The organism is Lunatimonas lonarensis (assembly GCF_000390185.1).
GTDB lineage: Bacteria > Bacteroidota > Bacteroidia > Cytophagales > Cyclobacteriaceae > Lunatimonas > Lunatimonas lonarensis.
This window is the reverse complement of sequence record NZ_AQHR01000110.1, coordinates 1-57,671: the sequence shown is the minus strand read 5'-3', so window position 1 is coordinate 57,671 and position 57,671 is coordinate 1. Positions and strand designations below refer to the sequence as shown.

Here is a 57,671-nt window from a genome sequence, read left to right as displayed (position 1 = left end):
TGGATCAGCGGAGGGAAGGGTTATGCATAATATACAGCGCACGACCTACCGGCCACCCACAGCAATGCCTGTAAATTTTGCAACTTGCCTGCCAATGGCAGGCATCCCCTTAACTACGGAAGCCCTATGTGCGGGCTTTCCGATACACTGAAGGCAAATTCAGACCATTGAAAAGCAATTATAGACATAATCATGAAGACCCGGAGTCCATACCCATATAGTTTACTTCTGTTTTTTTTCTTCATAATCGCTGCGAACGCCCAAGTGATCTCCCCACCAAAGTGGGATATCTCCCTAGCGGACCCATTAGAAGAAGGTCAAGAAGAAGCTGAGCTGGTATTAAAGCTCTCGATACCTGCGGGATGGTACGTGTATACCAATGATTTTGACCCGGATCTGGGGCCCTTGCTGACAGTGCTCAAGCTGGATCAGGATGAAAACCTGAAACCCAAAGGTGATTTGTTGGCCGTCAACCACAAAACCAAATATGACGAGATCTGGGAAGGGGATGTCAACTATTTTGAAAAGGAGGGAGAATTTCGCCAGGCCTTGCAGGTAAGTGGCCCCGTAGCCCGCATCAGAGGAACCGTAGAATACCAAATGTGCTCTGACGTGACCAACCAATGTATCAGCTACGACGAAGATTTTGAGATTATCTTGAGTTCCGGACCGGAACCGTTCGTATCTGTCCAAGAAGAGGATCAGCGGAGTTCACTTTTGCCGGAGGACGAGGAGGAGAAGCAGTCTTTGCTGGGCTTCATGCTGGTCGCTTTTTTGGCGGGATTGGCTGCGTTGCTGACGCCCTGTGTGTTTCCCATGATTCCCATGACGGTAACCTTTTTTACCGGAAGGGGAAAATCGAAAATAGCCAGTATCCGCAACGCATTTATATACGGACTTTCCATTATTGGCATCTATACCATTGCCGGAACAGCCGTTGCGGCTGTTCAGGGGCCTGAATTCGCTAATTGGCTGAGTACCCATTGGATTCCAAACGTGTTCTTTACCTTGGTTTTTGTCTTTTTCGCATTCGCGTTTTTGGGAATGTTTGAGATTAACCTGCCTACCGGATTTGTAAATAAAATTGATGCAAAAGCAGACAAAGGTGGCATGATGGGTATCTTTTTTATGGCATTCACCTTGGTATTGGTTTCCTTTAGTTGTACGGGGCCGATCGTTGGATCCATTCTGATAAGCTCTGCGGGCGGCGAATTGGTCAAGCCCATAGCGGGCATGTTTGCTTTCTCGCTCGCATTTGCCCTCCCATTTACCCTGTTCGCCATCTTTCCGGAATGGCTGAATTCCCTGCCCAAATCCGGTGGATGGCTGAACTCTGTCAAGGTGGTTCTTGGCTTTTTGGAGCTTGCGCTTGCCATTAAGTTCCTGAGCATTGCCGATCAGGTCTACCATTGGGGTATATTGGACAGGGAAATTTACCTCGCCATCTGGATCGTGATTTTTACGCTCATGGGCTTGTACCTCCTTGGAAAACTGCGCCTGAAGCACGACACCCCCTTGGAGTACTTGGGGGTGCCACGTCTGATGCTCGCCATCGCCACCTTTGTGTTTGTAGTTTACCTGATTCCCGGGATGTGGGGTGCCCCGCTCAAAGCCTTAAGCGGCTACCTCCCCCCGATGTCTTCGCACGATTTTGATCTGGTGAGCTATGCCAGAGAGGGGGGAAAATCCGAAGCGAACACGCTGGACGAGGTGCCAAAATACGCGGATTTTCTACATTTCCCACATGGTATCCAAGGGTATTTTGATTATGATCAGGCCTTGGCAGCGGCCAAGCGGCAAAACAAACCGCTGTTTATCGACTTTACAGGGCATGGATGCGTAAACTGCCGGGAAATGGAGGCCAGGGTATGGTCTGATCCAGCGGTATTGAGGCGATTGAAAGAAGATTTTGTGGTGGTGGCCCTGTACATCGACGAACGGTATGAGCTACCGGAGTCCCAATGGTATACCTCCGGATATGATGGCAAAGTGAAAAAGACGATCGGCAAACAAAATGCCGACTTTCAGATCACCCGATTCAACAACAATGCCCAGCCCTACTACGTAATCCTCGGGCATGACGAAGCCCCTTTGGTCAAACCGAGGGCCTATGACACGTCAATTGCCCGCTTTATAGCCTTTCTGGATGAGGCGAAAGAGGCTTTTCTGAGCCGGTAAGAAATTCATGGCAGTTCCCTTCAAAACGGTGGCATTTTTTTTTGCCGCTAACGTTCCTTATGCCTATCATTGTAGGGTATGCGTATCGAATTGCCCTATTTACACGTCTCGGAAACAGGCCGGCATTTGGTCACCGCGGAACAACAGCCTTTTTTTTGGCTGGGAGATACCGCTTGGGAGCTTTTTCACCGACTGACCAAAGAGGAAATCATCCATTACCTGGAAGACCGGTCGACCAAGGGCTTCAACGTTATCCAAGCGGTAATCCTCGCCGAACTAGAGGGCCTGACCATAGCGAATGCCCATGGCGATCTGCCCCTGCATGAACTGGATCCGACCAAACCCAATGAACGCTACTTCGAGCTGGTCGATTTTGTATTGACTGAGGCTGCCCGGCGCCATATCTACATCGGCCTCCTTCCTACGTGGGGCGATAAATACAACAAAGCCTGGGGGGTAGGGCCGGAAATCTTCACAACGGAAAACGCCTTTCAGTATGGATCGTTTCTGGGCACCCGGTATAAAAGTGTTTCCAACATCGTATGGATTATGGGCGGAGACCGGCTTCCGGCCGATGCCGAGGACTACCAAATAGTATGCCGTATGGCTGAAGGCATCCGGGCGGGAGGCGCCGGGCAGTTGATGACCATGCATCCCAAGGGAGGGCATATCGCCAGCTTGGTGTACGGGCGAGAAAACTGGCTGCAAGTGGACATGTTCCAATCGCTGCACATGAAGGGATGCAAGGAGTACAGGTACGTACGAAAAGCCCAAAAATCCACTCCCATACGGCCCATCCTAAACGGCGAACCCGGATATGAGAACATTCCCAACTTTCTAAATAAGTGGCAAAAACAGCGCCTGAATGATTTTGACGTAAGACGGGCGGCCTACTGGAGTATGCTCAGCGGGGCCGCAGGGCATACCTATGGATGCAACGAAATCTGGCAAATGCACGCGGCCGGTCGCGAACCCCAGCATAAGGCAGACTGCTCTTGGGCAGAAGCCCTGCACCTTCCTGGGTCTACACAGATGGGCTACATGAGGCGGTTTTTCGAGAGAATTCCTTGGCAACGGTTACTTCCCGCCCAATCATTCATTGGTGGGATGAACTGGCCTACGGGAGGGTACAGGGTTGCCATGGTGGATCAGAAAGGACAGTTTGCCGTTGTTTATTCACCCGAAGGAAAACCCATCCGTGCAAGGCTTGATCGATTGAAATCCGAAAAACCCATAGCTTATTGGTTTGATCCGGCAGCGGGCACGTATCATTCCGCGGATACCATAAAGAGCAAGCGTAGCCAAACGTTTAGCCCTTCTTGGTCAAACGCCGAAAACAGGGACCGGATTTTACTGATCATGGACGAGAAACTGGCCGTGGACTGCGGCTTCTAAGGCACTTGGCGGATTGCGCTAATCAACTAGCGAAATAGGTGGAAAAGATGTGGATAACTCCCAAAAATGTCGTTTATGAATGCGGAATGAGAACCTTTTGCCTGCTCAGGTTGTGCCGAAGGCAGACAAAACCAACCGACGGGAACCACCGTGGTCCCTAAACTCCCCCAAGTAGATCCCCTGCCAGGTGCCCAGATTGAGCCGCCCTCCGGTAATGGGTAGTTGGACCGAACAGCCAAAAATACTGCTCTTTATATGCGCAGGCATGTCGTCAGGCCCTTCATAGGTGTGAATAAAGCGCGGATAGTCTTCCGGTACCAGGTCATCCGAAAAGCGGTTAAAGTCGCTGCGCACCGTTGGATCTGCGTTTTCGTTGACGGTCAGGCCCGCAGAGGTATGCTGCATGAATACCTGAAGCATCCCTTGGCGCAATTTTTTGATTTCCGGAAAGTTGTCCACAATCAGGCTCGTTATCAGGTGGAAACCTCTCGGATAAGCAGGTAGCCGAAGTTCACGTTGGTAAAATTCCATTGGCATGCGATGGTTTGAATTGCTGCGTGAAAGAATGCATTATCACAAAAATAAGTATCTTTAACGGTACGAACATGTTAAATCAAACGCAAAAACCCATGATCAGAAAAACGATGATTCTCGCATGCCTGTTGGTCCTTGGCTGGATCGCGCACCTTAGTCCGGTTCAGGCACAGGCAGTAGCCCCATTGACCTTGGCAGAGGCACAGAAGATTTCAGAGGCCGCAGAAGCCAGGGCCCGGCAGGACAATTGGAATGTTGTTATTGCGGTATTGGATGCGGGTGGTCATTTGATAGCCCTGCGAAGGATGGATGGTACCCAGATCGGCAGCGTTGACGTAGCCCAGAAAAAGGCTGAAACAGCGGTGAAATTCAAACGATCTACCAAGGTTTTTGAAGAGTCGGTAAAATCAGGAAACCTACATATCCTGGCATTGGGCGTCACCCCTGTAGAAGGCGGGCTGCCAATTCTTCGCGATGGACAGGTAATAGGGTCTATTGGTATCAGCGGTGTAACCTCCGTGCAGGACGGCATCATTGCCGCCGCAGGCATAGAAGCACTGTAGTTGACCCCTCCTGTATAGGGTACCGGGAAATGTCCCTTTCTCCCGGTACCCATTGGCAGACAAAAAAAGGCTGCCTTTCTTTCCACCCTTCCCGAAAGGTATGGCATGGGGGCCGGCACCCTATGCCACCGATCTATGATAAAAAATGGCTGAAATCACACATCTACCCTCCAAACTACCCTATGCAGGCACCACGATCTTTACCGTGATGTCCAAGCTGGCAACCGATGAAAACGCCTACAACCTTTCCCAAGGTTTTCCCAGCTTCAACTGCGCCCCTGAGCTTACCAATCTGGTGGCAGATTACATGCGCAGAGGTTTCAATCAGTATGCGCCGATGAGCGGTGTGCCAGCCCTAAAGGAACAGTTGGCCGAAAAGACGGCTAGCGTATATGGGGTGGATTACCATCCAGAAGATGAAGTGACGATCGTTTCCGGGGCTACCGAAGCCATCTTCTGTGCCGTGACCGCAGTGGTGCAGAGGGGAGACGAAGTCATTGTATTTGAACCCGCCTACGATAGCTACCGACCGGCCATTGACCTTAACGGAGGTATACCGGTGTATGTACGCCTGAGCGCGCCGGATTTTCGGATAGACTGGGAACAGGTGCGCGGAAAAATTACAGACAAAACCAAGGCGATTATGGTCAACACGCCCCATAATCCCGTTGGAACCGTATTTAGCAAGCAGGATCTGGGGCAATTGGCCAACCTGATACGGAATAGGGATATTTATGTTATCAGCGACGAAGTGTACGAACACATCGTTTTTGACGGGGAGAAACACCACTCCATGATGACCCATCCGGTATTGAAAGAGCGAAGCTTTGTTTGTGGCTCATTTGGCAAGACCTACCATGTCACCGGCTGGAAAATCGGATACTGCCTAGCACCCAAGCCCCTTACCGATGAATTCCGGCGGATACACCAGTTTATTACGTTCAGTACGCCCACACCGCTGCAGTATGCGCTGGCAGATTTTTTGAAAATTCCCGAGCACTACGAAACGCTGTCGGCCTTTTACCAGCGTAAAAGAGACCGGTTCAATGCAGCGATCGCAGCCTCCCGTTTCACCTTTACCCCTTCAAATGGAAGTTTTTTCCAGATCGTGTCTTACGAAAAAATCACCGATGAGCACGACTATGACCTAGCTGTACGCTTGACCAAGGAAATAAAAGTAGCTTCCATTCCGGTTTCGGTATTTTATCAGGACCGACAGGACGACAAACTGTTGCGCTTCTGCTTTGCAAAAGACGACGAAATCTTGGACAGGGCGGGCGAAATTCTTTGCAAGCTGTGAGTTTTGCGCTAAATTTAGGCTTCAAACATACAAACTTTAGGGGTGCCCAACTGCTGGGCTGAGATCATACCCTTTGAACCTGATGCGGGTCATACCGACGAAGGAAAAAGTGTTCCATACCCAAGCATGGGTAGCTCCTAAAGTTTTTTAACCTAACCAAAAGGAGCAAATGGAACAAGCACTCGAAAAACTAAGGCAAACCGCACCACTCGTGCAAAGCATCACGAATTACGTCGTGATGAATAATACCGCCAATGCGCTACTTGCAGTTGGCGCATCTCCGATTATGGCACACGCCCACAAGGAAGTGAGGGATATGGTGTCCATTGTACATGCCTTGGTCGTGAACATTGGTACGCTGGATGACTATTGGGTAGAAAGTATGGCGTTGGCAGCCCAACATGCCCTGGAACTGGGCAAACCCTGGGTACTGGATCCCGTGGGTGCCGGTGCCACCCCGTACAGAAACGAAGTACTAGGGCAGCTCATCGCCTTTAAACCAACCGTGATACGCGGAAACGCTTCTGAAATTCTATCCCTGGCCAACGTGGCCGTAGCGTCTAGGGGTGTAGACAGTGCGAACCGCTCAGAGGAAGCGGTGGATGCAGGCCGGCAATTGGCCACCCAGTTCGACACCGTGGTATGCATTTCGGGAGCGTCCGATTTTGTCATCGACCGCCACCGCACAGTCCGGATCGAAAACGGACACGAATGGATGCCAAGGGTAACCGGCATGGGCTGTACAGCATCGGTGATGATAGGAGCATTTTTGGGTGCCGAGGAAGATCCCTTTGAGGCTACTGTGAATGCTATGACCGTAATGGGTGTTGCCGGAGAACTTGCCGCCGAAAAATCCACTGGCCCCGGTTCCCTACAGTTGCATTTTTACGATGCCTTGTTTTCCCTGACTGACAAGCAATTGTTGGATAGGGCTAAGCTTACCCGCAATGAACCAACCTGAGTTTCCCTATCGGTTGTATCTAGTCACAGACCAAGAAGCATGTATGGGAAGAGACTTTTTCTGGGTACTGGAGGAAGCGCTTAAAGGAGGAGTACAACTGGTCCAACTGCGCGAGAAGTACCTAAGCAAAGATCTCTTTGTGGAAAAAGCCCTACGCGCCAAGGAGCTGTGCGAAACCTATGGCGTCCCATTAATTATCAACGATGCCGTCGATGTCGCGCACGCAGTAGGAGCTTTTGGACTGCATGTTGGCCAGCAGGACCTGCCCCTGTTGTTGGCAAAGGAGCAATTGGGACGATCAACCCCAATCGGACTCTCCCTGGATCATCGTGGTAACCTAAGCGATCCATCAGCGGCGGAGGCATGGTACTTTGGCGTAAGCCCCATCTTCCCTACCCCTACCAAACCCGACACCTACGGATCTTGGGGTTTGGATGGATTGCGATGGTTACGTGAGAAAACAGATAAACCATTGGTAGCCATTGGCAACATCAACACCGGCAATGCCTCGGATGTTATCGCCCAAGGAGCCGATTGCCTGGCCATCGTATCGGCTATATGTGGGGCGGCGAATCCTGGTATAACCGCCGAACGGTTTCTAAGGGAAATAGAAAACGGCTTAACATGCAGGTAGATTCACACAGTGTATGTAAGATTCTCCCGATTGTCGTGACAAGATGTGATCATTTAAAAATAGTGTTAAAGAAATGAAGAAAAAGTATAAATCCGTTCTGACCATCGCAGGATCTGACAGCGGAGGAGGTGCCGGTATACAGGCCGACCTAAAAACCATCTCTGCGCTGGGTTGTTATGCCACCTCGGTGATTACCGCCGTAACCGCTCAAAACACCCGGGGGGTTCGGGCCATTCATCCCATTCCACCGGTAATTGTGCAGGCCCAATTGGAAGCAGTGATGGAGGATATCGGGCCGGATGCCATTAAGATCGGGATGCTGGATCGTCCAGAGGTCGTTCGCGTCGTGGCCGACTGCCTACATGCCTACCCCAACATTCCAGTGGTATTGGATCCGGTGATGGTCGCAACTAGTGGTGACCGATTGATCGCCGAAGAAACGGTGTCAGCGCTTATCGAAATGCTTTTCCCCCGCGCCCAACTGATTACGCCAAACCTATACGAAGCGGAAATGCTGGTTCAGCGGCCTATTACCGAAAAGAACCAACTGCTGGATGCGGCCCTGGATATATTCGATCTGGGAGCCCAGGCCGTCCTGGTAAAAGGAGGACATCTACGGGGCGAGCTAGTGGCAGATCTGCTGCTTTGGGGCTACAAGGCCTATCGGATACTGGAAAAACCGTATATAAACACCCAGAACGGCCACGGTACCGGGTGTACACTCTCATCGGCTATTGCCGTAGAACTCGCAAAAGGCGCAGCCCTTGTAGATGCAGTCGCATCCGCTTCCGCCTATGTATGGGAGGCCTTGGACACCGGTAAGGATGTAGTCACCGGCAAGGGCAGTGGCCCACTCAACCATTTTCATTCACCCAAAAAATTGGAGATCTATGAACTGGACAACTAAAGTATGGGAAGAAGCCAGGCCGCTTTATGATAAAATCATTGCCATGCCCTTCAATCAAGAGTTGATGCATGGCACCCTGCCCTTACAAAAATTCACCTTTTACATGGCACAGGATGCGCTCTACTTGAAAGACTTCGGAAGAGCACTGGCCATTATTGGTGGGCGGCTCACCGATAGCGACCACATGCTGGCCTTCAGTGAATTTGCCACCGGTGCCATCGTGGTGGAGCGGGCATTGCATACCGGTTACTTCAAGCTGTTCGGTGTGAACGAGCAGGCAGTTACGCCCTCACCAACTTGTTTGCTGTACACCCACTTTCTATTGACCAAAGCGGCTGTAGCCAATGTGGAGGAGGCCGTGGCCGCGGTACTCCCCTGCTTCTGGATCTATCAGAAGGTTGGAGAGCATATTTACGCGCAGCAGCGAGCCGATCGGGAAAACCCTTACAAGGAATGGATTGATACCTATGCCGGAGAGGCCTTCTCCAAATCGGTCAATAGAGCCCTAGCCATTGCGGATAAACTGGCCGAGCATGCCGACCTTAAGACCGAACAAGCCATGACAGAGGCATTTATAACAGCCACCCGATTGGAGTGGATGTTTTGGGATGCTGCCTACCGACAGGAAAGTTGGCCAATCTAGCCTTTTGCATCCACCAAAGCCACTAAAAAACAAACCGCGAAACTGGGAGGTAGAGTAGATTTGATTAATTTTAGCTACACGAAAATTAACCAAATAGAAAATCATGTTGAAACTAGGATTTGTGAGTGCCATCATGCCGGACAGTTCGTTTGAAGAAGTGATGGCTTTTGCGTCTGAGCAGCAGTTCGGATGTGTGGAAATCATGTGTTGGCCAAAGGGAAAAGCAGAGAGGCGCTATGCGGGTGTTACCCATATCAACGTTGATGCGCTTGACCGGGAAGCCATCGCCCACATCCATGCAGTTCAACGTGACAAAAAGGTGTTTATTTCCGGATTGGGCTTTTACCCAAATCCGATGGATCCCGATGAAGAGAAAGCAGCGCAGGCAATCGACCATATAAAAAAGGTAATCAGTGCGGCCGCCTTATTGGGTATTCCGGTGGTGAACACCTTTGTAGGCAGAAACCCCTCCCGTAATATTCCCGATAACCTGGCACTCTTTGCAGAGCGTTTTCCTGATATAGTGGCGCATGCCGGCTCCTTGGGGATAAAAGTGGCAATCGAAAACTGCCCCATGCTCTTCACCAATGACGAGTGGCCCGGAGGAAAAAACCTGGCCATATCCCCCGCTGTATGGGACCAGATGTTTACCATCATTCCTGATGCCCATTTTGGTTTGAATTACGACCCTTCTCATTTGGTCTGGATGCAGATGGATCCCATCCGACCGATCTATGATTACAAGGACCGCCTACATCACATCCACCTAAAAGACGTAAAAGTATACAAGGAAAAATTGGATCGGGTAGGTATTTTGGCCAATCCCCTGGAGTACCATTCTCCAAAAATACCCGGACTGGGCGATGTAAACTGGGGTCGCTTCATCGCTGCACTGACCGATGTGGGCTATCGGGGCCCGTGCTGCATCGAGGTAGAAGACAAAGCTTTCGAAAAATCCTCCGAGGACATCCGTACAGCTATTTTGACCGCAAGAAACCATCTAAGCCAGTACATCCCATTAGGGTAGCTGCTTGAGGCTACATGCGTTCTAATGGGTACTCTGTTTGGCTGTCGATTAGGTACCGCTGCCTACCATCCCCAATCCAAAAAAAAGGGACTGCCGCTCAGGACAGTCCCTTTTGAATTTCTACGCTTTCGCTATTAGTTGAAAATATACCTGATACCCAGCTGACCTACCCATCGTGAACCGCCGATCGCGTCGTCAGAGATAGTCCACGGACTGTTGTCCCGTACCGGATCGAACGTAAACACAGGCTGTTCATTTTGAAGGTTCGCTTGGTTTGTAAGCCTCAGCACCTGGAAGGAGTTGTCAAAGTAACCTGAACTCCAGCTATACTGTCGTCCCCAGTTTTTGTTGATAAGATTCCCTACGTTGAAAACGTCAAAAGTAAGCTGCAGTACGTTCTCCTTTCCTCCGATATTAGTGAATATATCCTGAATGATTTTCACATCAAACTGATGGGTAAAGGGGTGTCTCGAACCGTTTCTTTCGGCGTATTGCCCCCTTCTCTCCCTTAGGTATTTCTGTGAATTGATGAAATCCTCAAACTCCTGAGCCTGCTGCGCTGCCGAAATTACCTGTCCTCCACGGTTATAGCCATCCAAGAAGCGGATTTCGCTGGCATCCAACGCATTTCTGGGGATGTAGATCAGGTCATTGTTTTGTCCACCGGAAACGTCCTCCCGATTTAGGTCACCGTTGTGCACGTAAGAAAACAATGCGCCCGACTGACCATTATAGAACATGGATACGGTGGTGGCAAACTTGCCGAGGTACTCCTTGCGGTAGGATGCTGAGCCCACTATCCTACTTCCTGTGTTGAAGGGTGAGTTGGCAACTTCCGCCTGATTGATTCCGTTGACGGTAGGCAGTGGCCTCCAGTTGCTGTGGTTTTGCGAGGAAGTGCCTGGAAACAAGTCCCTGGAATTGGTGAAGGTGTAGGCAAGGGATCCGTAAAAACCATTCTCAAAGGGTTTCTGAATCTGGAAAGTCCCTGACATCGCATGACCTGCATTAGTGTTGCTGATGTAGATTACCTCATCATAATTCCTCAAAATCTTCTTATCGTTGTTTGGATTAGGCCAAATGGCCCGGTTATCACCCGATCCGATCAGGTTCCCAGTGGATTCGATCTGGTTGATCTGGGTAAACTGGAACGTATGTAGATTCTTGGAATACATCAGGTCAACGGTCGCAATTAATCCCCACCAAGGCAATTTTTGATCTACCCCAAAGTTGGTCCGCCAGATCTGAGGAAGTTTGAAATTCCTATCTACCACCGTCATCCTTCCCCCTGGGCCTTGTCCACTTGGATTTGGCGTTTGGCTGAAGGGATCTGGATTGAAGGTGACAGTTGGAGGATCTGCGTTGTTTTGACCAATCTGATGGATATTTAACAGCACACCACTCTGTGTAAATGCACCGCTCATCCAAACAAACGGGAACCTACTGGTAAACACACCCGTTCCGCCTCGCAGCTGGGTTTCGCTTTTCCCATCCACATTATAGTTAAAACCGACCCTTGGACTGAACATGAAAGCTGGTTTGGGCAACCGGTCATTTTGTACACCAAATTGAGAGGCCAGAATACTGTTGTTAAAGTCGCTGTTTGTACGGGGATTATCCAAATAGACCGGTACATCCAATCTAACACCCGCAGTTAGGGAGAAATTCTCGTTTACCTGGATCTGATCCTGCCCATAAACTCCAAACTGCATGGCACCAAATTCAGCTCCTTCCCGAGGGTTGTCGGTGATGGAATACTGGTAAGAAAAACGGCTGGCACGTCCCTGCTCAAAAAAGTCCAAATTGGCAAACTGGTAGGTACCAAAGTTTTCACCTATGAAGGCGTTGTAGATATTATAGTACTCGTTGTGCGTACCCAAGGTAATGGTGTGTTTGCCTCGGTACAGCTCAAGGTTGTCGGTGATGGTGAGCACATCCTGGTTAAGCTGGTTGACGGTAGAGAATGCCTCTGTTCCGAAATTGATCGTCCTGGCAGACCCTATGTTGATCGTTCCCCTAGGGAATGGCTCTCCGGGTGCTGTACGCGGCTCGCGGATGTTTGTATAGCCGATAAGCAATTTATTGGATGCATTGTTAGATAGCCTGCTGCTAAGCTCCAATACCGACGAATGGGTTGGGCTGGATCGAAGGATGGCACCATTGGAGAAGGTAAGCACCCGCTGCCCACGGTTTAACTGCACCGCTTCTCCTTTGTTATAACTATGCCGGAGTGTCAGCTTGTTTCTATCGTCAATGTTGTAATCAAAACGGACAAACAACTTCTCGGAAGAGGAAGTAGAGAACTGATCTTCCCAAGAACCTGGATCATAGCCGTACTGATTTCTCAGAATACTAGCGACCCGCATGGCCTCAGCAGCGGTGATTTCCGAATCAGGCGTGCCAGGCATAAATCCCAATGGCGTCGTGTTATCGGTAATCTCACCGTTCAGGAAGAAGAATAGCTTATCCTTTATAATCGGGCCACCAATTCGAAAGCCGGTCTGACGATCGGAGAAATTGTTGAAACGGGTTCGCTCCTGGTTTGGATCATCCGTAGGCGTCAACCCGGCGAGATTTTGGTTTCTGAAATAATGGAACACAGAACCGGAAAATTCATTGGTTCCGGAACGGGTAACTGCGGAAACACCTCCGCCCGCAAAACCTCCCAAAGTCACGTCATAAGGCGCGATCTGTACTTGGAATGTCTCGATAGCGTCCAAAGAGATCGGAGAGGTTCCGGTTTGCCCACCATTGGTTCCGGAGGCTGCCAGTCCGAATACGTCGTTGCTCACCGCTCCGTCTATGGTCACCTGATTGAAGCGGTTGTTCATACCACCGATCGAAATGGCATCGCCCTTGATATCTGCCTGGGGGGTCATCCGCGTAAAATCGTTAAACCCTCGGCTTATCGTTGGCATGGTTTGAATTTGCTGATTGGAGATCGACGTCTCTGCCCCGGTACGGGTACCATCGATGATTTCTCCTCTCGCGGCACTGACTACAAACTCCTCCAGATCCGCTGCATCCGACAGCATCGCGATGTTCAAATTCAGCGTTTGGCCCAATGCCAGCGTAATGCCTTCGCGAACACTCGGCTCAAACCCGATAAAGGATACGGTCAGCGTATAAGGACCGCCTACCCGGACATTCGGAATCTGAAAGCGTCCATCCAAATTGGTTACCGCTCCGTACCTGGTTCCAGAGGGCGTGTGAACCGCCAACACATTGGCGCCCGGCAAGGTCTCTCCATCGGCGTCCACCACCCTTCCCGAGATACCGGAAGTGGTCACACCCTGCGCCATCAACTGTTCGGTGAAGACCACCAACAGTAGCAACGCAACTACATACTTCAGTAAATTTTGCTTCATTATGGTAATTGGTTTAAAACAGGAATTAATAACTGCAAACTCGCAACAAGGTTTTTTGGGCAGTACAAAGGTAGGGATCGAGGCGGGCAAATGTATTTTGAAATCATTACCATTTGCTCCCGCAGGGCAAAAGTAGTTAACATTCAGGTAAAACAGACTTGCAAAGGAAATATTTTTGTTGATGCCATTTTACGATCCAAACAAATGAATCATTGGATTTTTCTGAAAAAACTATTAAAAAAGCAACACCCTTAAATCAGCCTTTAGGATCTATTTTTGGTAAATTATCTTTTACGGCTAGAATATTGCCCGATGCCCCTTGTGCGGGGATTTTTATTTTTATCTTTAACGCCCACCAAGAACTGTAACCTGTATGTACCGAAAAGGAATCGCTTGGCTTTACTTGTTTCTTTTGGCCGCTGTCGCAGACATGGCATTTCTGACCCAGGGCGAATCGCAGTTGCGGTATTTTAGCAAGCCGCTGATCGTAACCGGCCTGTTGTTCTATTTTTTGACCAGTACCAAAAGTATAAAAGGAAGCATCCTTCGAAAAAGCGTGGCTGCCGGATTGGTCTTTTCAATAGCCGGAGATTCTCTTTTACTTTTTTCCAACCTGTTCCTTTACGGCTTGGGCGCCTTTCTGATGACGCATATTTGCTACATCATAGCGTTTAAACTAACCCAAAACCATGGATTTAATCCTCTAAAGGTGAATTTCGTACAAACCTTTCTGTTTAACCTGCCCATCTACATCGCCGCAGCCTTCGTATATTTTCTCATTCGGAAAAATCTACAGGATCTCCAAGTACCTGTGGTAATTTATATCATGGCGATCGTGATGATGACGACCATGGCGAGGGAGCGGTTCGGAAGAACAAACGCAGCCAGTTTTTGGCAGGTGTTTCTGGGCGCGGTGCTTTTTTTGGTCTCAGATTCCATCTTGGCGCTCAACCGGTTTTACCAGCCGATCGAAGATGCAGGTGTCTTGATCATGGGTACCTATACCATGGCGCAACTCCTGATAGTTATGGGAGTACGGAGCCACTTGATAGACCCTAAAAAAATAACCCCCGAAAAAACCGGGGGTTGACAAGCTGTTTTTTATCTGGAACCCTTCTTGAATGGCATGCATACAATGCGAACCCCGAGATCGGTTCCCTTCGAGGGTAACTCGCATCGGTATAGTCGGTCAAACAACCCAGTAGACAGGCACTCCTCTTAGGATTTTTTCAACGCCAGGGCAATGTTCAGTTCCTCCAATTGAGCAACCGCGATGGGGCTTGGCGAATCAATCATCACATCCCTGCCGGAATTGTTTTTGGGGAAGGCGATGTAATCCCGGATCGAATCACTACCTCCAAATATCGCGCAAAGTCTATCAAATCCGAAGGCAATCCCACCGTGGGGAGGTGCTCCGTATTCAAAGGCTTCCATCAAAAACCCAAACTGGGCCTTGGCCTCCTCCTCCGAAAAACCCAGGTGCCTAAACATCGTTTGCTGCACGGTGCGGTCGTGGATCCGAATGGAGCCGCCGCCAATTTCAACTCCATTGATTACCAAGTCATAGGCATTGGCTCGTACCGCTCCCGGATCGGTATCCAATAGGGCAAAATCCTCCTTCTTTGGGGAAGTAAATGGATGGTGCATGGCATGGAACCGCTTGGTCTCCTCATCCCATTCCAATAGGGGAAAATCCAGCACCCATAGCGGCTTGAATACCGTTCTATCTCGGAGGCCCAATTCCTCGCCCATTTTGAGACGCAATTCAGAGAGCTGCTTTCGGGTAGAAGGAGCCTCACCGGAAAGGATCAAAAGCAGATCACCTCCTTTGGCTCCCATACGGTCTGCCCAGACCTTTAGATCCTCCTGTCCATAAAATTTATCAACAGAAGACTTGAAGGTGCCATCTGCATTGCACTTTACATATACCAAGCCCTTAGCACCAATCTGTGGGCGTTTTACCCAATCGGTAAGCGCATCGATTTGCTTTCTCGTATACTCACCTGCACCCTGCGCACAAAAGCCAACGATCAGCTCCGCCTGATCAAAGATCGGGAAGCCTTTTCCTTGCGCCAAGTCGTTCAACTCGGCAAACTTCATATCAAACCGAAGATCCGGTTTGTCATTGCCATAAAATCTCATGGCATCGGCATAGGTCATTCGCGCCACTTCACCAAGCTCTAATCCTTTGACGCTGGCAAAGAGATGCTTAATCAGGCCCTCAAAAGTATTGAGAATATCTTCCTGCTCTACAAAAGCCATCTCACAGTCGATCTGCGTGAATTCCGGCTGCCTGTCGGCCCGAAGATCCTCGTCTCGAAAACACTTTACAATCTGGAAATACCGGTCAAAGCCACTCACCATCAGCAATTGCTTAAAGGTTTGTGGAGACTGGGGAAGTGCATAAAATTCACCCGGATTGATCCTGCTGGGCACCACGAAGTCCCTGGCACCCTCGGGAGTGGATTTGATAAGAACCGGAGTTTCCACTTCGATGAAGTGCTGGGCATCCATAAACTTACGGGTCTCCTGCATCATGCGGTGCCGGAGTTGCAGCTTTTCACGGACCACATTTCTGCGCAAATCGAGGTACCTGTATTTCATCCGAAGATCGTCCCCGCCGTCTGTTTCATCCTCAATGATAAAGGGAGGCACCTTGGCCGGATTTAGGACGTTCAGCTCACTGGGTCTCACCTCAATTTCACCGGTTGGGATTTTATCGTTTTTGGAGGCACGCTCGATTACGGTTCCCTTTGCCTGCACTACAAATTCCCTACCCAAGGATGCAGCTTTCTCCAGTAAGGCGGTATGCCCCGATCCCTCTTCAAAGATCAACTGGGTAATGCCATATCGGTCTCGAAGATCCACCCAGATCAGGCCTCCTTTGTTTCGTACCCGCTGCACCCAGCCAGCTAAAACAACTTCTCTGTTGATGTCTGAAATCCGTAATTCTCCGCAAGTATGTGTCCTTAACATTTCCGATTGGCTTTTGATCGATTTGAATCGCCAAAGATAGCAATTCGACAGGTAGTTTGCTATACAGCCTTGCAAAGATTGCAAGGACTATATTGTCAAATTATTCCCAAATTGTTGCATTTTTTACAAAAAAAAGCCTTCTTTTGTGTTAAGTTCATCACCATCGAAACACGCCCTTCTGCATGAAATACATTTGGATAACCCTGGGATCTTTTTTGTTGCTTTCTGCTGGTTTTGCCTTCTACCAATTTTGGTACACTCCGGTGGAGGATGAAAACCTATCGCATGTACCCGAGGAGATAATTGATAAACAGGAAAAAATCCTTTTCGGTATCAATATCGAAAACTTTGAGGTAATCGAGGGCACCGTGGAGCGCAATCAGACACTGTCTACCATTCTCAGTCCTTTCAATGTGTCCTATCAGGTTATCGATGAGATTGCGAAAAAATCCAAAGACATCTTCGATGTGAAAAGGATTGCCTTCAACAAGAGATTTACCGTGTTGACGCCCAAAGACACCCTTTTGGCGCAATACTTCATCTATGAGCCCAATCAAACAGAGTTTGTGGTCTTTAAATTGGACGATGCCAATGTGTATAAAGAAAGCAAACCCGTAGAGCTTGTAAAGCGGGAAATCGGTGGCACGATCAGCCGTTCGCTTTATGTAAACATGGTGGAATTGGGGCTTACGCCCGACCTGATTGACCAGTTTGCCGATCTGTATGGCTGGGTCGTTGACTTCCAACGATTGCAAAAAGGGGATAAGTTTAAGGTCGTTTTTACCGAAAAACAAATAGACGGCAACGTGGTTGGAATAGAGGATATCGAAGCAGCTTACTTCGAGCACATGGGTGAACCGTATCATGCGATCCCTTTCTTACAAAACGGAGAATTATCGTATTTTGACCAAAAGGGAGAAAGCCTTAAAAAGGCTTTCCTACGCGATCCCTTAAAATTTACGCGCATAAGCTCTAGGTATAACTTAAATCGCTTTCATCCGGTACAAAAAACATACAAACCCCATTTAGGAACCGATTACGCCGCGCCTACCGGCACCGAGATACGGTCCGTGGGGGATGGCACCGTGGTTGAGGCCGGATACAGCAGTGGTAATGGCAATTACATAAAGATAAAACACAACGCTACCTACACCACCCAGTACCTGCACATGTCAAAATTTGCCAGCGGGATGAAATCCGGTACCCGGGTAAGGCAGGGGCAGGTTATTGGCTTCGTTGGCAGTACGGGATTGGCCACCGGGCCGCACCTTTGTTTTCGCTTTTGGAAGAACGGCAAACAGGTGGATTGGCTAAAAGAGAAGATCCCACCGGCAGAACCTATCGCTGAGGAGAATAAATTGGCCTTTGAGGATACGAAACGAACCATAATTCGAACGCTCGCATCCATTCCCTATAGTGAGCCGGCACAGCTTTTGACGCTAAAGGAATAGGATAAATAGCAGGATTCAACCCCTAAAAGCCATCAAAAAAAGGGAGTGTCCATATTGGATCTCCCTTTTTTCCGTCTTGGAACTGTAAGGTGTTGGCCGGTCATCTGCCGCTGTCCATTAGCCCAATTTCAGGTTCGCTTTGGAACAAGGCAGCGTGTAAAGGCAGTTGGCGCTTTTCCCAGCTTACTTGATATTCAGCAGAGCCTCGTTGTTTCGGTATCCGGACTTGTCCATGTACCAGTCCTCATACATCTGACCGTTTGACTTTACCCAGTCTGCAAACTTAAGGTATCCCTTTAGGAAAGTAGCACCTTCCTGCATGTATGGAATATTCTCATTTACATGCAAAGCCCAGGGCAGGTAGCTGTTTTTGCTGCGGTACATGGATCGCTCATCAGAAGAGGAACCATCGTCTTTTGTTCCGAACAGACTCTTATCTGCCAGTGCAGTGGGTTGTTTTCCAGGTAAGTGCACCTCTATTCCCCTATTTTGGTTTGCGATCAGGAAAGGGTTAAAGTTGTCCGGTCCCAGTGATCTCAAGCTCACGGCACCTGCCGATCCGGGTTTGCCATCCTGCTTAAAGGTGACCACCAGCTTTTGTATATTTACCTGCTGAAAGGGACCCCCCGGGGTGGTATTTACCCCTGTGCCCTGGCCTGGGTGAGGCAACACGTTGTATACATTGTCATAAGGAATGATCGTCAGAAATTTTGTTCCTGCTTCTGTACCGTTGTTTTCAAAGGAGTGAACCGATCCGGATATCTTGGCACCTTCTACGGAGAGTACCGATGCAGGATCTATTCCCGTAAATTCGATCCCAAATCCATTGCGGTATCCCGCACCCGCAGCCCGGGTTCTAAGCTCAATGAGCAGCTCCACAATCTCACCCTTTGCATCCGTCACCCGATTGATACGGTAGTCAACCACAAGGTCATTGAAGTCGTAGTCACCTAGCGCGGGCCATAAATCCTCAAACATCAAGGTACTGTAGCCCTTAGCCGGAAAGGGGTTGTCAAATGCCCTAAAGGGATCTTCTGGGTAGGCATCGTCGGTATCCGCGACACCATCACCATCGGTATCCTTTACCGTGCTCGCCAAACCGCAACCGCGTGAGGGATCTGAGAAGTATTCGCCAGGGATGACCAAATCGTCCAAACCAACACGGGCAGTACCCCCTGTTCCCACAAAGCTGATAAAAATCTTATGGGGCTTTCCAATTATCTCTCTTGGCATACGGGCGGTTACCTGCCTCTTCGTAGTCTGATTGGTTATCGGATTGGGAAAATCATATTGATAAAACAATACCTCTTTACCCTCTCCATTGGGCTGACTGGCATCAAAGGGGATAAACTGGATCAAAATGTTTCGGTTTCCTCCTTGGGTACCATCTAGTCTCGTGTCAAAGCTTATTTCTCCCTCCAATGGCATAATCCAAGGTGTTTTGATCCAAGTGGCTGTATTGGATTCGTTGGTGACCTGGTTGCTTCTGAAACTAAAGCTTCCGGAAATCAACGTGCTTGCATTATTGCTAACCGTCACGGCTCCAAATGCCCAGCATTGGGCGGCATATACGTCCCTGCTGCCAGCCTCTGCATCGTTTTTGATAGTTTGCGCTTGGGCAATCTGAAACCCAAAGATCAAACCGACTAGAATATAAGTTATATTTTTCATGGTAAATTCGTTTTAAGGGTACTACTCGTCTAAATCGGCATTGTCCAGTGCTGTGAAGTATTGAAATACGACCTTTGATGACTGGATTTCCCCTTCTTTTACAATATCTCCAAACGTCATCTTGATGCCTGTCACATGGTTGGGAAGTGTAAACTGCATGTTGAAGTCTTCCGACATAGACTGAAGACCCGCGAAGAACACGTCTCCATCCATCGTACTGAGCGTCATCCTACGTTCCACTGTGGCCGGAAGAGGTAGAGCTTTGACAGAAACCTCCACCTGTCTGAAGGTAGACCAGGTAAAGGAAGAACTGGCAGCCAATCCTGCCAACGGTGTATCCAAATTATCCTTCGGACCCTCCTCGAGCGGATCCGGCATACAGGAGGTAGCCGCAAGCAGGAACGCCGCGAGTAAAAATCCTCCCCATCGATTGTTAATTGCCCATTTCATATGATTCGTTGTTTTAGCTGTTTCTGTTTGTTACTTCAAATATCGTAATTTAGGGAAGCACGGTTGGGATAATTCGACTAACTGGCATAGGTTATAGGTGAAACAAGTTAAATCCGGGTTAAAATAATCTGACAGCTGGCTAGGTTTTTTCAAAATTCGGTAATACGATTACTTTTTTCAGTGCCAAAGGCCTAGTTAACCTCCGCGAGCAAAAGTAACTACTCCCTTCGATTGAATTGAATATACTAATTTATACGCAAAAATCGAAATAAAATTTCATTTTATTAGCAAAAATAATATTTTTCGTGTTAAAGCACAGTTTACCTAATTTGAATTTCAAAATAGTATATGCAAAGGGATCATTCCCCGAAAGTCAATCGGCGCACTTCCATGATCAAATTCTATTGTGTAGGCAAAAGCATTCAACAGGGGGGCAAAAAAACAATGCACACAGGAAGGAGTTTAGAATAATATCGTTGAATGCGATAGAATTAGCTATCTTTGCGAGCTTGAAATAGGTTCCTGACCGAACGAGTACTCGTGTCAAACCGGCATCACTAAGTCTGCTTGATCATGAATCTCACATTTTACAGCCGGATGATCATCTTCCAGGAGGTTGACAACAAGTGACAGGAGAGGGTTCAGACCATTGAAAAACAATTATAATCATATGAAACTACATTACACATTGTATGTGCTCCTACCGGGGCTGATTGCTTTCAGTTCCTGCGATGACAAAACTCCCGAAGCGATCCTAGAAATCGATCCCTATGCAGTCAGCACCGAGCAACACCTCATCAAAGTAGACACCCTCTACACCGACTTGGAAAACCCTTGGGGCATAGCTTGGCTTCCGGACGGCAGAATGCTGGTAACGGAACGAAAAGGCGAAATCCTCGTGTTCGAAAACGATGCGTATACCGGCCAGAAACTGGAGGGCGTGCCTGCGGTGCATGAAGTGAATCAAGCAGGCCTCTTGGATATCCAACTCCATCCTGACTACGCGCAAAATGGCTGGATCTACCTAGCCTACGCCAAGCCGGTAGAAGGGGGCGGAGCCACCGCTATCATGCGGGCCAAAATCGATGGAAACCGACTCGTAGAGCAGGAGGACCTAATAATCACTACCCCAGCCGTAGAAGGTGGCAGGCATTTCGGTTGCCGGATCATATTTGATAAGCAAAACTACCTGTTCTTCAGCAATGGAGACAGGGGTGCGAATCCCGAAAACGCCCAAACCCTGAAAAATTCCCATGGCAAAATCCACCGCATCCACGACGACGGCAGGATCCCAACCGACAATCCATTTGTCAATGAGCCTGACGCCATTCCTTCTATTTGGACCTACGGCAACCGAAACCCTCAAGGGCTGGTGTATGACGCTGCCAATGACCGTGTATGGGGTATTGAACATGGCCCAAAAGGCGGCGATGAAATCAACCTGATCCAAAAAGGTAAAAACTATGGCTGGCCTGAAATCACCTACGGCATCAATTACGATGATACCATCATCACAGAAGACACCGTACGCTCCGGCATGGAGCAGCCGATCCATTTCTGGAGACCTTCGATTGCCCCCTGCGGTGCGGCTTTCGTGACATCCGACAAATATCCATCCTGGAAAGGCAACCTACTGGTAGGGGCACTTGCCAAACAGCATATCAACCGGGTGGAACTCCAGGGTACCGAGTTCGTTCGGGAAGAGCGGATCCTGCAGGACATAGGTCGGGTACGCCACGTGGCGCAAAGCCCCGATGGGTATATCTACGCAGTCACCGAAGCCACCGGGCTACTGATCAAATTGGTGCCACAAGGGTAGGAAATAGCCCACCTAAAAAAAACGCCGGAGAGCTAAAGAGTTCTCCGGCGTTTTTCGTTTTATCGTATTTACTCAGGAACCAATTGCGCTAAAAGGCAAAGCGTATGGACAATGCCACTTCATCTCCCCAGAAACCGGCGTTATTGGTGATATTGAATGCCGGCTTATAATCAAGGGAAAGATTAATAGGAGCACCCGTAAAAATATAATCCAGTCCTATTATCCCGTCGATCCCAAACACCGTGGCCCCTCCAAATCCCGAGTCAGCCCAGGGAGGATTTCGGTTTCCATTCCAAGAGCCGATGTGAGCTCCTCCTCCATAAAACCACCGTAATCCCCGCACCTCTGAGATATCCACGTGCTTCTCGATCAAGCCGGTAATCACTAGGCCACGCCACCTGCTGTGAAGGATTCCCTCGATGGCCAGATCGGTTTCGATAAAATGCTTTACGGTCAATCCATTACTCACACCCGACCTCAGTCCAATACCGGTGGCGTAGGACTGCGCCTTTACCTCGGATGTCAGCAACATCACCAACACCCCAAAAACAAACAACCCAATTTTCCGCTTCATAAAAACAACGTTAAGTTTAGTAATACTATTGAAAATACATCCATTTATTGGGCATGACACAGGCATGCAAAGGCACGTCGTGAGGTTCGCGGGGAAGTAATCTTTCTGGCTCAAAGTAGGAAAGGCCTACCCGCCATACCGACTGCGGTATCCTGGAAAAAAAACGATCGTAGTACCCCATGCCATACCCAATACGGTATCCCTCCAAATCAAATGCCAAAAGTGGCACAAACACCAAATCGATCAGATGCTCGTCTTCCTCGTATACAAGTGGGTCGGGTATGGAAATACCCTGTTGGTCCTTTTTCCACTTCATGTCAGGGGCCAATAAAACGGTCTGCATAGTTTGCCGGTCAAAATCCGTAACCGACGTGTAGAGCTTCTTCCCCTCCAGAAAAAGGCGGTTTATCAACAGGCCCGTGTCAATTTCCAATAATCGCTCAATAGGCAAAAATACATGAATGTGCTGTATCTCTTGCCTCCCCGACAAAAAAGCCACCGCCTGATCCGACAAATCCGCGCACAGCTGCTTTCTTTGCTCCTGTCCGAGCATCGCACGCTTTTGTTTATACTCCCGCCGTATTCGCTTCTTCTCTTCAACCATCCAAATCCATCACCACGACGCGAAAATCCAACGGATCAAAGGTGGCCAAAAATTCCGATAGAATTTCCGGTCTGTCTAGGTAAAACCCCAAAAAATTTTCCTTCCGTTCTTGAGGCGAGCCACCGGGAAACAAAGCGGCCTTAACTTCTCCGATCCGACGGATCGCCACCTGATGCTTCTTTTCTTCTGCCTTCCGCAGTTTGACCGCAAGCTGACCCAACATTTTCCTGCCACGGGTCTCAGCGGCCAGCACGGCAGCTTCCAGGGTCGGATCTGCACCCCCCAGGCGATGCCTGATTTTTTCGTACAGTTTGCCAAGTTCTTCCTGCTCCTCGGTCAGCAAAAGATCTGATTCTGCATGGGACAGGGTATAGGCAATACGCAGCTCATCATAGGTCTTGAACAGCTCGGTCACGTCCAAGCCCAGGGCCTGCACCTTTCGGGACACAGCCTTTGGGATCACCAGCCCAAAATTCCGCGGCATAACAGCGGGATAATCCACTTGATAATGGTCAAAAATACCCTTCAACTGAAACCAATAGGCAACTTCGGCCGGCCCACCCAGGTAAGCGACATTTGGTAAAATCACTTCCTGATAAAGCGGCCTCATCACCACATTGGGACTAAAACGCTCGGGGTGGATGTTCAACTCTTCCAAAAGCTCCGCCTCACTCCAACGCAACGTATCTGTGCCTACTACCTCATACCCGGCGTCCGTTCGGACTATCCGATCCCGCATTCCCTCGGGCATATAAAAGAAATTGATCTCTCTGGGGTAGATCTGGGTCTTATATCCCATCCGTTCCAATCGGTCATTTTGCTCCTTTACGAGGCCGTTGGCACGCTGGGTGAGCAGGTCGTCCTCGATCACTGGCGCAAACAGTCGCTTTAGGGGTGCACGGTTGGCATCCAAAACCACCAATCCCTCTGCCCCAAAGAGGCTATGAACATATTTCCTGACCGCTTCTGCCAAGTCCTCGGATTCCAAGTAGGCCTGCCGGAAAAAATCCGGCAAAAACCGCAACTGAGCGATAAGATCCTTGATGGACTTATCCATTTTAAATGCACCTACGGGACCAGTCTGCTCGCTTTCCCAGGTATACTTGGTGCCGTCCATGACAAAATGATTGATTTCCTCAAAATCGTGGTCCTCGGAAGCCATCCAATACACAGGCACAAAGTGAAAGTCGGGGTAGCTATCGTTTAGGCGCTTGGCCAAATTAATCGTAGAAACAATTTTAAAGATAAAATACAGCGGACCCGTCATAAGATTTAGCTGGTGACCGGTGGTGACGGTAAAAGTCCGTTCCTCCAGCAATTGCTCCAACTGCTTCTCCACCACGTCCCGGTCTCCAATGCCCTCATATTGCTGACGCAACTCCTGTACCAGTACTTCCCTGTTTAGCTTCGGAAACCGTCGGTTTCGGACCGCATCACCAAAGTTCTCGATCGTTGGAAAAAACGAATAAAAAGGCTTCAGACCTTCTTTTTGATCGATGTAATCCAAAAACAGGGGCGAAAACTGGTGGGTACACGCGGGGTCGACGGCAGATTGCTTCATGTAACGGCTTAATATAGGTCATTGAGATATGGTTCAAAACTCCAAGGCATGTTTTATAGTTCAAGCAGGGCCTAGCGGTAAAGTTACCAATTTTTTCGGGCAAGGCCTGTATCCTTTTCTTTGTAGCCTCTTGGAATTTCCTGAATGGCAGCATCCCGTTATAAACAATTCCAAAAATTCTATGAAAACGGTGCCTTCCTTACCCATAAATTTGTGACAGCATCCAATCAAATGACCCCTATGAGCGAGGAAATCGAATTGCCCGTTACCGGCATGAGCTGTGCGGCCTGCGCTGGCAGCGTAGAATCCATGCTGTCACAAGCAGCCGGGGTGGTATCCGCCCGGGTAAATTACGCGAACCACTCAGCGGTAGTACAGCTAGACCCGAACCAGCCCGCCAACCTAGGCGAATTGCGTACACTGGTAAAGTCCATTGGGTATGACCTGCTGATCGAAGCGCAGGAGAAAAAAGACCTTGAACGCATCCAACGGGCCGCTTTTAAAAAGCTTAAAAGGAACACCCTTGCAGCGGGCCTGTTTGCCTTACCTGTTTTCTCCATAGGTATGTTTTGGATGCATATGCCCTATGGAAACCTCATCTCCTGGATACTCACCACACCCGTATTGTTCTACTTTGGCCGGAGTTTTTTCATCAATGCCGTAAAACAGACCCGCAACAAAAAAGCCAACATGGACTCCCTGGTTGCCCTGAGCACCGGGATTGCTTATGGGTACAGTACCTTCAACACCTTTTTCCCTCAGGTACTTCTAAACCAAGGACTGGAACCCCATGTGTACTTCGAAACGGCCGCTGTAATCGTATTCTTCATCCTCCTCGGAAAAACCTTGGAATCGGGTGCTCAGGCCGGAACAGGAGAGGCCCTAAAAAAGCTGATGAGTCTTCAACCGCTCCGCGTTTGGGTGTTGGATACGACTGGGGAAGTCGAAAAGGGGGTGGAGGAAGTGGCCCAAGGAGAGCGGATCCTCATCCGGCCCGGACAGAAAGTCCCCTTGGACGGCACGGTATGCGCAGGGGACTCCTATGTAGACGAAAGTATGCTTACCGGAGAACCCGTTCCGGTACACAAATTTACCGGAACCAGCGTCTATGCCGGCACAATCAACCAAACCGGCCGGCTGGAAGTGTTGGTAACTGAGATCGCGGAGCATACCTTGCTTGCAGACATCATCAAGCGCGTGAAAGCTGCCCAAAGCTCGAAGGCACCTATCCAGCGAACCGTCGATAAGGTGACCGCCATATTCGTACCTACCGTATTGGTACTGGCCCTGATTACCTTTGTAGTTTGGTTGCTATTTGGAAACGGCCTGCTAGGTATGCTTTCCATGATCACTGTACTGGTGATCGCATGCCCCTGTGCGCTTGGCTTGGCCACCCCTACGGCCATTATGGTGGGAATCGGAAAAGCCGCTTCCTTGGGTATTTTGGTAAAAGATGCGGAAACATTGGAGCAGGGAAGAAAAATCGATGTGCTGGTACTGGATAAAACCGGCACCATCACAGAAGGAAAGCCAAAAGTCAAAGAGGTGCATTGGAAGGAACCTGAAAATACTTCCCAACTCGGTTCCATCTTTGCAGCTTTGGAATCCCAAAGCGAACATCCATTGGCGAGGGCTATCGTGGATTTTTTTCCCATCGAAGCTGAAAAGCGGCCCATTTTAGATGATTTCCAATCCATCACTGGCAAAGGAGTCAGCGCAAAACATAGGGGAGAAACCTACAGGTCCGGCAATTTGGCTTGGCTCAACAGTATGGGACTTTCCCTGCCTATCAAGCTGGAAAAACCGGCTCAGGACATGCTGGCAAAAGGCATGGTGGTTATTTATCTGGCGGATTCCAACGAGGTAGTGGCAGCCGTAGGTATAGCGGATCCAGTCAAAACAGATTCAAAAACAGCCATATCCCAGCTGAAAAAAATGGGGGTGGATGTGCACATGCTGACCGGCGACAACGAGAAAACAGCGGCTTACATTGCGCAGCAGGTCGGAATCGATACCTTTCGAAGCCAAGCGCTGCCCGGCGATAAAGCCGCCTATATCCAATCATTGAAGGCAGCAGGAAAGCGGGTGGCCATGGCGGGCGACGGCATCAACGATAGCGAGGCCCTGGCACTGGCAGACCTGAGTATCGCCATGGGGAAGGGTACCGATATCGCCATGGATGTGGCGAAAACGACCCTTATGCACGCAAACCTATCCGACATCCCCAAATTGCTAAAACTATCACAAAACACGGTACGTACCATCCATCAGAACCTATTTTGGGCCTTTATTTACAATATTATCGGCATTCCGATCGCGGCTGGACTGCTGTTCCCTGCGTTTGGCTTTCTGCTAAATCCAATGATTGCCGGAGCAGCCATGGCCCTGAGCTCTGTTTCGGTGGTAAGCAACAGCCTCCGGCTAAAATTTTCAACCTAAACAAAACGATTATGATCAAGTTAAAAACTAATGTAAAGTGCGGTGCCTGTGTGGCCAGCATTACCCCTGAGATGGACAAAATAGCGCCAGGGCGCTGGAGGGTAGACCTCACGCATCCCGACCGGATATTGGAAGTAGAGGCTCCGATTAGTGAAGAGGCCGTCAAATCCGCGTTACAACAGGCCGGCTACCTAGGGGAATCTATTTGAACTCCCGAATGGGAAAGCGGAAAAAAACGCTAATTTTGCTTTCCAAACTATGATGGACTACCAGAAATTTGTATTGGACAATGGGCTGCAGGTCTATGTCCACGAGGATCCAAACACCGAAATGGCTGTCCTAAATCTGCTCTACAAGGTGGGCTCAAGAAACGAGGTGCCCGGAAAAACAGGGCTGGCCCACTATTTTGAGCACTTGATGTTTGGTGGTTCGGAGCATGTGCCCTCCTTTGATACCGCAATAGAGCGTGTGGGCGGAGAGTGCAATGCATTTACCTCCACCGACATCACCAATTACTATATCAGCCTCCCAGCCATCAATATCGAAACCGCCTTCTGGCTGGAATCCGACCGTATGTTTGCACTTTCACTGCAGGAACGGGTGATCGAAACCCAACGGAACGTAGTGATAGAGGAATACAAACAACGCTACTTAAACCAACCCTATGGCGATGCCATGCACCACCTCAGGGCACTGGCATTCCGGCAACACCCCTACCGCTGGCCAACCATCGGATTTGAAATAGCCGACATTGAAAACTTTACGGAACAGGATGTCCGCAATTTCTACCAGACCCATTACCGCCCGGATAACGCCATCCTGGTGGTGGCGGGCGATGTATCCCTATCTCAAGTGGAAAAACTGTCGCAAAAGTGGTTTGGTGATATTCCGTCCGGTAAACTCCCCATCCTAGAACCAGCGCTTGAACCTGCCCAAACAAGCATTCGGCATAAAACAGTCTACGCCGATGTGCCCACTGATTCGCTTTACAAAGCCTATCACATGGCCGGACGTTTGGATCCCGGCTACCTGGAAGCCGATCTGGTCACCGACGTACTTGGTTTCGGCCGATCCTCCGTCCTAGAACAAAGATTGGTGAAAAATACGGATGTATTCGCCAATTGCCGCGCCTACGTGCTGGGCAACGTTGACCCAAGCCTGCTCATCATCAGTGGCCGCATGGAAAAGGGGTACACTGCAGAGCAAGCCGAGGAATTGTTGGATAAAGAACTGGAAACCTTCAAAGCATCAAGCATCTCTCCCAAAGTACTGCAAAAAGTCAAAAATCAAAGTGAGGCTATGCGCAGTTACGAAGCGGTACAGTTGCTAAACCGGGCGATGAGAATCGCCTATTATGCCCACCTGGGAACCCCTGATCTGTACGAGACAGAATATAGGCGTAAGCTCAAGATAAAAGGAACGGATATCATAGCCTGTGCCAATGATATCCTTGTGCCGGAAAAGGCTTCGGTTTTATATTACAAAAAAGGGTCGGCAAGCGAAAACGAAGAAGAGCTGACAATAAAGGAAATCAAAAAAGGAGTCGCCTAAGCTTCCACAATTATGAACGGATTTAGAGTAGGATTCGGATACGATGTGCACCAATTGGCCGAGGGGCACGATTTTTGGCTGGGAGGTATTCAGATACCCCATGAAAAAGGCGCTTTAGGCCATTCCGATGCAGATGTCTTGGTACATGTGATCTGCGATGCACTGCTCGGTGCGGCCAATTTGCGGGACATTGGATACCATTTCTCCGACCGGGATCCACAGTACAAAGGTATTGACAGCAAAATCCTGCTCAGACGGGTCATAACCCTCTTGGACGAAGCCGGATATGCTATAGGCAACATCGATTCTACAATCTGCCTGCAAGTACCAAAAATAAATCCCCATATCCCCGCCATGAAGTCCTGCCTTGCTGAGGTGATGGGTATCACTGAGGACCAACTCTCCATCAAAGCAACCACTACGGAGAAACTGGGTTTTGTGGGAAGAGAAGAGGGCGTATCTGCCTATTCTGTAGTATTGATTTATAAAAAAGGGTAATATGCGTAGGGAGGCTAAAATCATCACCACGGAAGACGGATCCCACTCCGTCTATCTACCGGAGATAAACGAAAGCTACCACAGCTCCCACGGTGCCTACCGCGAGTCCGTTCACGTGTTTATCCTGTATGGGCTGGAAGCTTGGTTTGCAAGAAACCGGGAAAAGTTTCCCATACGAGTCTTTGAAGTGGGCTTTGGAACCGGGCTGAATGCCTGGCTTAGCCTCATCTGGGCAGAGCAAAGCCAGGTTCCTATAGCCTATCACACCATCGAACCCTTCCCGCTGGAAAAAGAAATCTACTCCGAACTGAACTACACCACCGTCGATGAATCGTTTACCATCCACTATACCGCCTATTTCAACCGTCTTCACGCGTTGGACTGGGACTTGGGTAAGCCGATGACAGAATTTTTTAATATCAAGAAGGACAAAACTACACTTCAGGAAGCTATTCTTTATCCTATAGACGTCGTGTTCTTCGATGCCTTTTCTCCCAAAAAACAACCCGAACTGTGGCACATCGATCAGCTAAGGGACGTAGTAGATGCCATGAACCCCAACGGTGTTTTCGTGACCTACTGTGCCGCTGCCCAACTGAAGAGGGACTTGCAGTCACTTGGGCTCGTTTTGGATCAGGTTCCCGGCCCCCCCGGTAAAAAGGAAATGACCCGCGCATGGAAGCCCGGCTAACAGCAGGAATCACCTGGATTGTCCCGCTGTGTGTCCTGATGGCTGTTGCCGGCTGCTCGCAAAAAACCGACAGGGAAAACGACTCCACCCAATTTGTTGGAGATACGGTTTCAGTAAAGGAAACGAAGAATCGCGGCATTAGGGGTTTCGAACGCAAACCTGACCCGGCAATCCTTCAACCCGACTCCATTTCCTGGTTGACGCCCGCTATCGTAGATAACTTTTTGTACGAAGACAAGTATTACCTGAAGCTGCGGTTTGCAGAGGCTTTACCAGGCGAAGTGTCCATAAGCCTAATGGAAAACAATCATTTTAGCACCACCGCCTTGGATTCCCTCACCTATCAACTCATCGTATACGACGCCTTGGATTTGGCGTTTGCAACGTTGGAGATAGTGTACACGCCGGGAACCGAAGACATGCGGGATGCTGCCCGAAACATTCTCTCCCATCGAACCAACTTCTACGCTGGCAATTGAAAAGCCTGTTCAAAGCTCCCCCTTAAGGAATTAGCCGCGCCAAAATCTCCTTAGCTTCGTGCCATTTCAACCGGGGACCGAATTGACTCACCACCTTGGAAGAAGCCATGCTGGCTAGCTTACCACTGGACGCATAGGAATGCCCATTGGTAATGCCATATAGGAACGCCCCTGCAAACATGTCACCGGCACCATTGCTATCCACCGCTTTGGTTGCGTAGGGTTCGATATCGATAAAAGTTTCCCCGTCGTAGATCATTGCCCCGTTTTTTCCCTGCGTAATAACGAAATGCTTGGCAGCTTTCTTGAGCTCCTCCCTCGCTTCCATCAGGTTGCTTTTCTTGGTAAACAACATGGCTTCCTCTTCGTTGGCAAATAGCAGGTCCACGCTGGCACCGATCACCTCATCAAAAGCCGGTGAAAAATACTTCACCATGGCCGGGTCTGAAAAAGTCAGTGCTACTTTCGAGGCATTGTCTTCAGCCACTTTTTTTGCGTAGCGCATGGCTTCCTTTCCGTTTTCCGAGGTGACCAGATAGCCTTCGATGTACACGTATTTGGAATCCTTGAGTGCGTATTCGTTAATGTCCTGAATGGAAAAATCCTGTGTGATGCCCAGAAACGTATTCATGGTACGCTCTGCGTCGTCAGTGACCATTACCAGGCATTTTCCCGTGATGCCCGACTCCAGCCGGTCGGCGTGCAGGTTGTGATGCACCCCGGATTCCTTCAGGTCATCCACAAAAAACCGACCCAGCTCGTCATTTCCTACCTTGCAACAATAATACGCGTTGCCACCAAACTGGCTCAGCGCAATCACCGTGTTGGCGGCCGATCCTCCACATTGCATCTTAGCGGTTTTTCGGTTGATTTCCTGCATCAGTTTGGTCTGACGCTCCTCGTCCACCAGCGTCATTTGCCCCTTTTCCACACCATTTGCTGCCAAAAACTCATCCGTTACGGTAAATTCTATATCTACCAATGCGTTGCCAATACCGGCAACGTCGTATTTCTTGATCATGCTTGTTGTTTTTTAATCGATTCTATCCGACCCAGCCAATACGCCAAGCCGGTAACCGCTGATAATATCAGCAACCCAAAAAACTCCCGATTGATTTCCATCGCGTCGGTTTTCATCGCCAGGTTCTTTTGTTCCCACTCCTGGGAGATCCAGCCACCAATCTCCTGGGGCCAAAAAAACAGGGAGGCGGTCAGGTATACCAAGGTCATAATTACCAAAAATTTGAGGTAAAATCGACCTGAAGCCGCCATTGCCGCTATGAACGCTCCAAGCAGGTAGGCCGGAACCCACCATTCCGGATCCGGATCGTTCAACTGCCAGTACGCAAAGAGCAAAAAAAGCCCTGCCCAAGTACCAAAGAAAATCTTCCAGCCTCTTTTCATATTTTTAAAATTGCCAATTGCCAAAATGGTCTGGTTACGTACTCTTTCGCCGTTTTTTGGACAACGTTTAAGCCCATACTCTAACCATTTGATTATGAATAGGAAAAGAACGAAATTATAAAAAAACCCCGGATAAAATGCCTTACCCCAAAATAATTTCTCCAAAAGTAAAAACGCCGGGATGTTTCGATAAATTCCGTTATCATTTCCCCCTTACATGGGATAAAATCACGTCATAAACCGAAAGGGGGCTAATTTCTCCTTCTGGCACCAAGTCAGCTCTTTTTCCGATCAGCACAGGCCAATCCAAGCTGTCCTCGGGAATACGTCCATGAGAACCCTTCACCAGTTCGGCTTTTAGGGGTATCACATCCATTAGGTACCTGAAGCCGAGTTTCTTCTGTATCAGCTTCCAACCTATCTTGGCTTTGATCAGCGGAATATCCGGATTGGCAAACATCTCCACGGGATCATAGCCCGGCTTGCGGTGGATATCCACAGTACGGGCATAATCGGGTGCTTTGGCATCGTCCAGCCAGTAATAGTAGGTAAACCAAGAATCCCTGTCGGCGATGGCAACCAGGTCACCGGCACGATCGTGCCCAAGATGATACGCATTTTTCCCTTCCTCATCCAACACGCGCTCTACCCCGGGCATGGCTTCTATCAGCGACTTGACCTTAGCCCGGTCGGCGGCCTCCGGTACGTAGATATGTGCCAGCTGATGGTCTGCGACCGCAAAGGCCCTGCAGCTACCCGCATCCAGGGTTTCGAGGCCAAGCTCATTCTTTACCTGTATGTACCCCTCCTTCCTCAACATGCGATTGATGTGAATAGGGCGGCTAACCGTGGTGATGCCGTATTCAGATAATAACACCACGTCGGCACCTTTCCCCTCGTAGTAGGTCACCAACTCCCTCAACACCTCGTCTATTTCCCGAAGATCCTTGCCAATTTTGTCAAAATCAATCCCAAATTTCTGTAGACCGTAGTCCAAATGGGGCAGGTAGATCAAGGTTAAGGTAGGATCAAACCACTGATCCACTTTGATAGACGCCTTGGCTATCCATTGGGTAGACTCAATATTGGCATTTGGCCCCCAAAACGAGAAAAGCGGGAATTGACCAAGTTCCTGCTGAAGCCTATCCCGTAAATCCATGGGCTGGGAATGCACGTCCGGCAATTTACGCCCATCGGAGGGGTAAAGAGGTCTGGGAGTAACCGCATAGTCTACGCTGCTATACATGTTGTACCACCAAAACATATTGGCAGAGGTGAATCCGGGGTTTTCACGTTTTAGTTCCTCCCAAACCTTGGGAGACTGGACCAACCGATTGGACTGCCGCCAAAACTTGACTTCACACTCGTCTTTGAAAAACCAGCCATTTCCGACTATGCCGTTCTCTTCCGGCCACTTCCCCGTAAGATACACACTCTGAGAAGAACAGGTTACGGCGGGAACCACCGGCTTGATGCGAGCTTGGACAGCCTCTTTTATCCACTGGGACAAAAAAGGCGTATGCGCCCCGATCACCCTGGAGGACAGGGCTACTACATCGATAATGACCGTTTTGTTCATGAGTTAAGCTTTTCGATCGTCCACAATAGCTCCCGGGAAATGGACTCTCCGAGACTGAGGTGAATGCTTTCCGGAAGTACCTCCCAGGTATAGGTTTCTATTTCAAGATGGTTGGTGAGATTACGCTCCTTGGCGAGCGAAAGCACCTCGATGATGTCTCCTTGGGTGGATTCGAGCTTGCCATAGGTTCCCAGAAAAATCGGGACATGAAAATGAATTCGCCATTCCGTCAACTTGGTTTCCGCCAGGGTAATCAGCGCGTCAGGTAGATCACGATAGGATTTCAAGGCTCCGTTTTCCTTTTTACCGACCACCTGGTGCAGGTAGGTGGATTCCACAAAGGGATGCAGCACCTTTTCCACCTTCTTCCTTTCACTGATTTCCACGGGAATGGGCACTTTCAATGCCGCGCTGATCTGGATCTTCCCTACTTTGATCCCCTCCTTTTCCAGCTGGGCAACGACCTCTCGGTGATTCTCAAACCCTACGGCAAAATGGCAAACATCGTAACAAACCCGAATGTGTTCCTTCAGTGCCTGCTTGGCCTTCTCTTCGGTAATTCCAAATTTCTTTACAAAAATCGGTACCCCCAGGGGAATCAGCCAGTTGTTAAAAAAGGAAATAAGCTCAGTACTGTTTTCAATCAGCCCATCGGGTTCAGGTTCTATGTCCAAGTGCAGCAGCTTTCCATCGCGCCGGTAAATTTCATATAGGCGTTCCGCCACTTCCACGATCTGTTCAGTGCTCCGTTGCATGGCAAAGTCCATATCGGTCGGCTTAGGATGCCAAAAGCGGTAAGAAAGCGGGGAGGTAGATATTCCACCGTCCATACCCTCCGCCAACAAGAAGGCCAAAATATCAAACAGGCGGAGGGTGTAGGCCTTCCGTTCCGGTGTAGTCCAGTCAGGGGTATGCACTTCGTCTTTCACCACCTGCCGGTGGAAACCACCATAGGGAAAGCCATTGAACGTAAAGACATAGAAGCCATTTTCATCTAGCCAACGCTTAAAAGCCGGCAGCTGATCCTTCTCCAAAATCTCCAAGCTGGCCTCGTTGGATAGCCGCAAACCAATGGCGAGCGGTTGGTTGCCCACAACCTTGGACTTGATTTCCGGAAGGTACTTTTCCAAATTGGCCTTTGTCGCCGACCAGCTTTCGCCAGGATGTATATTCGAGCAATAGGTAAGATGGTGTTGGTCTATTTTCATGAATGTCTTCTTATAACCAGTGTTTGGAGAGATTTCGGTCAGGAAGAAACGTTCTGTCCCTCCATCTGAAAGGTTTTCAGGCGGGTAGCAGCCTCTTGGATCAATTCGGTATCCATGGCATGCACCTCCACGCCCAGTCCTATTTTTTCCAATAACATGATGGTAAGCCGGCCACCTAAATGCTCCCTAAACTCCTGTAGTCCCTGCAACAATACCTCTCCGGATAGCTCCGGAACATATAGCTCAAAACCCAGATCGCGGATTACCTGAATGATCTGCTGCAATTCCGCGGCAGTCAACATGCCTTTTAGGTACGAGTAGGTAGAATCCAGCGCGATGCCTATGGCCACGGCCTCTCCATGCCTAACCCGGTAATCCGTCAGGTGCTCCAGCTTATGGGCGGCCCAATGGCCAAAATCCAAGGGACGGGATGAACCTGTTTCGAAAGGATCCTTGCCGGCTATGTGCTCCATGTGCATCTCCGCACAGCGTACCACCAAATCGGTCATCACAGCCATGTCACGCGCTGCCAGTGCCTTCGCGTTGGCCACGATCCATTGGAAAAAGGAGGCGTCTTTGATAAGTGCCACTTTGATTGCTTCGGAAATACCCGAACGCCAATCCCTGTCCTCTAGGGTTTCCAAAAAAGTCAGATCATTGATTACCGCAGACGGAGGAGCAAAGGTTCCCAGGTAGTTCTTTTTGCCGTAGGCATTGATCCCGTTTTTTACACCTACACCCGAATCGTTTTGGGAAAGAACGGTGGTGGGTATGCGAATGTGGCGGATACCCCTGTGCGCAATGGCAGCCGCAAAGCCTACCATGTCCAGCAAGGCACCTCCTCCGATCGCAATGATGTATGAATGACGGTCTATGCCATAATCATTCGTTGCATCGAGTACCTGTTGAAAAGATGCCTGATCGTTTTTACACTGCTCACCGCTGGGCACGACCAACGGATCTGCTGCTAGCACAAATGCGCCTTGATGGGCAGCAGCATACCGGTGTATGGCACCAATCAGACGCGGATGCGCTTCACTGACACCCTGGTCTATCACAAAAAAGGCTTTGGGAATTTTTTCCCCGCGCATTACATCCGCCAACAGGGGGTTTTGGGTGTCAAATAGGCGTGTGGTGAAACAAACCGGGTACCGAAAAGGCACGCTAAACGTCTGCTCAATAACTTTATTCATCGTCGTATTTTTGTCTTTTTGAAGCCAGACCTTTTCTCCAATCGATGCCAACGAACAGGTTGCCCTCCTGGCATTCCAATCTACTTACCAATTATGGATTGCGCCTGACTAGGCCACCGAATCCATCATCGGCAACTGTGCCAAGCAACTTGGTCTTCTATATTAATAACCCGGATAAAGCGCTTTAGGTTACGGCAAACCGCTTTGCCAGCCACAATGATAGCGGAAGCAGTGCCATTACCATCAAGGCCGCCCACCAGCCGGCATACGCCGCCGTAAGACAGGCATTCATGACGATCAGCGACAATACGCCTGCCTTGACGGCCATTCCGATGCGCTTGGGCTCCTGCGTGGCAATTGCTTTCCACAGCGGGGGCACAATCAGGTAGGCAAACAAACCAATAAAGGGAAGCACCTGCCAACTGCCTGCCCCTTTTTGATGCAGGGCGATCGCTATCAGCGCGGCAAATATGGCAAAATAAATCCACAATCCACCCACCAGTGCCTTCCGGTTTTTACCGTGTACTTCGCCGCGGCTGATCATGGTAATGGCTGAAATATAGGCAATAGGGATGAGGGCCACGAACCAATTGGGTCCGATCTGCTCCGGGATGATACTGATGCCCAACAGCAGGTTCGCTCCGCGGCACATCCCCATGTTGATGGGGCCAAAAAGGGGCTGATGTTTGCCCCAAGCGTCGTAAAGTACGGCAAATACGGCAATGAAGACCGCAAGCTCCCCACTCCATACATTGACCTTAAAGGCAGCGATGATCCCAAAAAGCAGTAGAGCGGCAGCCATCATCGCCGCACTGCCCACTGAGGCCTGTCCGCTGGGAATGGGACGCTCCGGGCGCTCCACCCTGTCCAGTTCGGCATCAAATACGTCGTTGAAAGCCACACCACCGGCGTATAGTCCTATCGTGGCTAGGGTAAGCCAAATCGCCTCCCTTACATAGGGATTAAAGTCCCCTGCAAAAAGTCCCGCAGCTAGGCCGGCAATGGCCAAACCTGCCCAAATATCTGCAATGGCTGTAACCACGTTGGCCGGCCTGGTCAGCCGTATATGTGCCAATACCTTTCCCATCCGGGTTTAGTTGCCGTTGCTTTTTAGGGATGCGGCATCCTCCACTAGGGGCGTCTGACCTCTTAGGACGGAGTTGCCATCGTGGAGCTCGGTTTGATTGATAGGTGCCCGGCTTAGCCAGTCGCTTTCTTTGATCTGTCCGCTTTTGCCGTATATGTCCAAGGCATTCCGATAGCAGGTCATGCGGATATGCTCCTCGGATATGCCCCGGTCACGCATGATCTGGGCGGTTTTGGGCACTGCTAGGGGATCACTTACCCCCCAATCGGCGGAGCTGTCAACGATGATCCGTTCCGGACCGTACTGCTCCACCACCACGGCCATACGGGTGCTGTCCATTTTGGAGTGCGGATAGATGGTAAACCCGGCCCAATAGCCCCGGTCCAGCACATCCTTTACGGTCTCCTCGTTGTTGTGGTCCACCACCACCATGGTGGGATCCATGCCGTGCTCTTCGCATACGGCCATGCTGCGCAGGGTACCCTTTCGCTTGTCCCGATGGGGCGTATGGATCATTACCGGCAGGTTCATTTCCTTGGCCAGCTCCAGTTGGGCCCGGAAGAATCGATCTTCTGCCTCGGTCTGATCGTCGTAGCCAATCTCTCCGATGGCAACCACGCCTTCCTTCCCGGCATAGAGTGGAAGCAGCTCCATGACCTCCTCGGCCAGGGCCACGTTGTTGGCCTCCTTGCTGTTCAGGCCGATGGTGCAGTAGTGCTTGATGCCAAATTGCTTGGCGCGAAAACGTTCCCAGCCCACCAGGGTACTGAAATAATCCTGAAAACTGCCCACCGTCGTGCGGGGCTGCCCCAGCCAAAACGCGGGTTCGATCACGGCCACGATGCCCGCTTTTTTCATCGCTTCGTAGTCGTTGGTGGTCCTGGAGACCATATGAATATGTGGATCTAAGTACATCATTGCATAGGGATATTTATGCTAACCTAACTAATTTCGTCCTATTTTTCAAGGCTTCTGCCTGTTGCCGCTGTCTCCTATAGACGGCTGCTCAGGAAAAGGGAATGTATTGCCTGCCCACGGTGTCCCAGGTTATCTCCCCCGCTTCGACCTGTCGGCTTATCTCCGGATGCCTTTCCATCAGCTTCCGCACAGGCGTGTAGTTGCTCGCTTTCAGTGCCAACATCCCGGCTTGAAATTCAAGTTCACTCCCTTGGGCAAAGAGTTTTTCGATAAGGTAGAAGTTGCTGTCATCAATAAACGGGCCTACGAAGCGCCACAATTCCGGCATCACACTACGGTTTGCCGACCACCGTTCGCGAACGGCGTCGAGCAGCGTATCGGCCAGGTTGGCATTGTTGCGGCTATCGGAGCCGATGATTTGGTACAGGGGGCGTTGGAGGAAAATGGCTTTCAGCACCAGTTGGTTCCAGGCCATTTCGTTGAGCTGCTCGGCAGGAAAGGGATTGTTCAGTGCCACGGCATCGAAGACCGTACTGATATTGGATCGCAGGCCTTCGGAAGCCCGCTGTGCCAGCCTGTCTTGGTGGGGCAGGATGCAGAGGGCGGCATAGAGTGCCTCTAGCTCGTACATATCGCCCGTCTCAAATAGGCGGCTGACCTGTGCCATCCACCGGTCGGCATCGGACGCATTCAGGTGCAAAACCAAATATGCCCGTGCCGCTTTGAGCTGATCCCAGGTTTCCGGCCTCCAATCCTTCCGTAGCTCTTTGGCACTTGCCGCTGCCTCGGTGGTGAGGGCAAATGCCTCTTTGGGAAAGTACCTGGAAGCTTGGCCAAAGGCAATAAAGAGCGGGGAGGCCTTATCTGCGCCTGCGATCTTTACGGCTTGCGCCTGCATCCATTCCGTGGCCCCGGCGGGGGTCTGCTGCTGCAGGTTTTCCAGTAAATAGGCGGTTATCCGGGAATGGTCCAATGGGGTATTCATGGCTAGAGGTGTAATAGCTACAATTCCGTAAAGTTAGCATTATTTTGACGGAGGAAGGCGAAAAGGCTGCGGTTTTTGACGAGTGGGCAGGACAAAAACCAGATGCAAAAGGTTGGGGATTAACGGTGGATGGAAGCAAAACTTGTCCAGCCTGTTGAACATGGGCATCACTATGAAATCCTTGCAGCACTTCTACAGCTGCCTTTTTTTGTTTTCAGCCTGGAAATCCTCATGGCTTCCGACGAATGGACTGACGAGCATTTCCTTTCCCAGAAAAGGAGGAGATGGCCCGGGAACGTGGATACGATACCTTGCCCAGCTACCAACGTGAGATAGGTCAGATCCGCTGTTCTGCGATCCCAATTTTTAGACCCGTAGGGGCAGAGTAGAAGTTTTGTAGTAGTACAAAGAAATAATTGATGTAATGGTTTTTTTTCATTTACCGTGCATTGGCCTGATCTTCAAGCTCTCATTTGATTGCTTCGTAGTCACTTATAAAAATACAGCGAAAATCAATCTAAAGTCGCTCAATCGATCAGTAAACTCAAATTCATTACCCGTTGAAAATAATCAAAGCCCCGCATGTAAGCCAAATTCATCTTGACGGTGAAGTGTATTACAAAATATCCAACATCGATGGAATGCGGCCATTTTTTATGACTATCATCAGCAACTCCAATCATTGGCTGTTTATCGGCAGCAACGGTGGTTTGAGTGCAGGAAGAAAAGACCCTGAAAATGCCCTATTCCCTTATTACACGGATGATAAAATCATCGAATCCAATGAGGTGACGGGCTCAAAGACCATCCTGCGTGTTAAAAAAGAGGGAAGGTCTCATGTATGGGAACCTTACTCCATCCATTATGCAGACCACTTTAACCTCACGCGCAACCTATACAAAAACGCCTTCGGCAACAAAATTCTTTTTGAAGAAATCAACCACGATCTAGGCCTCACCTTCCAATATCAATGGTGTACCAGCGATCGCTATGGCTTTGTAAAGACCAGCAGGCTGATCAACGAAGAACCCACCGAAACCTTCGTTTCACTCATTGACGGAATCCAAAACATAATGCCCTATGGCGTGGGCAGTGCCTTGCAAAACCAGCGAAGCAACCTGGTGGACGCCTATAAAAGAAGCGAGCTTGAGACGGAGAGCGGTGTGGGCATCTTTGCCTTAAGCGCCATTATCGTGGACAAAGCGGAACCCAGTGAGGCGTTAAAGGCCACGGTGGCCTGGTCCTTGGGGCTGGAAAATGCGCAGCGTCTCCTTTCCTCCAATCAACTGAAGGCTTTCAGAAACGGCGAAAATATTATCCCTGAATACGATATCAAAGCGGAAAAGGGGGCCTACTTTGTCCATACGGAACTGAACCTCGCGGCCAAAGAGACGAAAGAATGGGTGTTGGCCGCAGACATCAACCAAAATGCCTCCCAGATCATCGCCCTGGCCAAATCCATCCTTCATGATCCTCATTTGATGGGCAAGGTCAAACAGGATATTGAGACCGGGACACAACAGCTTTTGAGATTGAATGCGGCATCGGACGGCATACAATTGACTTCCGATCCGCTGAAGGATACCCGCCATTTTGCCAACACCCTCTTCAACATCATGCGGGGTGGAATTTTTGACAACAACTACCAAATCGAAAAAGCCGACCTTTCAAATTACCTTGCCAAGGCGAACCTCCAACTCTTTGAGCGGCACAAAGAAACCGTTCAGGGTTTGCCCCAGCAATTGTCTCTCACGAAACTAAAAACACTGGCGCAGCAACTCGAGGACAAAGACCTAAAGCGGCTGTTGGTTGAGTACCTTCCACTCAAATTTAGCCGTAGGCATGGCGACCCTAGCCGCCCATGGAACCAATTCTCGATCAATACCCGCAACGAAGACGATGGCACAAAGGTGCTGGATTATGCAGGCAACTGGCGGGATATTTTCCAGAACTGGGAAGCCTTGGCTTATGCCTACCCGGAATTTATCGACGGCATGGTTTTAAAGTTTCTAAATGCCTCCACCTTTGATGGGTATAACCCCTACAGGATCACAAAACACGGGATCGATTGGGAAAGGATAGAAGCGGACGACCCCTGGTCCTACATCGGGTACTGGGGAGACCATCAGATCATTTATCTATTGAAATTTCTGGAGTTTTCGGAAAACTACGCTCCGGGAAGACTGGGCACATTCTTTCACGAGGATACCTTCGTCTACGCCAATGTCCCCTATCGGGTCAGGCCTTACGGGGATATACTGAAAAACCCAAAGGATACCATAGATTTTGACCACCACCTAGATCAGGAAATCCAAGACCGCTGGGCTTCCCTGGGTTCTGACGCCGCCCTGCTTCAAAACCGGGAAGGAGCGATCCATCGAATAAATTTTATCGAAAAAATCCTGGCCACGATCCTGTCCAAGCTGTCCAATTTCATTCCCGAGGGTGGTATTTGGATGAATACGCAAAGACCGGAATGGAACGATGCCAACAATGCCCTGGTAGGCAATGGCGTCTCCATGGTCACGCTCTATTATTTGCGAAGGTTTATGACCTTTTTGAACGAAATCCTTGAAAGCAGTGAACATAGGGAGTTTAGCGTATCCGAAGAATTAGCTGCCTTTTTTGAAAACGTCAAAACAACCCTGATCCAGTACCAAGGGCACCTTAAGGGGCCGATCTCCGACCTGGACAGAAAAGGGATATTGGACGGCTTGGGACAGGCTGGCAGCCAATACCGGCAGCAGATTTACGAGCGATCCTTTACCGGATCAAAAAGGCCTTTGGCCAAACAAGATTTGACCGGGTTTTCCACCCTTTGTCTCAGGTACCTAGACCATACCATCCGGGCAAACAAAAGAACAGACGGATTGTACCACGCATACAACTTGATGACGGTAGAAAATGAAGCCGAGGTCTCCCTTTCCTATCTAAGCGAAATGCTGGAAGGACAGGTGGCTGTGTTGAGTTCTGGTTACTTGTCATCCGAGGAGGCAGTGGCGACACTGGACAGTCTTAAGGCCAGTCAGCTTTTCAGGGAAGATCAGTACAGTTATCTACTCTATCCCGACAAGCAACTCCCCGGCTTCCTTCAAAAAAACAACATTCCGCACGCAGAGGTATCCAACTCCACGCTTTTGACAAAGCTGCTCCAATCGGGCAATAACCGCATCATCGAAATGGACGCCAACGGAGACTACCATTTCAATGGCAACTTCAAAAATGCCAATGATCTGTGCAAAGCACTGGAAGCATTGGATGAGGCGGAGCATCAGGTGGACGGAGAGGACAAGCAAGTGGTGCTGCGGGTTTTCGAAAAAGTCTTTAACCACAAAGCCTTTACGGGAAGATCCGGAACTTTCTATGGATACGAAGGTTTGGGGTCGATCTACTGGCACATGGTTTCCAAACTGCAGTTGGCAGTGCAGGAATGTTGCCTAAAAGCCATCCAAGGCAGGGAAAACGAAACACTGGTTGGCAGACTCCTGGAGCATTACTACGAAATCAGCGAAGGCATTGGGGTTCATAAGTCCCCCACCCTCTATGGGGCATTTCCGACAGACCCCTACTCCCACACGCCGGCCAACAAAGGAGCCCAACAGCCCGGAATGACCGGGCAGGTAAAGGAGGATATTATCTCCCGATTGGGCGAATTGGGGGTTTTTATCCGAAACGGCCTGCTAAGCTTCAACCCATGCATGCTGAGAAAATCGGAATTTCTAGGGAATGACGCGATTTTCAGCTACGTCGATGTGCACGGGAGACCGCAGAAAATCGCCGTGAAAGGAAAATCCCTGGTATTTACCTATTGCCAGGTTCCGGTGGTTTATCAACTCAGCGATGAAAATCGCCTGGAAGTGCTCTTGAAAGAGGGCACAAAAACAAGGATCGAAGACTTAAATCTGGATAAAAGGACGAGCGATGAAGTCTTTATGCGAACAGGGAATGTGGTACAGCTGGTGGTCTATTTGGATAAAAAAATCCTACGGTAGTATAGTGATAAACTATTGAAAATGTTTGATTTAGTATGACAAAAATGGGCAAACCCGCCAAAAGGAACCCCTTAACCGATGAAAAAGTCGAGGCTCTTTTAGAGCAGATGACCCTGGATGAAAAAATTGGTCAGATGACGCAGGTGCGCCATTTTGACGATATCAGCCTTGGGGACATTCGGGAAAGGTTCATTGGTTCGGTGATACATACCCAGGGTCCGCTGCCAGGAAACGATGCGCTGGAGTGGCAGGCCAAATTCGCGGCATTTCAGAAGGAGGCATTGTCCACGCGGTTAGGTATACCCCTGTTTTTTGGGGTGGATGCGGTGCATGGACAGAATACATTTGAAGGGGCGACCATCTTTCCCCATAACATCGGTCTGGGCGCCGCAGGCAACGCTGAATTGGTCGAGAAAGCAGCGGCCATTACGGCCATTGAGGCAAAGGCCACGGGATTTCAATGGGTGTTTTCTCCCTGCGTGGCCATCCCGTTCAATGAAAAATGGGGACGGGTCTATGAGGCATTTTCAGAAAGCACCGAATTGACAGCCAAACTTAGTAGCGCATCGGTGCTAGGTCATCAGGGCAGCGAGGAAAAGCCGGGCGTGATGGCCACGGCCAAGCATTTTATTGGAGATGGGGCCACGGATTTTGGCGTGGAAGGAGGCCATACTTCGCTCAATTACGAGGAGGTCCTGGCATTTTTGCTCCCTCCCTATCAGGCTGCGATCGACGAGGGAGTAGGTTCCATAATGGCCTCTTTCAACACGCTGGGAAATCTCTCCATGCATGCCCACAAGGCCATGCTCACCGATCTTTTGAAAGAAAGGCTGGCGTTTGACGGTATTTTGGTTTCGGACTGGAAGGCCTATTCCCGGTTTGGTGAAAATGACATCATCCTTGCGGGCATCGACATGGTGATGGCGGTGGATGGGGACCTAGACCTATTTCAGGAGGGGGTGAGGAAAGGCGTCCAAAGCGGCGATATTCCGCTTGAACGGATCAATGATGCGGTTCGCAGGATCCTGCGCCAGAAATTCAGGTTTGGGCTTTTTGATCGGCCCTATCCGGACAAGGATTTGATAGATAGGATCGGAATCCCGGCACATCGGGCAGTTGCAAGACAGGCGGTGAGGGAATCCTTGGTACTCCTCAAAAATGAAAACCAGGCCTTACCGCTTAGAAAAGACCAGAAGATTGTCGTCGTGGGTGAGTTTGCCGATAACTCCGGGCTCCAATCCGGAGGCTGGACGGTGAACTGGCAGGGTACTACCGAAAACTACCAAGGCGCCACCACGCTACTGGAGGGAATCAAAAAGTTTTCCGAAAATATGGTCTACTACGACCCGGACGGGAGTGCCGCCTATCCGGATGCGGAAGTCGCCCTTATTGTGGTTGGCGAAACTCCCTACGCAGAATTCTTCGGTGACATCGGTGGTGAAATGGACATGTTTCAGCATACGCTCAGCGATGCCCATCGGGGCTATCTACGAAGGTATGCAGAAAGGGGCATTCGGACCGTGGTAGTTTTGATTTCGGGCAGGCCCCTGGTAGTTACCGATCAGATCAACCAATGCGATGCCTTTGTTGCGGCTTGGTTGCCGGGATCTGAAGGAGATGGCCTTGCCGAAGTGCTATATGGGCAGTATGATTTCAAAGGAAAACTCCCCCACTCCTGGCCCAAATCAGAAGCAGATTATTCCGGGAAATACGGCCCGAACGCCTGGGATCCTTCTGCCGACCCGCTCTTTCCGTTTGGCTTCGGGCTATCCTATCAGAAATAACGAACTATGTGTCCAGATCTTAAACCTGCCTAGATATGAAAAAGAGACTCATTAAACCGCTCTGCCTTGGAATGGCGTTGGCAGCCGCTTTTACCTGCTGCAACCCAAAAACCGAGGAATCATCTGAAAAACCAACAAAACAAATGGAATTGACAGCGAAAGATATTTTGGGAAACCCCGATTACCAGGCAATCTCGTACGAAGGCTACCGTGAAAAATCAAGAGAAATCCAGCCTACCGTAGGTCAGTTGAAAGAAGATGTAAAAATCCTTGCAGCCATGGGGATCAAAATCCTGCGTACTTACAACGTGCAGTTTCCCCATGCGGCCAATTTGCTCCGGGCCATCAAGGAACTCCAAGCGGACGATCCTGACTTTGAGATGTATGTGATGTTGGGTGCATGGATAGATTGCAAAAATGCCTGGACAGATTTGGAGCCCGATCATTACTCGGAAAGCGAACAAAATGCAGGGGAAATCGAGCGCGCGGTCGCCTTGGCCAACCAATATCCCGACATCGTCAAAATAGTGGCGGTTGGAAACGAGGCCATGGTCAAATGGGCCACAAGCTACCATGTACAACCTTGGGTGATCCTCAAATGGGTAGACCACCTTCAGTCCCTCAAAGCTTCTGGCGAGCTTCCCAAAGACCTTTGGATCACCAGTTCGGACGATTTTTCGTCATGGGGCGGTGGCGATCCACTCTACCACACCGAAGACCTGAATAAACTGGCCCATGCGGTGGACTATATTTCCATTCATACCTACCCGTATCACAATACCCACTACAATCCGGATTTCTGGAAAGTACCCGCAGAGGAAATGCAGCTCGATGAAATCGAAAAAGTGGATGCCGCCATGCTTCGGGCAAGGGACTTCGCAAAATGGCAATATGATTCGGTGGCCAATTATATGAAGCTGATCGGGGTAGACAAGCCCATTCACATAGGCGAAACCGGCTGGGCCAGTGTCTCCGATGGCTTTTATGGACCGGAAGGCTCCCGGGCTACCGATGAATATAAACAAGCACTTTACTATCGGCACATGCGCGAGTGGACCAATGCCGCGGGCATTTCCTGTTTTTATTTCGAGGCTTTTAATGAACCCTGGAAAGATGAGAAGAACCCGATCGGCCCGGAAAATCATTTTGGGATTTTCACAGAATCAGGGCAGGCCAAGTACGCGATTTGGGACTTGGTGGACGAGGGTGTATTTGAAAACCTGAGTAGGGACGGGAATCCGATTGTAAAAACCTATGCCGGAGACGAAGCGAAGTTGCTGCAAGAAGTACTTACCCCACCTGCTAAATAGATCCTAAAAAAGCCTTTATAACCCAATGACCATGTCAACAATTACCAATAAAGTTCCGATGGGCCAAAAGATTGCTTTTGGAATCGGCATGCTCGCCAATCAGATGTTCCCGGCTGTGTTGGGAATATTTATGGTGGTTCTCGTGCAGGACCTAGGATTTCCCGGTTGGATGTGGGGGATCCTCTTCTTTCTCCCCCGCGTATTTGATTCCATCACGGATCCCATCATGGGATTTATATCGGATAACACCAAGTCCAAATGGGGGCGACGAAGGCAGTATGTGTTTGTCGGTGCCATTCTCTTGGGGATTTCCTTCGTGGTGATGTGGCAATTGTACCGGGAGAATGGCGTGGAGTTCAATTTCCTGTACTTCCTGTTTTGGTCTTTTGTCTTCTATCTCGGGCTGACCATCTTCAGTGTTCCCTACGTGGCCATGGGCTATGAGATGAGCAACGACTTTCACGAGCGCACAGACATCATGGCAGTAGCGCAGTGGATTGGACAATGGGCCTGGGTGATCGCGCCATGGTTTTGGGTGATCATGTATGACCCCACCTGGTTTGAATCAGCGGATGTTGCCACCCGGCAGCTGGCCTTTGGTGTGGGGTTTGTCTGTATGATCTTTGCCCTGGTTCCCGCCATTTTTATCAAAAGTGAATCCACGTTGCATGAAAATTACTCGCCACTGACGGTCAAAGCCATCGGATCCAGTCTCAAGGAAATCCTGCAGGGGTTTAAAGAGGCCTTTACTTCCATCCCGTTTCGGAAGCTTTGTATAGCCACCTTTCTTATCTTCAACGCCTTCAATACCATCGCGGCGTTTTCCTTCTTCATCGTGGTCTATTACCTGTTCAATGGAGATGCCGGGGCAGCGGGGGTCTGGCCTACCCTGTTTGGGAGTGTGGGCGCATTGGTGACCACCTTTATCGTGATTCCCATTGTCGCCAAGATTTCCAAAAAGATGGGGAAAAAACGTGCCTTTATCCTATCGCAGGGCATTTCAGTCTTTGGATATATCCTGCTGTGGTTCCTGTTCATTCCCGGCAAGCCGTATATGTTCCTCTTTGCCCTGCCTTTCTTTTCGTTTGGCATAGGCAGTTTGTTTACCCTGATGATGTCCATGACCGCAGATGTGATTGATTTGGACGAGTTGAGTTCGGGAAAACGGCGGGAAGGAGTATTCGGTGCCATTTATTGGTGGATGGTCAAGTTCGGATTTGCCATTGCCGGTCTGCTAAGCGGGGCCATCTTGACGGTGGTCGGCTTTGATGCTACCTTGGAAACCCAAAGCGAGGGGGCGGTTTTAGGCTTACGGGCATTCTATTCCGGCCTGCCCATACTCGGCACGCTCGTGGCCATGTATGTGATGCGCGACTATGACCTGACAGAGGAACGGGCCAATGAGATCAGGGCGATACTGGATGCCCGCAAGGATTCGGTTCCCACAGAAGCTACTCCTATCTATCTGAAGAACGAGGCAGTGCTCCCTTTCAGCCAAAAGACCTTGGACACCGACTTTGTATTTCCCGAGTATAACGAAAAAGAGATAAAAGTCCAATTCGGCAAAATGCTCCATGCAGGCCTTCACGGGATTTGCTTTAGCCCTTATCTGGAAGGGCAAACCATTGGGGAAACATTGTCCGAAGCACAAATCCAAAAAAGAATGGAGATTGTGGCACCCCATACGCAGTGGATCCGGTCCTTTTCCTGTACGCTGGGACATGAGTTTATTCCAAAAACCGCCAAAGCCAACGGATTAAAGACCCTGGTAGGGGCCTGGATCGATCGTGACACCGAACAGAATGAAAAGGAAATCCAAGCCTTGATCCATTTGGCCAATCAGGGGCTCGTCGACATGGCTGCGGTAGGCAATGAAGTACTCCTGCGAAATGAACTGACGGAGACGGAACTATTGGCCTACCTGGCCAGGGTAAAAGAGGCATTGCCCGGAATTCCGGTTGGCTATGTGGATGCCTATTACCAATTCAAAGAATACCCCGCGTTGGTGGACGCCTGTGATGTGGTATTGGTCAATTGCTACCCCTTCTGGGAAGGCAGCCCCATTGACCACGCGGCAGCCCATTTGAAGGATATGTACTCCCTGGCAAAAGAGGTGTCCAAGGGTAAAAAGGTGATCATCACGGAAACTGGCTGGCCAAACAATGGAACCGGTAACCACCAGGCACTCCCCTCTTTGGAAAATGCCATGCGTTACTTTATAAACATCCAGAATTGGTCTAGAGAGGAACAGGTCGAACTGTTTTACTTTTCCTCTTTTGATGAATCGTGGAAGGTTGGGCAGGAAGGAGATGTGGGGCAGTCCTGGGGAATATGGGATAAAAATGACGAATTAAAATACAGATAACTATGTCGTTTAAAGCTGACAAAATTTTGACCCTCGCCGGAAAGGAATGGCAGGGCTTATCCTCCAACGAACTCGCGGAAAACTTCCGACATACATTGAGTCTGGGAATGCACGGGCTTTGTTTCAGCCCCTATATAGATGGGCAACAACCCGGTGACCTGCTTTCCGAAGATCAGGTTCGGAGGCGTTTGGAAATCATCCGGCCCTACACCCAGTGGATCCGTTCCTTTTCCTGCACGGAGGGGAACGAACTGATCCCAAAAATCGCCAAAGCCTATGGTATGAAAACCCTTGTGGGTGCCTGGTTGGGTAAGGACGACAGAATCAACCAAGAAGAGATCCGAAGCCTGATCAAGCTGGCCAAAGAAGGCTATGTGGACATTGCCGCGGTAGGGAATGAGGTGCTGTACCGAAAAGACCTGACGGAGGATCAGTTGCTTGAATGTATGCTCAGGGTAAAGGAAGAACTGCCAAGCGTTCCGGTAGGTTATGTGGATGCCTATTATGAATTTGAGCACAAACCCCGCATCACCGACGCCTGTGACATCCTACTGGCCAACTGCTATCCCTACTGGGAAGGTTGCGCCCTCGATTATTCCCTACTATACATCAAGGATATGTATGCCAGGGCCGTAAGGGCCGGAAAAGGGAAGAAAGTAATCGTCACAGAGACCGGGTGGCCCAGCCAAGGTACGCCGCTTTATGGGGCGGTGCCATCGGATGAAAATTTTATGAAGTATTTTATAAACATCCAAAACTGGTCACGTCAGGAGTCTATCGAACTATTCTATTTCTCCTCCTTCGATGAGTCGTGGAAAGTGGGCACCGAAGGAGATGTCGGTGCGTACTGGGGGTTGTGGGATAAAGAGGAACAGGTCAAATTTTAGGTTGGAAAAATTGGCAGGTAATCCCTAGCCTATACTCCCTTGCGGTGCACCTACCAGCGGTACAGTAGCTGATAATGGGCAACTTGGCCTAACAACCGTCCTAGTCCCGCAAAAAGATGTCAGGGCTAACCCGCCTGAAATCAGCCCCTTTGCGATCTTTGCGTCACCTTTGCGGTCTTTGCGGTAAAAAAACTTCCAGACTGAAATGAAATTTCAGTGGGTCGATTTTAGATTTGGGCATGAAGTCAAAAATCGAACGAGCCTTTACCATTACGCTGGCGTTGAACGCATTGCTCTTGGTGAATTTTATCTTCCAATTGGTTGATATCCATATTCTATTCGTCTTATTGATGTTGGCAATTTGCCTAGGCACCTTCTTGGCTAGGGCCTATTTCTACCGAAAAACCTGAAAATAATCGCTCCATCATTCGAGTTTATGCGGAGTGTGAGATCCTGTGGACGATTCGTGACACACCCAAATTCCTTTTACCAACTAGCAGTCTAGCACACTATTGGCTATGAAAACAATCCTAAAAATAGTTTACAGCATTCCGTTCGATATTTTCTTGGCATCCGTGCTGAGTATGTGGCTGATGCCCTACGGAACGTTCGACTATACGGAGCTTGGGTTTTATATTTCAATCGCCAACGGGGTTATATTGGCTTTGTCTACCCATTATTTGCTAAAAAGATATCAAAAGGATTATATGGGTAAGATAAAATAAAGAGCGGAACATTTGGCAGAATGGATTTCACGGAACGGAAGCTACGAATGGGACGAACAAAACCCGATTCTACCTTGCGGTATGCCTACCAATGATTTAGGAGCTGCGATTGGGTGGATTTGGTCCAATATCAACTTATTCCCGCAAAAAGATGCCAGGGCTGACACCCCTTAGCACCCCATGTTATCATTTTTTCTACTAAGATTGTAGGGCTAGGCCTCTGAACTAAACCCCCTTGCGGTCTCTGCATTGCCTTCGCGGTCTTTGCGTGAAACCTCACAAATGCAAAAAATTCGGATGCTAGCAAAAAGACTTCAGGTCTGATCCCTGAACTCGACCCCTTTGCGGTCTTTGCGGTAAAAAAAATCCTGACTGAAATGAAATTTCAGTGGGTCGATTTTAGATTTGGTGTTCAGATACAAATCCGTAATTTCAGTGCTGTGCTCAATCGATCAGCTCATGACAAAGTTCCAAAGAATCCTGCTTCACGAATGGTTCGATAGTACGATCGCTTCCATAGGTTTGATGTGGCTGAGCCCTTGGGGTTCTTTCGACGTGACAAGCGTTGGGTTTTATGTTTGCATTGCCGTTTCTATCCTTAGTGTGAAAACAACTCGGTATTTTTTAAAGAGGTACCAAAACAACTGAAGGGAACTGCTGTGCAACAATAAAAACCGCCAAGCTGGAAAAAGTCTTCTTCCTGTACGCAATGAGCAGGCCTCAAGCTCAAGGAAGAGGGATGGATTCAATCTGTCACCAGTGCGAGGCGATGCTTAGGTAGCCTGGGTGACCCCAATGGGTGGATTTGGCACTAAACATAGCTTATTCCTGCAAAAAGACTTCAGGTCTGATCCCTGAACTCAACCCTTTTGCGGTCTTTGCGTCACCTTTGCGGTCTTTGCGGTAAAAAAAACTTCCAGACTGAAATGAAATTTCAGTGAGTAGGGGGTATTTTTATGTTTCGGCGAATTCCCTCCAGAAAGTGGGGTTATTCTGGAGCATTTTCCCCTATCTAAAAACCATACGCACAGTCTGAGAAGTGCTGGTTGAAGTGCTGTGTTTCTTTGTACTAAACGAAGGCATTATGGATCGATTTAGGAAAAGACTTAAGCTTGTCAGTGTTGTCTTTGTGCTTGTTTTGATGACGTTTGGTTCCCATGGTTCGTTTAATCCGGTGGAAGTCGGGTTCTATACGTCCATAGGGGCCGGGATACTTTTCTATTTTCTCACTTTGTACGGTTTTCGAGCATTGATTGAAAAAAGAATCAAGAAATGAGAAGGATCATATTGAAACCAGCAGTAGGAATTGCATCCTTGAGCTTGATGTTCATGTGGCTAATGCCCTTTGGTATTTTTGACTTTACAGAACTTGGATTTTATATCTGTGTCGTCTTGGCAGTCTCGTTGGAGTTTAGCATTCGGGCCACGTTGAAAAAATACCAGAAGGACTTTTTAGGTAAATTAAAATAGATTCGCCGTGAATTGGGACAAAATAATTCTCTTGATTGGAAGCCTCATCTTTACGTTGGTTTTGATGTCGTTTGAGTCCAATGGGTCCTTTAATCCCAAGGAAATCGGCTTTTATAGTTCCCTAGCAGCCGGGATCCTTCATTATTTTTTGCTTCGTTGGTGGTTATTTCGCCCAATGGGCCAAAAAGACCAAGGGAAGAAGGACTGACCAGGGCTGGTTTTATTTTAAGGGTAAAAAGATAAAAAAAGGAAAACCGACCGGTGCCTCGTAATCATAGCAGAAAAGGGTTCACGCCACGGGCGAAAGGAAGAGGGATGGATACGATCTGTCACCAGTGCGAGGCGATGCTTCGGTAGCCTGGGTGACGCCAATGGGTGGATTTGGCCCAATATCAACTTATTCCCGCAAAAAGATACCAGGGCTGGCGCCCCTTACCACACCATATTATCACTTTTTCTACTAAGATTGCAGGGCTACACCCCTGAACTCAACCCCTTTGCGGTCTCTGCGTTGCCTTCGCGGTCTTTGCGGTAAAAAAAACTTCCAGACTGAAATGAAATTTCAGTGGGTCGATTTTAGATTTGGCCATTCAGCTAAATTATTTCCAACCAAAAAATCTAATTCGTTATGAGACAGACCCTAATTAAAAATTGGAAAAGTGTAGGAGTAGGAAACCTGAATAGCAATGGATTCCCGGTCCTATCAAAACAGCGGTTGCTTATCCTAGCCGCAGTACTATTAATGTTTGCATCCTGCGATTCGCTTGATGCCGGCGATGAGCAAATACAACCTTCAAACTTTTCCACGGAGATCGAGGAATTGACCAAAATCTACTCCAATGGAATAGATATCGCATTAAGCGCGGTCGAAAACTATACACCAAACCCAAAATCCATTGACCTCCAAGCGAACGGAGATAAGCTATTTGCCGAAATTGCGCATGCGATGGCACAGGAAATGATCGGCCTGGAGGGTCACGATAAAGATGAATTCCTAGCGGGGTTTCACGGTCTTTGGGGCGGGGGATCCAACCCTAATGCGCGAACGCGTGTGGATGCCTTTAATTCAGGGGATTATTTTACTCCCAACCAAACAGCGATGCTGGATCCTTTTATCAGAAATGTGGAACTTTCTGATGATCCATTTGTTACTAAAAGCACAGCGCAAGCCTTCCAAACCCAAATAATAAACTCAAATTCGTTGAATTATGAGGAGAAATTGGGGCTGTTGAGCGTAAGTACGGGAACATTGGTATATGCAGATTTCGTTCTTGAAGGCGGAATTGACCGTTTTAGGAGGGTTCTCCTTCCAGAATCAGGTGGGGAATTCCAAACCTCTGGTTGTTCGGTAAATACCCGAAGTGTATTAGCAGATGGTGTGGTTGGCTTAGTAGCGTACGCTACTGCCGCATGTTATTCTGGGGCCACGGTGGGTACAGTTACTTTTCCAATTGTTGGTACAGTTACAGGATGCGTTAGTGCAGCTGTTGTTGGAGGGGCTGGAGGATTTATCACCGGCGTTACCTATGGCATTGCATCCCAATTGTTAACATCCTGTTTCCGATAAAAAAAATTATGGATCGTTTTAAAAAAAGACTTGCAATAGGCAGTTTCTTCTTCATTTTAATTATGATGGCGTTTGGCTCACATGGTTCGTTTAATCCTAAAGAAATCGGTTTTTATACATCAATAGGAGCTGGTTTTCTTTCTTATTTTCTTACTTATTATGGTTTTAAAGCCATTAAAACGAAAGGCACCAAATAAAAGAAACTAACATTTGGTAGAATAAGCGTAGCTGCAAAGTACATACGCTCTTACTTGATAGAAAGAAAAACATTTTCAACTATATAGGGCCAGTGTCGATTGCTACATGGATTTATTCAGGTATTTCTAAAGCTCCGTCACTGGCCATATATGCAGTATTTACCTAGTACACAAAACTAACCATATACTTAACACCTGAAAATACCGTTTAAAATTGATTGTAAAACACTTCATTTATACCCGGTCTGATGTTTCCTGCTTGCATGGCCATAGATCTCCAATTAAAAACAATACCCGTCGTAAGCTGATAAAATCAACTCCAGAGAAGCCGTTGAGTAAAAGGCTCTGCCCTTAGAGATCATTGAACCCACGAGGCAGGGATTGCTGAACTCTCTGCAGCCGCTCATACGGTTCAAAACGCAAAAAGATGTCAGGGCTAACCCGCCTGAACTAAACCCCTTTGCGATCTCTGCGTTGCCTTCGCGGTCTTTGGGTGAAACCTCACAAATGCAAAAGATTCGGATGCTAGCAAAAAGATTTCAGGTCTGATCCCTGAACTAAACCCCTTTGCGGCCTTTGTGGTAAAAAAAATTCCAGACTGAAATGAAATTTCAGTGGGTCGATTTTAGATTTGGGCATTCAGCTAAATTATTTCCAACCAAATAGCGATACTGGATCCTTTTGTCAACAATGTGGAACACTCTGATGAACCATTTATAACTAAAAACACCGTTTAGAAGGAGCTCCACTAGAAATAGTTGGTTGTTTGTTGTGCACTTGCTGGAGACCTTAATAGAATGAAGTTTAAAAACTGGAAAGAGCATTTAGTCTCACTAATATTTGGGTTGCTGTGTGCATTTACCCTGATGGTATTAAATCCATTGGGCTCGACAAATCCGAAAAGTTTTGGATTTTATTGGTCTTTATTTACCGGATTGTTCGGATCGTTCTCCACTGCTTGGACAGTTAAAAAATTCCAAAAAAAACCGGAAAAATAATATGAATTCGATAAGAAAATCGACTATCACCTCACTGGTAGTTGGTCTTTAAGATTAAAGAGCGGATAGCAAACAGCAGTAACTTCCCACTCTTGAGCGTAAGGGACCTAAGGATATTGATGGTCGTATTGCTCGTGGTGCAAGTGTATAATGACTTTAAAATTTGTCAAATTCGCTTCGGCTAGCGGGTGGGTAGGTGGTGCAGTAATAGCATGCGATTTAAGTTTTATTCAAAGAGTTGGAGCATGGGTAACCGATCAATTATTGGCAAGTTAGTTTACATAGTTTAAACAAGTCAAAAAATGAGAAGAACCTTTTTGAAACCAATAGTAGGAATTGCATCCATGAGCGTTATGTTTATGTGGCTTATGCCCTCTGGTACTTTTGACTTAACAGAACTTGGATTCTATATCTGTATCGGCCTCGCAATTTCGTTAGAGTTTAGCATTCGGGCCACGTTGAAAAAATACCAGAAGGATTATTTGGATAAAGTAAAATAGCCCTGCCATGGATTGGAATAAAACTATTCTCTTGATTGGAAGCCTCATCTTTACGTTGGTTTTAATGTCGATTGGGTCTAATGGATCCTTTAATCCCAAGGAAATCGGCTTTTATAGTTCCCTAGCAGCCGGGATCCTTCATTATTTTTTGCTTCGTTGGTGGTTATTTCGCCCAATGGGCCAAAAAGACCAAGGAAAACAGCAGTGAGTCTGCCATATTAATTTTGCGTAATGGACCACCCTCAGCCGGTTTGAAGATGACAGGGCTACGCCTCTTTTACCAATCCCTTTGCGATCGTTGCGTCCATGTCAGGGCCGTTGTTTTTGCGACCGGTCAGACGATTCACAACCGTCTGACCGGTTTTTTCCTTCTTACTGTAAATAACCATTCAACCTACCAAGCGCATCCGACCAAAAATGGTGACTAGCTCTAAAATGGAAGGATTCATATAGCGTGAAAATACACTTGTTATTCATGCCAATATCCTTTTTAAAGTGCCAAAAAATAGGTATATTGATACTTGATTCAAGCTGAAAAAGAATGGATATAAATGAGCTAAAAAGAAGGGATGGTGACCCAATGATGAAGTAAGGCTATAAAATAAATAAACCTCAATTGTAAACTATATGTGGATAGCAACCGAAAATGGATTTTATTCAATTGTCAAAAACAATTTTTCCGATCAAAAAGAAAATGAATTAATCGTACGGGCCAGAAAAAAAGAAGACTTGGCCAACGTATTTGAGGCTACAAGGATTGAAACCTCCACTCAGAAAGATTATGCCTACCGGGTTTTTGCCTCTAGAAAGGAAGTGGAAGCCTTACTGGTCACCACAATTACCCATCTTGATTACGGCAATTTCAAAGACCACATCAAAAGCCTGCCCTCCCAAAAGGACAAGGTTCCGTTTTATAGCGAAATTTGGTCTATCATGAATGAATATCAAGGCCGGTTTATTAAAGGACTCTATAATTTCACCAGAAAGTAGTTGAAAATGCAAAACAAGAAAATAAATATCACGGATGAAGAGTTGGACAGGGACATAAGGAATCTTTACCTGGATGCAGATAAAGACGGTCATATCCCATTAGTAGGCGATGAGTATTTTTATAAAATCTACGGAAAAGAAAATTATGAAAGAATGAAGGCCGCCCGCGCGGAAAAATTTAAAGAAGAAAAGCGGAGATTGGGATTGATCTGATACCGACCGGAAAAAAGAATATAGGAGCCTTATAGACCGTTGAGGTTTTTTGAACCTCGACGGTCTTTGGCTATAATACTTAGTTTAGTGCCTTTTTCATTCCTGTAGATTCTAGGCGGGCGAGAAATTTCATACGTAGAAGATAAGAGCCACTTACTGGCTTTTGCCCAATATCCCCATAATCCCGCTAAATCCATCCAAAGCAGCCTCCACGTCGTCGATGATTTCTTCGGCCAATTCATCCGGATCGGGAAGGTTGTCGAGGTCAGCCAAGCTTTTGTCCTTTAGCCAGAAGATATCCAGGTTGGTTTTGTCTCGGGCGATGAGCTCCTCGTAGGTGAGTTTTCGCCAACGTCCCTCTGGATTTGACTCCGAATACGTTTCAGTTGGCACAGTTTGAACCGAAACAGGCGGCACAGTTACACCGAAATGGGTGGCACAAATCGAACCGTATTATCCAAAAGTCACAAAAGCGCAACGGTAGGATAAAAGTGAATCGGAATCTATTTGGGTATTTTTTTAGTTCGGTTCGATTTAATCGCATAAGATAGGACTTTTCCGGGATGATTCGGGCTTGTTCTCCGAAAAACAACCTAAGATTTAGGTGAATATCTACAATTTAGAAACCGAATAAATACCTACTTTCGGCCAATTATCCATTTTTACCTACCTTTACCTTACGCCACAAACCCGTCAAACCCATGACCCAGCTCCTTAGCTCCCTACTCCTGCTGCTTACGCTTGGCACTGCCTTTGCCCAAGAACGCCAAAAGGTGAAATTGGCCGTGGTGGGGCTCACCCACTCGCATGTGCACTGGATACTGGGCAGGGCCGATAAGGGGGATGTGGAGATCGTGGCCATCGTGGAGCCTAACCGCGACCTGGCCTCCCGGCTGATGGGCAGTTACAAGCTGCCCATGTCCCTGCACGTTAATAGCATGGAGGAGATGTTCGATAAGGTAACGCCGGAGGGTGTCACGGCATTTGGCTCCATCTACGAACACCTGGAGGTAGTGCAGGCCTGCGCGCCCCGGGGAGTGCACGTGATGGTGGAGAAACCCCTGGCAGTGAGTACCGCCCATGCCAACGAAATGGCCCGCTTGGCCAAAGCGCATGACATCCTGCTGATTACCAACTACGAGACCACCTGGTATGCGTCCAACCAAGAGGTGTACCGGCAGGTGCACGAAGAAAAGGCCATCGGCGAACTCCGTCGCGTGATCATCAACGATGGCCACGAGGGACCCAAAGAGATCGGCGTGAATCCGGAGTTTTTGGACTGGCTGGCCGACCCGGTGCAGAATGGGGGCGGAGCGGTGATCGACTTTGGCTGCTACGGCGCCAACCTGCTTACCTGGCTGATGCAGGGCGAGCGGCCCATCTCCGTCACGGCGGAGCTCAAGCAAATCAAAACGGATACCTACCCCAAGGTGGACGACGACGCCACCATCTTGGTGCAGTATCCCCGCACCAAAGGGGTGATACAGGCCTCGTGGAACTGGCCCTTTAGCCGCAAGGACCTGGAAGCCTATGGGGAGACGGGCTACCTGATCGCCCGCGACGGCACGCGCCTAAGTAGCCGGTTGCCGGGACAAAGGCAGGAAAGCGACACCAAGCTGGCTCCCCGGCCCTATCCGTACGATGATCCCTTTTCGTTTTTTGCCGGACTGATCCGCAAGGAAATCAGCATGCAGCCCTACGACCTATCTTCCCTGGAAAACAACCTGATCGTGGTCGAAATCCTGGAAGCGGCCATTCAAAGTGACCGGGAGGGAAGAAGGGTCTTGGTCGAAAAATAGTCCACTAATCGCAAACATCCAGCTGGCATAATTTCCCGTCCATATATCCCTATATATTCGGGTTCGAGGTACTCAAACTGGAAATTCAAAGCACTCTAGCCGAGAAAAGAAAAGACAAATTCTGGGAAAAGGCCCCATAAATAAAAACAAAACTATCAGATTAATTTTCCCAGATTAAGCTTTTTAACCCACATTGCAGCTAACCGCTCAGAAGTAGTTGTTTTTT

50 protein-coding genes and 1 riboswitch are annotated in these 57,671 nt (G+C 48.9%); of the genes, 33 read left to right on the top strand and 17 right to left on the bottom strand.

Annotated features, from left to right (window positions below):
* Positions 1 to 192 precede the first annotated feature (192 nt).
* Together ADIS_RS19505 and ADIS_RS19500 are read left to right on the top strand one after the other, a co-directional pair.
* The gene (locus ADIS_RS19505; protein WP_035807078.1) at positions 193 to 2,178 is read left to right on the top strand and encodes a protein-disulfide reductase DsbD family protein; all 1,986 of its coding nucleotides are present in this window, start codon (positions 193 to 195) and stop codon (positions 2,176 to 2,178) included.
* A gap of 78 nt (positions 2,179 to 2,256) precedes the next feature.
* On the top strand, positions 2,257 to 3,573 hold the full coding sequence (locus ADIS_RS19500) for an apiosidase-like domain-containing protein (protein WP_081634990.1): 1,317 nt from the start codon (positions 2,257 to 2,259) through the stop codon (positions 3,571 to 3,573).
* A 105-nt stretch (positions 3,574 to 3,678) separates the two neighbouring features.
* Here the strand turns inward: ADIS_RS19500 and ADIS_RS19495 are convergent, their stop codons facing one another.
* Entirely contained in the window at positions 3,679 to 4,104 is a 426-nt protein-coding gene (locus ADIS_RS19495; RefSeq protein ID WP_010856422.1) for a secondary thiamine-phosphate synthase enzyme YjbQ, read from the bottom strand.
* A 98-nt stretch (positions 4,105 to 4,202) separates the two neighbouring features.
* On the opposite strand from ADIS_RS19495, the gene ADIS_RS19490 reads away from it, so the two are divergent.
* The 7 genes from ADIS_RS19490 to ADIS_RS19460 all read left to right on the top strand — a co-directional run bounded on the left by ADIS_RS19490 (position 4,203) and on the right by ADIS_RS19460 (position 10,142).
* A complete protein-coding gene (locus ADIS_RS19490; protein ID WP_010856421.1) occupies positions 4,203 to 4,670 on the top strand; it encodes a GlcG/HbpS family heme-binding protein in 468 nt (155 codons plus the stop codon).
* A gap of 145 nt (positions 4,671 to 4,815) precedes the next feature.
* A complete protein-coding gene (locus tag ADIS_RS19485; RefSeq protein ID WP_010856420.1) occupies positions 4,816 to 5,970 on the top strand; it encodes a methionine aminotransferase in 1,155 nt (384 codons plus the stop codon).
* Between the two features lie 28 nt (positions 5,971 to 5,998).
* Positions 5,999 to 6,093: riboswitch (TPP riboswitch) on the top strand.
* Positions 6,094 to 6,139: 46 nt separating this feature from the next.
* Positions 6,140 to 6,931, top strand: coding sequence for a hydroxyethylthiazole kinase (gene thiM, locus ADIS_RS19480; protein ID WP_010856419.1), 792 nt, complete (start codon positions 6,140 to 6,142; stop codon positions 6,929 to 6,931).
* Positions 6,918 to 7,565: a thiamine phosphate synthase gene (gene thiE, locus ADIS_RS19475; RefSeq protein WP_035807076.1), complete on the top strand. Its 648-nt coding sequence runs from the start codon at positions 6,918 to 6,920 to the stop codon at positions 7,563 to 7,565. The genes thiM and thiE overlap by 14 nt, the downstream gene beginning before the upstream one ends.
* A gap of 73 nt (positions 7,566 to 7,638) precedes the next feature.
* Positions 7,639 to 8,472: a bifunctional hydroxymethylpyrimidine kinase/phosphomethylpyrimidine kinase gene (thiD, locus tag ADIS_RS19470; protein WP_010856417.1), complete on the top strand. Its 834-nt coding sequence runs from the start codon at positions 7,639 to 7,641 to the stop codon at positions 8,470 to 8,472.
* A complete protein-coding gene (gene tenA / locus ADIS_RS19465) occupies positions 8,456 to 9,115 on the top strand; it encodes a thiaminase II (protein ID WP_010856416.1) in 660 nt (219 codons plus the stop codon). Before thiD ends, tenA begins: the two co-directional genes overlap by 17 nt.
* A gap of 103 nt (positions 9,116 to 9,218) precedes the next feature.
* The gene (locus ADIS_RS19460) at positions 9,219 to 10,142 is read left to right on the top strand and encodes a sugar phosphate isomerase/epimerase family protein (RefSeq protein ID WP_010856415.1); all 924 of its coding nucleotides are present in this window, start codon (positions 9,219 to 9,221) and stop codon (positions 10,140 to 10,142) included.
* Between the two features lie 134 nt (positions 10,143 to 10,276).
* Here ADIS_RS19460 and ADIS_RS19455 read toward each other — a convergent pair whose 3' ends face one another.
* Positions 10,277 to 13,510 (bottom strand): TonB-dependent receptor, encoded by a 3,234-nt coding sequence (locus ADIS_RS19455; protein WP_010856413.1) that lies wholly within the window; start codon positions 13,508 to 13,510, stop codon positions 10,277 to 10,279.
* 212 nt (positions 13,511 to 13,722) lie between these two features.
* On the opposite strand from ADIS_RS19455, the gene ADIS_RS23040 reads away from it, so the two are divergent.
* Together ADIS_RS23040 and ADIS_RS19445 are read left to right on the top strand one after the other, a co-directional pair.
* Positions 13,723 to 13,878, top strand: a complete 156-nt coding sequence (locus ADIS_RS23040; protein WP_010856411.1) for a hypothetical protein — start codon at positions 13,723 to 13,725, stop codon at positions 13,876 to 13,878.
* 5 nt (positions 13,879 to 13,883) lie between these two features.
* Positions 13,884 to 14,600 (top strand): lysoplasmalogenase, encoded by a 717-nt coding sequence (locus ADIS_RS19445; protein ID WP_010856410.1) that lies wholly within the window; start codon positions 13,884 to 13,886, stop codon positions 14,598 to 14,600.
* 128 nt (positions 14,601 to 14,728) lie between these two features.
* Here ADIS_RS19445 and aspS read toward each other — a convergent pair whose 3' ends face one another.
* Complete coding sequence (aspS, locus tag ADIS_RS19440) at positions 14,729 to 16,486, bottom strand: aspartate--tRNA ligase (RefSeq protein ID WP_010856409.1); 1,758 nt, start codon at positions 16,484 to 16,486, stop codon at positions 14,729 to 14,731.
* 182 nt (positions 16,487 to 16,668) lie between these two features.
* Between aspS and ADIS_RS19435 the strand changes: the two genes are divergently transcribed.
* The gene (locus ADIS_RS19435) at positions 16,669 to 17,937 is read left to right on the top strand and encodes a M23 family metallopeptidase (RefSeq protein WP_010856408.1); all 1,269 of its coding nucleotides are present in this window, start codon (positions 16,669 to 16,671) and stop codon (positions 17,935 to 17,937) included.
* A 183-nt stretch (positions 17,938 to 18,120) separates the two neighbouring features.
* Here the strand turns inward: ADIS_RS19435 and ADIS_RS22475 are convergent, their stop codons facing one another.
* Together ADIS_RS22475 and ADIS_RS19425 are read right to left on the bottom strand one after the other, a co-directional pair.
* Entirely contained in the window at positions 18,121 to 19,608 is a 1,488-nt protein-coding gene (locus ADIS_RS22475) for an LruC domain-containing protein (protein ID WP_010856407.1), read from the bottom strand.
* 21 nt (positions 19,609 to 19,629) lie between these two features.
* Positions 19,630 to 20,058, bottom strand: a complete 429-nt coding sequence (locus ADIS_RS19425; protein WP_010856406.1) for a hypothetical protein — start codon at positions 20,056 to 20,058, stop codon at positions 19,630 to 19,632.
* A 670-nt stretch (positions 20,059 to 20,728) separates the two neighbouring features.
* Here ADIS_RS19425 and ADIS_RS19420 point away from each other — a divergent pair.
* Positions 20,729 to 21,877, top strand: coding sequence for a PQQ-dependent sugar dehydrogenase (locus ADIS_RS19420; protein WP_010856404.1), 1,149 nt, complete (start codon positions 20,729 to 20,731; stop codon positions 21,875 to 21,877).
* A gap of 88 nt (positions 21,878 to 21,965) precedes the next feature.
* Here the strand turns inward: ADIS_RS19420 and ADIS_RS19415 are convergent, their stop codons facing one another.
* Genes ADIS_RS19415 through bshC form a run of 3 tightly spaced genes read right to left on the bottom strand, consistent with a single transcriptional unit; the run spans position 21,966 to position 24,616 of the window.
* Positions 21,966 to 22,451 carry a hypothetical protein gene (locus ADIS_RS19415; protein WP_010856403.1) on the bottom strand — a complete coding sequence of 162 codons (486 nt, stop codon included), beginning with the start codon at positions 22,449 to 22,451 and terminating at the stop codon, positions 21,966 to 21,968.
* 25 nt (positions 22,452 to 22,476) lie between these two features.
* Positions 22,477 to 23,055: a 5-formyltetrahydrofolate cyclo-ligase gene (locus ADIS_RS19410; protein ID WP_035807071.1), complete on the bottom strand. Its 579-nt coding sequence runs from the start codon at positions 23,053 to 23,055 to the stop codon at positions 22,477 to 22,479.
* Positions 23,048 to 24,616, bottom strand: coding sequence for a bacillithiol biosynthesis cysteine-adding enzyme BshC (gene bshC, locus ADIS_RS19405; protein WP_010856401.1), 1,569 nt, complete (start codon positions 24,614 to 24,616; stop codon positions 23,048 to 23,050). The genes ADIS_RS19410 and bshC overlap by 8 nt, the downstream gene beginning before the upstream one ends.
* Before the next feature lie 240 nt (positions 24,617 to 24,856).
* Here bshC and ADIS_RS19400 point away from each other — a divergent pair, with 240 nt between their 5' ends.
* From ADIS_RS19400 to ADIS_RS19375, 6 genes are read left to right on the top strand one after another with little or no spacing between them, the layout of a single operon-like run.
* Positions 24,857 to 27,055 carry a heavy metal translocating P-type ATPase gene (locus tag ADIS_RS19400; RefSeq protein WP_202900592.1) on the top strand — a complete coding sequence of 733 codons (2,199 nt, stop codon included), beginning with the start codon at positions 24,857 to 24,859 and terminating at the stop codon, positions 27,053 to 27,055.
* Positions 27,056 to 27,066: 11 nt separating this feature from the next.
* Positions 27,067 to 27,264: a heavy-metal-associated domain-containing protein gene (locus ADIS_RS19395; RefSeq protein WP_010856399.1), complete on the top strand. Its 198-nt coding sequence runs from the start codon at positions 27,067 to 27,069 to the stop codon at positions 27,262 to 27,264.
* 49 nt (positions 27,265 to 27,313) lie between these two features.
* Positions 27,314 to 28,606, top strand: coding sequence for a M16 family metallopeptidase (locus ADIS_RS19390; protein ID WP_010856398.1), 1,293 nt, complete (start codon positions 27,314 to 27,316; stop codon positions 28,604 to 28,606).
* Positions 28,607 to 28,618: 12 nt separating this feature from the next.
* A complete protein-coding gene (ispF, locus tag ADIS_RS19385) occupies positions 28,619 to 29,104 on the top strand; it encodes a 2-C-methyl-D-erythritol 2,4-cyclodiphosphate synthase (protein WP_010856397.1) in 486 nt (161 codons plus the stop codon).
* A 1-nt stretch (position 29,105) separates the two neighbouring features.
* Positions 29,106 to 29,795 carry a tRNA (5-methylaminomethyl-2-thiouridine)(34)-methyltransferase MnmD gene (gene mnmD, locus ADIS_RS19380; RefSeq protein ID WP_010856396.1) on the top strand — a complete coding sequence of 230 codons (690 nt, stop codon included), beginning with the start codon at positions 29,106 to 29,108 and terminating at the stop codon, positions 29,793 to 29,795.
* Positions 29,780 to 30,274 (top strand): hypothetical protein, encoded by a 495-nt coding sequence (locus ADIS_RS19375; RefSeq protein WP_010856395.1) that lies wholly within the window; start codon positions 29,780 to 29,782, stop codon positions 30,272 to 30,274. The genes mnmD and ADIS_RS19375 overlap by 16 nt, the downstream gene beginning before the upstream one ends.
* Before the next feature lie 22 nt (positions 30,275 to 30,296).
* Here the strand turns inward: ADIS_RS19375 and ADIS_RS19370 are convergent, their stop codons facing one another.
* The 8 genes from ADIS_RS19370 to ADIS_RS19335 form a co-directional block, all read right to left on the bottom strand.
* The gene (locus ADIS_RS19370; RefSeq protein WP_010856394.1) at positions 30,297 to 31,295 is read right to left on the bottom strand and encodes an adenosine kinase; all 999 of its coding nucleotides are present in this window, start codon (positions 31,293 to 31,295) and stop codon (positions 30,297 to 30,299) included.
* Positions 31,292 to 31,678, bottom strand: coding sequence for a transmembrane 220 family protein (locus ADIS_RS19365; protein ID WP_035807112.1), 387 nt, complete (start codon positions 31,676 to 31,678; stop codon positions 31,292 to 31,294). Before ADIS_RS19365 ends, ADIS_RS19370 begins: the two co-directional genes overlap by 4 nt.
* Before the next feature lie 202 nt (positions 31,679 to 31,880).
* Positions 31,881 to 33,257: an alkaline phosphatase family protein gene (locus ADIS_RS19360; protein WP_010856391.1), complete on the bottom strand. Its 1,377-nt coding sequence runs from the start codon at positions 33,255 to 33,257 to the stop codon at positions 31,881 to 31,883.
* On the bottom strand, positions 33,254 to 34,465 hold the full coding sequence (eboE, locus tag ADIS_RS19355) for a metabolite traffic protein EboE (protein ID WP_010856390.1): 1,212 nt from the start codon (positions 34,463 to 34,465) through the stop codon (positions 33,254 to 33,256). Before eboE ends, ADIS_RS19360 begins: the two co-directional genes overlap by 4 nt.
* A gap of 38 nt (positions 34,466 to 34,503) precedes the next feature.
* Positions 34,504 to 35,700, bottom strand: a complete 1,197-nt coding sequence (locus ADIS_RS19350) for a 3-dehydroquinate synthase (protein WP_262493047.1) — start codon at positions 35,698 to 35,700, stop codon at positions 34,504 to 34,506.
* 142 nt (positions 35,701 to 35,842) lie between these two features.
* Complete coding sequence (gene eboC, locus ADIS_RS19345; RefSeq protein WP_010856388.1) at positions 35,843 to 36,745, bottom strand: UbiA-like protein EboC; 903 nt, start codon at positions 36,743 to 36,745, stop codon at positions 35,843 to 35,845.
* Between the two features lie 6 nt (positions 36,746 to 36,751).
* Entirely contained in the window at positions 36,752 to 37,663 is a 912-nt protein-coding gene (locus tag ADIS_RS19340) for a TatD family hydrolase (protein WP_035807069.1), read from the bottom strand.
* Positions 37,664 to 37,751: 88 nt separating this feature from the next.
* Complete coding sequence (locus ADIS_RS19335; protein ID WP_010856386.1) at positions 37,752 to 38,648, bottom strand: EboA domain-containing protein; 897 nt, start codon at positions 38,646 to 38,648, stop codon at positions 37,752 to 37,754.
* 129 nt (positions 38,649 to 38,777) lie between these two features.
* Between ADIS_RS19335 and ADIS_RS19330 the strand changes: the two genes are divergently transcribed.
* From ADIS_RS19330 to ADIS_RS19250, 13 genes are all read left to right on the top strand, one after another.
* On the top strand, positions 38,778 to 38,984 hold the full coding sequence (locus tag ADIS_RS19330) for a hypothetical protein (protein ID WP_035807067.1): 207 nt from the start codon (positions 38,778 to 38,780) through the stop codon (positions 38,982 to 38,984).
* 224 nt (positions 38,985 to 39,208) lie between these two features.
* The gene (locus tag ADIS_RS19325) at positions 39,209 to 42,640 is read left to right on the top strand and encodes a hypothetical protein (RefSeq protein ID WP_035807065.1); all 3,432 of its coding nucleotides are present in this window, start codon (positions 39,209 to 39,211) and stop codon (positions 42,638 to 42,640) included.
* 35 nt (positions 42,641 to 42,675) lie between these two features.
* On the top strand, positions 42,676 to 44,424 hold the full coding sequence (locus tag ADIS_RS19320) for a glycoside hydrolase family 3 protein (RefSeq protein ID WP_010856381.1): 1,749 nt from the start codon (positions 42,676 to 42,678) through the stop codon (positions 44,422 to 44,424).
* 35 nt (positions 44,425 to 44,459) lie between these two features.
* Positions 44,460 to 45,734 carry a glycosyl hydrolase family 17 protein gene (locus ADIS_RS19315; protein WP_035807063.1) on the top strand — a complete coding sequence of 425 codons (1,275 nt, stop codon included), beginning with the start codon at positions 44,460 to 44,462 and terminating at the stop codon, positions 45,732 to 45,734.
* Between the two features lie 31 nt (positions 45,735 to 45,765).
* Positions 45,766 to 48,099: an MFS transporter gene (locus ADIS_RS19310; protein WP_035807109.1), complete on the top strand. Its 2,334-nt coding sequence runs from the start codon at positions 45,766 to 45,768 to the stop codon at positions 48,097 to 48,099.
* 2 nt (positions 48,100 to 48,101) lie between these two features.
* Entirely contained in the window at positions 48,102 to 48,986 is an 885-nt protein-coding gene (locus tag ADIS_RS19305) for a glycoside hydrolase family 17 protein (RefSeq protein WP_010856378.1), read from the top strand.
* A gap of 239 nt (positions 48,987 to 49,225) precedes the next feature.
* Complete coding sequence (locus ADIS_RS23035) at positions 49,226 to 49,396, top strand: hypothetical protein (protein ID WP_010856377.1); 171 nt, start codon at positions 49,226 to 49,228, stop codon at positions 49,394 to 49,396.
* A 108-nt stretch (positions 49,397 to 49,504) separates the two neighbouring features.
* Complete coding sequence (locus ADIS_RS19300; RefSeq protein WP_010856376.1) at positions 49,505 to 49,711, top strand: hypothetical protein; 207 nt, start codon at positions 49,505 to 49,507, stop codon at positions 49,709 to 49,711.
* Between the two features lie 1,272 nt (positions 49,712 to 50,983).
* Positions 50,984 to 51,181 (top strand): hypothetical protein, encoded by a 198-nt coding sequence (locus tag ADIS_RS19290; protein ID WP_010856372.1) that lies wholly within the window; start codon positions 50,984 to 50,986, stop codon positions 51,179 to 51,181.
* Positions 51,182 to 51,809: 628 nt separating this feature from the next.
* Positions 51,810 to 52,748, top strand: coding sequence for a hypothetical protein (locus ADIS_RS19280; protein WP_010856370.1), 939 nt, complete (start codon positions 51,810 to 51,812; stop codon positions 52,746 to 52,748).
* An 8-nt stretch (positions 52,749 to 52,756) separates the two neighbouring features.
* Positions 52,757 to 52,945, top strand: coding sequence for a hypothetical protein (locus ADIS_RS19275; RefSeq protein ID WP_010856369.1), 189 nt, complete (start codon positions 52,757 to 52,759; stop codon positions 52,943 to 52,945).
* 2,125 nt (positions 52,946 to 55,070) lie between these two features.
* Positions 55,071 to 55,433: a hypothetical protein gene (locus ADIS_RS19255; protein ID WP_010856364.1), complete on the top strand. Its 363-nt coding sequence runs from the start codon at positions 55,071 to 55,073 to the stop codon at positions 55,431 to 55,433.
* A gap of 6 nt (positions 55,434 to 55,439) precedes the next feature.
* Entirely contained in the window at positions 55,440 to 55,646 is a 207-nt protein-coding gene (locus tag ADIS_RS19250) for a hypothetical protein (RefSeq protein ID WP_010856363.1), read from the top strand.
* A gap of 153 nt (positions 55,647 to 55,799) precedes the next feature.
* Here the strand turns inward: ADIS_RS19250 and ADIS_RS19245 are convergent, their stop codons facing one another.
* On the bottom strand, positions 55,800 to 56,039 hold the full coding sequence (locus ADIS_RS19245; RefSeq protein ID WP_010856362.1) for a hypothetical protein: 240 nt from the start codon (positions 56,037 to 56,039) through the stop codon (positions 55,800 to 55,802).
* Positions 56,040 to 56,347: 308 nt separating this feature from the next.
* Here ADIS_RS19245 and ADIS_RS19240 point away from each other — a divergent pair, with 308 nt between their 5' ends.
* Positions 56,348 to 57,445 carry a Gfo/Idh/MocA family protein gene (locus ADIS_RS19240; protein ID WP_010856361.1) on the top strand — a complete coding sequence of 366 codons (1,098 nt, stop codon included), beginning with the start codon at positions 56,348 to 56,350 and terminating at the stop codon, positions 57,443 to 57,445.
* The last annotated feature ends 226 nt before the right edge of the window (positions 57,446 to 57,671 follow it).

Excerpts from the sequence above, each read along its gene's own strand:
- ADIS_RS19505 (WP_035807078.1), top strand. The coding sequence starts at position 193 with ATGAAGACCCGGAGTCCATACCCATATAGTTTACTTCTGTTTTTTTTC.
- ADIS_RS19500 (WP_081634990.1), top strand. The coding sequence starts at position 2,257 with ATGCGTATCGAATTGCCCTATTTACACGTCTCGGAAACAGGCCGGCAT.
- ADIS_RS19495 (WP_010856422.1), bottom strand. The coding sequence starts at position 4,104 with ATGGAATTTTACCAACGTGAACTTCGGCTACCTGCTTATCCGAGAGGT.
- ADIS_RS19490 (WP_010856421.1), top strand. The coding sequence starts at position 4,203 with ATGATCAGAAAAACGATGATTCTCGCATGCCTGTTGGTCCTTGGCTGG.
- ADIS_RS19485 (WP_010856420.1), top strand. The coding sequence starts at position 4,816 with ATGGCTGAAATCACACATCTACCCTCCAAACTACCCTATGCAGGCACC.
- thiM (WP_010856419.1), top strand. The coding sequence starts at position 6,140 with ATGGAACAAGCACTCGAAAAACTAAGGCAAACCGCACCACTCGTGCAA.
- thiE (WP_035807076.1), top strand. The coding sequence starts at position 6,918 with ATGAACCAACCTGAGTTTCCCTATCGGTTGTATCTAGTCACAGACCAA.
- thiD (WP_010856417.1), top strand. The coding sequence starts at position 7,639 with ATGAAGAAAAAGTATAAATCCGTTCTGACCATCGCAGGATCTGACAGC.
- tenA (WP_010856416.1), top strand. The coding sequence starts at position 8,456 with ATGAACTGGACAACTAAAGTATGGGAAGAAGCCAGGCCGCTTTATGAT.
- ADIS_RS19460 (WP_010856415.1), top strand. The coding sequence starts at position 9,219 with ATGTTGAAACTAGGATTTGTGAGTGCCATCATGCCGGACAGTTCGTTT.
- ADIS_RS19455 (WP_010856413.1), bottom strand. The coding sequence starts at position 13,510 with ATGAAGCAAAATTTACTGAAGTATGTAGTTGCGTTGCTACTGTTGGTG.
- ADIS_RS19445 (WP_010856410.1), top strand. The coding sequence starts at position 13,884 with ATGTACCGAAAAGGAATCGCTTGGCTTTACTTGTTTCTTTTGGCCGCT.
- aspS (WP_010856409.1), bottom strand. The coding sequence starts at position 16,486 with ATGTTAAGGACACATACTTGCGGAGAATTACGGATTTCAGACATCAAC.
- ADIS_RS19435 (WP_010856408.1), top strand. The coding sequence starts at position 16,669 with ATGAAATACATTTGGATAACCCTGGGATCTTTTTTGTTGCTTTCTGCT.
- ADIS_RS22475 (WP_010856407.1), bottom strand. The coding sequence starts at position 19,608 with ATGAAAAATATAACTTATATTCTAGTCGGTTTGATCTTTGGGTTTCAG.
- ADIS_RS19425 (WP_010856406.1), bottom strand. The coding sequence starts at position 20,058 with ATGAAATGGGCAATTAACAATCGATGGGGAGGATTTTTACTCGCGGCG.
- ADIS_RS19420 (WP_010856404.1), top strand. The coding sequence starts at position 20,729 with ATGAAACTACATTACACATTGTATGTGCTCCTACCGGGGCTGATTGCT.
- ADIS_RS19415 (WP_010856403.1), bottom strand. The coding sequence starts at position 22,451 with ATGAAGCGGAAAATTGGGTTGTTTGTTTTTGGGGTGTTGGTGATGTTG.
- ADIS_RS19410 (WP_035807071.1), bottom strand. The coding sequence starts at position 23,055 with ATGGTTGAAGAGAAGAAGCGAATACGGCGGGAGTATAAACAAAAGCGT.
- bshC (WP_010856401.1), bottom strand. The coding sequence starts at position 24,616 with ATGAAGCAATCTGCCGTCGACCCCGCGTGTACCCACCAGTTTTCGCCC.
- ADIS_RS19400 (WP_202900592.1), top strand. The coding sequence starts at position 24,857 with ATGAGCGAGGAAATCGAATTGCCCGTTACCGGCATGAGCTGTGCGGCC.
- ADIS_RS19395 (WP_010856399.1), top strand. The coding sequence starts at position 27,067 with ATGATCAAGTTAAAAACTAATGTAAAGTGCGGTGCCTGTGTGGCCAGC.
- ADIS_RS19390 (WP_010856398.1), top strand. The coding sequence starts at position 27,314 with ATGATGGACTACCAGAAATTTGTATTGGACAATGGGCTGCAGGTCTAT.
- ispF (WP_010856397.1), top strand. The coding sequence starts at position 28,619 with ATGAACGGATTTAGAGTAGGATTCGGATACGATGTGCACCAATTGGCC.
- mnmD (WP_010856396.1), top strand. The coding sequence starts at position 29,106 with ATGCGTAGGGAGGCTAAAATCATCACCACGGAAGACGGATCCCACTCC.
- ADIS_RS19375 (WP_010856395.1), top strand. The coding sequence starts at position 29,780 with ATGGAAGCCCGGCTAACAGCAGGAATCACCTGGATTGTCCCGCTGTGT.
- ADIS_RS19370 (WP_010856394.1), bottom strand. The coding sequence starts at position 31,295 with ATGATCAAGAAATACGACGTTGCCGGTATTGGCAACGCATTGGTAGAT.
- ADIS_RS19365 (WP_035807112.1), bottom strand. The coding sequence starts at position 31,678 with ATGAAAAGAGGCTGGAAGATTTTCTTTGGTACTTGGGCAGGGCTTTTT.
- ADIS_RS19360 (WP_010856391.1), bottom strand. The coding sequence starts at position 33,257 with ATGAACAAAACGGTCATTATCGATGTAGTAGCCCTGTCCTCCAGGGTG.
- eboE (WP_010856390.1), bottom strand. The coding sequence starts at position 34,465 with ATGAAAATAGACCAACACCATCTTACCTATTGCTCGAATATACATCCT.
- eboC (WP_010856388.1), bottom strand. The coding sequence starts at position 36,745 with ATGGGAAAGGTATTGGCACATATACGGCTGACCAGGCCGGCCAACGTG.
- ADIS_RS19340 (WP_035807069.1), bottom strand. The coding sequence starts at position 37,663 with ATGATGTACTTAGATCCACATATTCATATGGTCTCCAGGACCACCAAC.
- ADIS_RS19335 (WP_010856386.1), bottom strand. The coding sequence starts at position 38,648 with ATGAATACCCCATTGGACCATTCCCGGATAACCGCCTATTTACTGGAA.
- ADIS_RS19330 (WP_035807067.1), top strand. The coding sequence starts at position 38,778 with ATGGAAGCAAAACTTGTCCAGCCTGTTGAACATGGGCATCACTATGAA.
- ADIS_RS19320 (WP_010856381.1), top strand. The coding sequence starts at position 42,676 with ATGACAAAAATGGGCAAACCCGCCAAAAGGAACCCCTTAACCGATGAA.
- ADIS_RS19315 (WP_035807063.1), top strand. The coding sequence starts at position 44,460 with ATGAAAAAGAGACTCATTAAACCGCTCTGCCTTGGAATGGCGTTGGCA.
- ADIS_RS19310 (WP_035807109.1), top strand. The coding sequence starts at position 45,766 with ATGTCAACAATTACCAATAAAGTTCCGATGGGCCAAAAGATTGCTTTT.
- ADIS_RS19305 (WP_010856378.1), top strand. The coding sequence starts at position 48,102 with ATGTCGTTTAAAGCTGACAAAATTTTGACCCTCGCCGGAAAGGAATGG.
- ADIS_RS23035 (WP_010856377.1), top strand. The coding sequence starts at position 49,226 with ATGAAGTCAAAAATCGAACGAGCCTTTACCATTACGCTGGCGTTGAAC.
- ADIS_RS19300 (WP_010856376.1), top strand. The coding sequence starts at position 49,505 with ATGAAAACAATCCTAAAAATAGTTTACAGCATTCCGTTCGATATTTTC.
- ADIS_RS19290 (WP_010856372.1), top strand. The coding sequence starts at position 50,984 with ATGAGAAGGATCATATTGAAACCAGCAGTAGGAATTGCATCCTTGAGC.
- ADIS_RS19280 (WP_010856370.1), top strand. The coding sequence starts at position 51,810 with ATGAGACAGACCCTAATTAAAAATTGGAAAAGTGTAGGAGTAGGAAAC.
- ADIS_RS19275 (WP_010856369.1), top strand. The coding sequence starts at position 52,757 with ATGGATCGTTTTAAAAAAAGACTTGCAATAGGCAGTTTCTTCTTCATT.
- ADIS_RS19255 (WP_010856364.1), top strand. The coding sequence starts at position 55,071 with ATGTGGATAGCAACCGAAAATGGATTTTATTCAATTGTCAAAAACAAT.
- ADIS_RS19250 (WP_010856363.1), top strand. The coding sequence starts at position 55,440 with ATGCAAAACAAGAAAATAAATATCACGGATGAAGAGTTGGACAGGGAC.
- ADIS_RS19240 (WP_010856361.1), top strand. The coding sequence starts at position 56,348 with ATGACCCAGCTCCTTAGCTCCCTACTCCTGCTGCTTACGCTTGGCACT.